Annotated in this window: 60 protein-coding genes (1 of these 60 running past the window's edge); 12 read left to right on the forward strand and 48 right to left on the reverse strand. The window is 46.7% G+C overall.

Annotated elements, in window-relative coordinates; translation table 11 throughout:
- Positions 1 to 128 precede the first annotated feature (128 nt).
- From AC07KQ_RS13380 to aspD, 5 genes are all read right to left on the reverse strand, one after another.
- A complete protein-coding gene (locus AC07KQ_RS13380) occupies positions 129 to 1,028 on the reverse strand; it encodes an ROK family protein (RefSeq protein ID WP_003568050.1) in 900 nt (299 codons plus the stop codon).
- Positions 1,029 to 1,086: 58 nt separating this feature from the next.
- Complete coding sequence (locus tag AC07KQ_RS13385) at positions 1,087 to 2,049, reverse strand: glycosylasparaginase (RefSeq protein WP_003568052.1); 963 nt, start codon at positions 2,047 to 2,049, stop codon at positions 1,087 to 1,089.
- 97 nt (positions 2,050 to 2,146) lie between these two features.
- Complete coding sequence (locus AC07KQ_RS13390) at positions 2,147 to 3,487, reverse strand: M20 family metallopeptidase (protein WP_003568054.1); 1,341 nt, start codon at positions 3,485 to 3,487, stop codon at positions 2,147 to 2,149.
- Positions 3,488 to 3,600: 113 nt separating this feature from the next.
- A complete protein-coding gene (locus AC07KQ_RS13395; protein ID WP_003568056.1) occupies positions 3,601 to 4,320 on the reverse strand; it encodes a GntR family transcriptional regulator, LSA1692 subfamily in 720 nt (239 codons plus the stop codon).
- Positions 4,321 to 5,904 (reverse strand): aspartate 4-decarboxylase, encoded by a 1,584-nt coding sequence (aspD, locus tag AC07KQ_RS13400; protein ID WP_003568058.1) that lies wholly within the window; start codon positions 5,902 to 5,904, stop codon positions 4,321 to 4,323.
- A gap of 353 nt (positions 5,905 to 6,257) precedes the next feature.
- Here aspD and AC07KQ_RS13405 point away from each other — a divergent pair, with 353 nt between their 5' ends.
- On the forward strand, positions 6,258 to 7,460 hold the full coding sequence (locus AC07KQ_RS13405; RefSeq protein WP_274990924.1) for an MFS transporter: 1,203 nt from the start codon (positions 6,258 to 6,260) through the stop codon (positions 7,458 to 7,460).
- A 125-nt stretch (positions 7,461 to 7,585) separates the two neighbouring features.
- Complete coding sequence (locus tag AC07KQ_RS13410) at positions 7,586 to 8,620, forward strand: alpha-L-fucosidase (RefSeq protein WP_003571802.1); 1,035 nt, start codon at positions 7,586 to 7,588, stop codon at positions 8,618 to 8,620.
- A 67-nt stretch (positions 8,621 to 8,687) separates the two neighbouring features.
- Here AC07KQ_RS13410 and AC07KQ_RS13415 read toward each other — a convergent pair whose 3' ends face one another.
- Complete coding sequence (locus AC07KQ_RS13415; RefSeq protein WP_003568064.1) at positions 8,688 to 9,185, reverse strand: GNAT family N-acetyltransferase; 498 nt, start codon at positions 9,183 to 9,185, stop codon at positions 8,688 to 8,690.
- A 361-nt stretch (positions 9,186 to 9,546) separates the two neighbouring features.
- On the opposite strand from AC07KQ_RS13415, the gene AC07KQ_RS13420 reads away from it, so the two are divergent.
- Together AC07KQ_RS13420 and AC07KQ_RS13425 are read left to right on the forward strand one after the other, a co-directional pair.
- Positions 9,547 to 10,119: a PadR family transcriptional regulator gene (locus AC07KQ_RS13420; protein WP_003568066.1), complete on the forward strand. Its 573-nt coding sequence runs from the start codon at positions 9,547 to 9,549 to the stop codon at positions 10,117 to 10,119.
- The gene (locus AC07KQ_RS13425) at positions 10,112 to 11,686 is read left to right on the forward strand and encodes an MFS transporter (RefSeq protein ID WP_013246127.1); all 1,575 of its coding nucleotides are present in this window, start codon (positions 10,112 to 10,114) and stop codon (positions 11,684 to 11,686) included. Before AC07KQ_RS13420 ends, AC07KQ_RS13425 begins: the two co-directional genes overlap by 8 nt.
- Positions 11,687 to 11,926: 240 nt before the next feature.
- On the opposite strand, the gene AC07KQ_RS13430 is transcribed toward AC07KQ_RS13425, so the two are convergent.
- Positions 11,927 to 12,430 carry a GNAT family N-acetyltransferase gene (locus tag AC07KQ_RS13430; RefSeq protein WP_003568068.1) on the reverse strand — a complete coding sequence of 168 codons (504 nt, stop codon included), beginning with the start codon at positions 12,428 to 12,430 and terminating at the stop codon, positions 11,927 to 11,929.
- Positions 12,431 to 12,543: 113 nt separating this feature from the next.
- On the opposite strand from AC07KQ_RS13430, the gene AC07KQ_RS13435 reads away from it, so the two are divergent.
- Positions 12,544 to 13,047, forward strand: a complete 504-nt coding sequence (locus tag AC07KQ_RS13435) for an isochorismatase family protein (RefSeq protein WP_003568071.1) — start codon at positions 12,544 to 12,546, stop codon at positions 13,045 to 13,047.
- Positions 13,048 to 13,215: 168 nt separating this feature from the next.
- Here AC07KQ_RS13435 and AC07KQ_RS13440 read toward each other — a convergent pair whose 3' ends face one another.
- Genes AC07KQ_RS13440 through AC07KQ_RS13470 form a run of 7 tightly spaced genes read right to left on the reverse strand, consistent with a single transcriptional unit; the run spans position 13,216 to position 19,174 of the window.
- Positions 13,216 to 13,839 (reverse strand): P-loop nucleotide/nucleoside kinase family protein, encoded by a 624-nt coding sequence (locus tag AC07KQ_RS13440; protein ID WP_003658837.1) that lies wholly within the window; start codon positions 13,837 to 13,839, stop codon positions 13,216 to 13,218.
- Positions 13,840 to 13,882: 43 nt separating this feature from the next.
- Entirely contained in the window at positions 13,883 to 14,740 is an 858-nt protein-coding gene (locus AC07KQ_RS13445; RefSeq protein ID WP_003568075.1) for a class II fructose-bisphosphate aldolase, read from the reverse strand.
- Between the two features lie 22 nt (positions 14,741 to 14,762).
- Positions 14,763 to 15,527, reverse strand: coding sequence for an SDR family NAD(P)-dependent oxidoreductase (locus AC07KQ_RS13450; protein ID WP_003568077.1), 765 nt, complete (start codon positions 15,525 to 15,527; stop codon positions 14,763 to 14,765).
- 30 nt (positions 15,528 to 15,557) lie between these two features.
- Positions 15,558 to 16,028 (reverse strand): PTS sugar transporter subunit IIB, encoded by a 471-nt coding sequence (locus tag AC07KQ_RS13455; RefSeq protein WP_003568079.1) that lies wholly within the window; start codon positions 16,026 to 16,028, stop codon positions 15,558 to 15,560.
- On the reverse strand, positions 16,000 to 16,440 hold the full coding sequence (locus AC07KQ_RS13460; RefSeq protein ID WP_003568082.1) for a PTS sugar transporter subunit IIA: 441 nt from the start codon (positions 16,438 to 16,440) through the stop codon (positions 16,000 to 16,002). The genes AC07KQ_RS13455 and AC07KQ_RS13460 overlap by 29 nt, the downstream gene beginning before the upstream one ends.
- 9 nt (positions 16,441 to 16,449) lie before the next feature.
- Positions 16,450 to 18,144: a PTS system mannose/fructose/sorbose family transporter subunit IID gene (locus AC07KQ_RS13465; protein WP_013246128.1), complete on the reverse strand. Its 1,695-nt coding sequence runs from the start codon at positions 18,142 to 18,144 to the stop codon at positions 16,450 to 16,452.
- A 25-nt stretch (positions 18,145 to 18,169) separates the two neighbouring features.
- Complete coding sequence (locus AC07KQ_RS13470; RefSeq protein WP_003571808.1) at positions 18,170 to 19,174, reverse strand: zinc-dependent alcohol dehydrogenase family protein; 1,005 nt, start codon at positions 19,172 to 19,174, stop codon at positions 18,170 to 18,172.
- Positions 19,175 to 19,396: 222 nt separating this feature from the next.
- Between AC07KQ_RS13470 and AC07KQ_RS13475 the strand changes: the two genes are divergently transcribed.
- Together AC07KQ_RS13475 and AC07KQ_RS13480 are read left to right on the forward strand one after the other, a co-directional pair.
- Positions 19,397 to 20,155 carry a MurR/RpiR family transcriptional regulator gene (locus AC07KQ_RS13475; protein WP_003568091.1) on the forward strand — a complete coding sequence of 253 codons (759 nt, stop codon included), beginning with the start codon at positions 19,397 to 19,399 and terminating at the stop codon, positions 20,153 to 20,155.
- Between the two features lie 337 nt (positions 20,156 to 20,492).
- Positions 20,493 to 20,810: a hypothetical protein gene (locus AC07KQ_RS13480; protein ID WP_003568093.1), complete on the forward strand. Its 318-nt coding sequence runs from the start codon at positions 20,493 to 20,495 to the stop codon at positions 20,808 to 20,810.
- 218 nt (positions 20,811 to 21,028) lie between these two features.
- On the opposite strand, the gene AC07KQ_RS13485 is transcribed toward AC07KQ_RS13480, so the two are convergent.
- The 20 genes from AC07KQ_RS13485 to AC07KQ_RS13580 form a co-directional block, all read right to left on the reverse strand.
- The gene (locus AC07KQ_RS13485) at positions 21,029 to 21,247 is read right to left on the reverse strand and encodes a DUF3923 family protein (RefSeq protein ID WP_003568094.1); all 219 of its coding nucleotides are present in this window, start codon (positions 21,245 to 21,247) and stop codon (positions 21,029 to 21,031) included.
- Positions 21,248 to 21,269: 22 nt separating this feature from the next.
- Positions 21,270 to 21,827 (reverse strand): helix-turn-helix transcriptional regulator, encoded by a 558-nt coding sequence (locus AC07KQ_RS13490; protein ID WP_003568097.1) that lies wholly within the window; start codon positions 21,825 to 21,827, stop codon positions 21,270 to 21,272.
- A gap of 753 nt (positions 21,828 to 22,580) precedes the next feature.
- The gene (locus tag AC07KQ_RS13495) at positions 22,581 to 23,279 is read right to left on the reverse strand and encodes a glycerophosphodiester phosphodiesterase family protein (protein ID WP_003568099.1); all 699 of its coding nucleotides are present in this window, start codon (positions 23,277 to 23,279) and stop codon (positions 22,581 to 22,583) included.
- A 50-nt stretch (positions 23,280 to 23,329) separates the two neighbouring features.
- Complete coding sequence (gene arsC, locus AC07KQ_RS13500) at positions 23,330 to 23,743, reverse strand: arsenate reductase (thioredoxin) (RefSeq protein ID WP_003568101.1); 414 nt, start codon at positions 23,741 to 23,743, stop codon at positions 23,330 to 23,332.
- A 166-nt stretch (positions 23,744 to 23,909) separates the two neighbouring features.
- Positions 23,910 to 25,286 carry an ABC transporter substrate-binding protein gene (locus tag AC07KQ_RS13505; RefSeq protein WP_003568103.1) on the reverse strand — a complete coding sequence of 459 codons (1,377 nt, stop codon included), beginning with the start codon at positions 25,284 to 25,286 and terminating at the stop codon, positions 23,910 to 23,912.
- The gene (locus tag AC07KQ_RS13510) at positions 25,283 to 26,098 is read right to left on the reverse strand and encodes a carbohydrate ABC transporter permease (protein ID WP_274990926.1); all 816 of its coding nucleotides are present in this window, start codon (positions 26,096 to 26,098) and stop codon (positions 25,283 to 25,285) included. Before AC07KQ_RS13510 ends, AC07KQ_RS13505 begins: the two co-directional genes overlap by 4 nt.
- Positions 26,095 to 27,027 (reverse strand): carbohydrate ABC transporter permease, encoded by a 933-nt coding sequence (locus AC07KQ_RS13515; protein WP_003568108.1) that lies wholly within the window; start codon positions 27,025 to 27,027, stop codon positions 26,095 to 26,097. Before AC07KQ_RS13515 ends, AC07KQ_RS13510 begins: the two co-directional genes overlap by 4 nt.
- Positions 27,017 to 28,135 (reverse strand): ABC transporter ATP-binding protein, encoded by a 1,119-nt coding sequence (locus tag AC07KQ_RS13520; RefSeq protein ID WP_003568110.1) that lies wholly within the window; start codon positions 28,133 to 28,135, stop codon positions 27,017 to 27,019. The genes AC07KQ_RS13515 and AC07KQ_RS13520 overlap by 11 nt, the downstream gene beginning before the upstream one ends.
- Positions 28,136 to 28,391: 256 nt before the next feature.
- Entirely contained in the window at positions 28,392 to 29,828 is a 1,437-nt protein-coding gene (locus AC07KQ_RS13525; RefSeq protein ID WP_003571815.1) for a nicotinate phosphoribosyltransferase, read from the reverse strand.
- Positions 29,829 to 29,861: 33 nt separating this feature from the next.
- Entirely contained in the window at positions 29,862 to 30,422 is a 561-nt protein-coding gene (locus AC07KQ_RS13530; RefSeq protein WP_013246132.1) for a cysteine hydrolase family protein, read from the reverse strand.
- Between the two features lie 93 nt (positions 30,423 to 30,515).
- Positions 30,516 to 31,247, reverse strand: a complete 732-nt coding sequence (locus tag AC07KQ_RS13535; RefSeq protein WP_003568116.1) for an NrtR DNA-binding winged helix domain-containing protein — start codon at positions 31,245 to 31,247, stop codon at positions 30,516 to 30,518.
- 152 nt (positions 31,248 to 31,399) lie between these two features.
- Positions 31,400 to 32,185 (reverse strand): serine hydrolase, encoded by a 786-nt coding sequence (locus AC07KQ_RS13540; RefSeq protein ID WP_003571819.1) that lies wholly within the window; start codon positions 32,183 to 32,185, stop codon positions 31,400 to 31,402.
- Positions 32,175 to 33,242: a dipeptide epimerase gene (locus tag AC07KQ_RS13545; protein ID WP_003571821.1), complete on the reverse strand. Its 1,068-nt coding sequence runs from the start codon at positions 33,240 to 33,242 to the stop codon at positions 32,175 to 32,177. Before AC07KQ_RS13545 ends, AC07KQ_RS13540 begins: the two co-directional genes overlap by 11 nt.
- Positions 33,230 to 34,252: a serine hydrolase domain-containing protein gene (locus AC07KQ_RS13550; protein WP_003568121.1), complete on the reverse strand. Its 1,023-nt coding sequence runs from the start codon at positions 34,250 to 34,252 to the stop codon at positions 33,230 to 33,232. Before AC07KQ_RS13550 ends, AC07KQ_RS13545 begins: the two co-directional genes overlap by 13 nt.
- On the reverse strand, positions 34,239 to 35,156 hold the full coding sequence (gene murQ, locus AC07KQ_RS13555) for an N-acetylmuramic acid 6-phosphate etherase (RefSeq protein WP_003568123.1): 918 nt from the start codon (positions 35,154 to 35,156) through the stop codon (positions 34,239 to 34,241). The genes AC07KQ_RS13550 and murQ overlap by 14 nt, the downstream gene beginning before the upstream one ends.
- A complete protein-coding gene (locus AC07KQ_RS13560; protein WP_003585938.1) occupies positions 35,083 to 36,015 on the reverse strand; it encodes a MurR/RpiR family transcriptional regulator in 933 nt (310 codons plus the stop codon). The genes murQ and AC07KQ_RS13560 overlap by 74 nt, the downstream gene beginning before the upstream one ends.
- Complete coding sequence (locus AC07KQ_RS13565) at positions 36,012 to 36,497, reverse strand: PTS sugar transporter subunit IIB (protein ID WP_003568129.1); 486 nt, start codon at positions 36,495 to 36,497, stop codon at positions 36,012 to 36,014. The genes AC07KQ_RS13560 and AC07KQ_RS13565 overlap by 4 nt, the downstream gene beginning before the upstream one ends.
- A gap of 66 nt (positions 36,498 to 36,563) precedes the next feature.
- A complete protein-coding gene (locus AC07KQ_RS13570; RefSeq protein ID WP_003568131.1) occupies positions 36,564 to 37,400 on the reverse strand; it encodes a PTS system mannose/fructose/sorbose family transporter subunit IID in 837 nt (278 codons plus the stop codon).
- Complete coding sequence (locus AC07KQ_RS13575; RefSeq protein WP_003568133.1) at positions 37,393 to 38,229, reverse strand: PTS mannose/fructose/sorbose/N-acetylgalactosamine transporter subunit IIC; 837 nt, start codon at positions 38,227 to 38,229, stop codon at positions 37,393 to 37,395. The genes AC07KQ_RS13570 and AC07KQ_RS13575 overlap by 8 nt, the downstream gene beginning before the upstream one ends.
- 676 nt (positions 38,230 to 38,905) lie before the next feature.
- Entirely contained in the window at positions 38,906 to 39,973 is a 1,068-nt protein-coding gene (locus AC07KQ_RS13580; protein WP_003568135.1) for an endonuclease/exonuclease/phosphatase family protein, read from the reverse strand.
- A 102-nt stretch (positions 39,974 to 40,075) separates the two neighbouring features.
- On the opposite strand from AC07KQ_RS13580, the gene AC07KQ_RS13585 reads away from it, so the two are divergent.
- Positions 40,076 to 41,008 carry a DHH family phosphoesterase gene (locus tag AC07KQ_RS13585; protein ID WP_003571826.1) on the forward strand — a complete coding sequence of 311 codons (933 nt, stop codon included), beginning with the start codon at positions 40,076 to 40,078 and terminating at the stop codon, positions 41,006 to 41,008.
- Between the two features lie 576 nt (positions 41,009 to 41,584).
- Here AC07KQ_RS13585 and AC07KQ_RS13590 read toward each other — a convergent pair.
- The 6 genes from AC07KQ_RS13590 to AC07KQ_RS13615 form a co-directional block, all read right to left on the reverse strand.
- Positions 41,585 to 42,151: a class I SAM-dependent methyltransferase gene (locus AC07KQ_RS13590; protein WP_013246135.1), complete on the reverse strand. Its 567-nt coding sequence runs from the start codon at positions 42,149 to 42,151 to the stop codon at positions 41,585 to 41,587.
- Between the two features lie 24 nt (positions 42,152 to 42,175).
- Positions 42,176 to 42,496 carry a DMT family transporter gene (locus AC07KQ_RS13595; protein ID WP_003568140.1) on the reverse strand — a complete coding sequence of 107 codons (321 nt, stop codon included), beginning with the start codon at positions 42,494 to 42,496 and terminating at the stop codon, positions 42,176 to 42,178.
- 170 nt (positions 42,497 to 42,666) lie between these two features.
- Complete coding sequence (locus tag AC07KQ_RS13600) at positions 42,667 to 42,921, reverse strand: hypothetical protein (protein WP_003568143.1); 255 nt, start codon at positions 42,919 to 42,921, stop codon at positions 42,667 to 42,669.
- A gap of 100 nt (positions 42,922 to 43,021) precedes the next feature.
- The gene (locus tag AC07KQ_RS13605; protein ID WP_013246136.1) at positions 43,022 to 43,753 is read right to left on the reverse strand and encodes a GNAT family N-acetyltransferase; all 732 of its coding nucleotides are present in this window, start codon (positions 43,751 to 43,753) and stop codon (positions 43,022 to 43,024) included.
- A gap of 36 nt (positions 43,754 to 43,789) precedes the next feature.
- On the reverse strand, positions 43,790 to 44,290 hold the full coding sequence (locus tag AC07KQ_RS13610; RefSeq protein WP_003568149.1) for a GNAT family N-acetyltransferase: 501 nt from the start codon (positions 44,288 to 44,290) through the stop codon (positions 43,790 to 43,792).
- A gap of 10 nt (positions 44,291 to 44,300) precedes the next feature.
- Positions 44,301 to 44,822: an HAD-IIIA family hydrolase gene (locus AC07KQ_RS13615; RefSeq protein ID WP_013246137.1), complete on the reverse strand. Its 522-nt coding sequence runs from the start codon at positions 44,820 to 44,822 to the stop codon at positions 44,301 to 44,303.
- Between the two features lie 230 nt (positions 44,823 to 45,052).
- Here AC07KQ_RS13615 and AC07KQ_RS13620 point away from each other — a divergent pair, with 230 nt between their 5' ends.
- Positions 45,053 to 46,090, forward strand: a complete 1,038-nt coding sequence (locus AC07KQ_RS13620) for an NADP-dependent oxidoreductase (RefSeq protein WP_013246138.1) — start codon at positions 45,053 to 45,055, stop codon at positions 46,088 to 46,090.
- Here AC07KQ_RS13620 and AC07KQ_RS13625 read toward each other — a convergent pair.
- The 6 genes from AC07KQ_RS13625 to rlmH all read right to left on the reverse strand — a co-directional run bounded on the left by AC07KQ_RS13625 (position 46,073) and on the right by rlmH (position 49,585).
- The gene (locus tag AC07KQ_RS13625) at positions 46,073 to 46,828 is read right to left on the reverse strand and encodes a tyrosine-protein phosphatase (protein WP_003585954.1); all 756 of its coding nucleotides are present in this window, start codon (positions 46,826 to 46,828) and stop codon (positions 46,073 to 46,075) included. The genes AC07KQ_RS13620 and AC07KQ_RS13625 overlap by 18 nt on opposite strands.
- Positions 46,825 to 47,346 carry a GNAT family N-acetyltransferase gene (locus AC07KQ_RS13630; protein WP_013246139.1) on the reverse strand — a complete coding sequence of 174 codons (522 nt, stop codon included), beginning with the start codon at positions 47,344 to 47,346 and terminating at the stop codon, positions 46,825 to 46,827. Before AC07KQ_RS13630 ends, AC07KQ_RS13625 begins: the two co-directional genes overlap by 4 nt.
- 90 nt (positions 47,347 to 47,436) lie before the next feature.
- Entirely contained in the window at positions 47,437 to 47,919 is a 483-nt protein-coding gene (locus AC07KQ_RS13635; RefSeq protein WP_041168882.1) for a GNAT family N-acetyltransferase, read from the reverse strand.
- A gap of 25 nt (positions 47,920 to 47,944) precedes the next feature.
- Positions 47,945 to 48,439 carry a GNAT family N-acetyltransferase gene (locus tag AC07KQ_RS13640; RefSeq protein WP_020751778.1) on the reverse strand — a complete coding sequence of 165 codons (495 nt, stop codon included), beginning with the start codon at positions 48,437 to 48,439 and terminating at the stop codon, positions 47,945 to 47,947.
- Between the two features lie 105 nt (positions 48,440 to 48,544).
- Positions 48,545 to 49,009 (reverse strand): ASCH domain-containing protein, encoded by a 465-nt coding sequence (locus tag AC07KQ_RS13645; RefSeq protein ID WP_013246142.1) that lies wholly within the window; start codon positions 49,007 to 49,009, stop codon positions 48,545 to 48,547.
- A 96-nt stretch (positions 49,010 to 49,105) separates the two neighbouring features.
- Entirely contained in the window at positions 49,106 to 49,585 is a 480-nt protein-coding gene (gene rlmH, locus AC07KQ_RS13650; RefSeq protein ID WP_480156572.1) for a 23S rRNA (pseudouridine(1915)-N(3))-methyltransferase RlmH, read from the reverse strand.
- A 297-nt stretch (positions 49,586 to 49,882) separates the two neighbouring features.
- Between rlmH and AC07KQ_RS13655 the strand changes: the two genes are divergently transcribed.
- Both AC07KQ_RS13655 and AC07KQ_RS13660 read left to right on the forward strand, forming a co-directional pair.
- Positions 49,883 to 50,983, forward strand: coding sequence for an SLC13 family permease (locus tag AC07KQ_RS13655; protein ID WP_274990929.1), 1,101 nt, complete (start codon positions 49,883 to 49,885; stop codon positions 50,981 to 50,983).
- 373 nt (positions 50,984 to 51,356) lie between these two features.
- Positions 51,357 to 52,187, forward strand: a complete 831-nt coding sequence (locus AC07KQ_RS13660; RefSeq protein WP_013246143.1) for a hypothetical protein — start codon at positions 51,357 to 51,359, stop codon at positions 52,185 to 52,187.
- Positions 52,188 to 52,310: 123 nt separating this feature from the next.
- Here the strand turns inward: AC07KQ_RS13660 and AC07KQ_RS13665 are convergent, their stop codons facing one another.
- Positions 52,311 to 53,654, reverse strand: a complete 1,344-nt coding sequence (locus tag AC07KQ_RS13665; RefSeq protein WP_013246144.1) for a M20 family metallopeptidase — start codon at positions 53,652 to 53,654, stop codon at positions 52,311 to 52,313.
- A 24-nt stretch (positions 53,655 to 53,678) separates the two neighbouring features.
- A complete protein-coding gene (locus tag AC07KQ_RS13670; protein ID WP_013246145.1) occupies positions 53,679 to 55,289 on the reverse strand; it encodes a peptide ABC transporter substrate-binding protein in 1,611 nt (536 codons plus the stop codon).
- A gap of 788 nt (positions 55,290 to 56,077) precedes the next feature.
- On the opposite strand from AC07KQ_RS13670, the gene AC07KQ_RS13675 reads away from it, so the two are divergent.
- Positions 56,078 to 56,625 carry the 5' portion of a hypothetical protein gene (locus AC07KQ_RS13675; protein WP_003606211.1) on the forward strand. Its footprint extends 625 nt past the window's final position, so only the first 548 of its 1,173 coding nucleotides appear in the window; its start codon is at positions 56,078 to 56,080; its stop codon lies beyond the right edge, outside the window.

A 56,625-nucleotide genomic window follows, 5' to 3' on the forward strand; every position in this document is an offset into this window, starting at 1 on the left:
TCTTCTTTGAAACTTGACTAAAAAATCGTTCCAAATTTCTGGCAACACAGCGTGTACTTTCGCGTGTGTCAGAAATTAGAACGATTTTAGACTCATTGATTACCTGCAAGTTTGCCACTAAGTTTTCTCTACCCGCGCACCACCAACGGCGCCACCGCCCCAATCAAGTTCGCCGCATTCCGATACTTCGCCGGTTCCACCACTGGTAGACGAATTGTGCGTGCCGAAAGTGAAGTTACCTGCTGATATGCTTCGATGCCATCACGGATTTCCTTAATCACCCGTGGTTGGGCGCTGATGCCGCCGCCAATGATGACCTTTTCGAGATCAAGAACGGTTTGCATGTTGTAGATCATGGCGGCCACACCGCGCGTGAAAGTGCCGAGAATGACGGCGGCTTCGCTGGTGTTGTCAGTTAGTGCTTGAAAAACGCGCTGGCCAATCGGTTCTTCGTGCACACCTAAGGCATCGGCCATCGCATTGATCGTCGCCACTGCTGACAAACCTGCCGCGGTTTGCTCGCGCGTGATCGGGGTTAGGCCATTGGTCACCATGAAACTGGGTTCGCCAGCAACATAATGGCTGCCGTGATAGAGATGGCCGTTAAGAAAAAGGGATGCGCCAACGCCGGTTCCTAAGACGACCATGGCGCTGTTCATTGTTCCTGCTAAATTGCCGCGCCAATGCTCTGCCAATGCCGCCGCATTACCGTCATTTTCGATTAGGATCGGCACCGTAAGATCGGCGGCTGTAGTCAGTTGTGTGCCCAACACCAATCCTTCTAAAAAAGGCAATGTGGCACTAGCTTTAACGAGACCTTGCTGCGAATCAATGACCCCCGGCAAAGCCAACCCGATACCCGTGACGTGTGCTTTATGCAGTCGAATCAAACCGGTCAAACTGGCCATGAAATCAGCGAGACTAGCGCGCATGGTCGGCAGCTCGCCTTGTTGCGATAGTTCGCCTGCTGCTGACACTAAACCATATTTTGTCGTTGTGCCGCCAACATCAATCGCTAAATACTGCATCGCTAACTCCTTTTCACCGAATTATCTGTTGTAAAAAAGTCCAGAGCGAAGGCGCGCATCATTCAATCGGTGCTTTGATGCGTTTCTCATAAGCATCGAGCCAATTCTGTGTGATCGGTTCAATCGTTGTGGTCTGATCCGGTCCGGGATGCGCCATGAGGATGACTGGTGCCTGATTGGCCGTTGCCACGCTGAAAGTAAACTCGACATTCGTTGCGACGCCCCAGTGGCCTGCATGATCCATGGCGATTAGGGAAAATTCGCCTGCTTGACCATAACGACGTTGCAATTTTTCGATAAATGGATAAACGGCTTCGTCGCAGGCTTGTTGCGGTGTGCGATCGGTACCCATCAGACGGACAATTTCATATGAAAGACACCCCTTCATAATGTCCTCGCCCAATCCGGTTGCTGCGGCACCGCCGATTTCACTGTCGACATAAAACCCTGATCCTGATAACGGTGAATCGCCAACTCGGCCAGGCCGCTTCATGAAAAGACCTGACGTTGACGTGGCCGCCGCCATGGAACCGGTTGGGGTTAACGTGATGGCGCCGACTGTATCGTGGCCGTCATAAGGTTTGACCTTGGCATCAGCGATTTCCGCTCGTCGTTTTTCCCAGCGTTTTTTTGCCCGTTCCGTCAACATGTTCCGCATTTCAAAACCGTTGAGTTGGGCGTATTGCGTGGCGCCTTCGCCGACACGAAAGCTGTTGTAATGCTCGTGGCTGAGTGCTCGAGCCACAGATACCGCATGAAACACATTGTGAATGCCAGCGACCGCGCCTTGTGCCAGCGTGTCCCCATCCATGAAAGCTGCATCCATCTCGACGACGCCATTTTCATTCGGCAACCCGCCATACCCAACGGATTTGTAATATGGATAAGCCTCCACCATTTTGATCAGTTCTTCGACAGCATCGCCTGCGCTGCCTTTGCTTTGTAAAATTTGACTGGCTTTCTTCACGCCGTCGTGGGCCATTCGCCAAGTTGCGATGGCGCCCCATGTTTCGTTGCTCATTTGCTCATCCCTCCTAAACGTGTTCGCAGGCGCAGAAACCTGCACATAAGGACCTTGGGCACAATAGTCAAAAATCGACCATCGCAACCGAGCCCGCTTATGCCCCGGTTTCTAACCGGGTTGGATCACGCTCTGTCAAGCCGATCATCGCATCCATAAAAATCATCATATTTAACTTGAGATCAGCTTCATCCATCCACTCATCTTCTTTATGCGCGATTCCTTTTTGTCCTGGGAAAGATGGGCCAAATGCTATGATGTTTGGCATTTCTCGGGCATAGGTTGCGCCAGTAGTGGTAACCGGTGTGCCATCATTCCCGGTCATTTTTTCATACGCCTGCGTGAGTTGCGCAATTCGCGGGTCATGTCTGTCATGCAAAACGCTTGGCATACTGCGCACAATCGTGATTTGGCTGCCAGCTGGCACGGCAGCCGCCAATCCCTTGCTGACATTGGCTTCGTGATAGGTCACTGGATAGCGCATTGCTAAGCCTAAAGTCATCGCATCATCTGTTTTTTGCAGGCTATAGGGGGTCACGATCAGCCGGCCACTGTCGGCATCTTCAAACGCCATGCCTAGCCCTTCGCCAAAATGTTTTTCAGCCAGTGAATCAATGAGCCACTGGCAATAGCTTGCTAGTTCGCCGGTGGTCCGTTGTTCCGTCACGAGCTTTTTAGCTAGTTCCGTGATCGCATTGACGCCTTTTTCCGGGGCATTAGTCGGCACGCGGATGCCGTTAGCGGTGATTGGTTGGCCATCAACCGCCACCGTGAGTTTATCAGGCACATGATCGCGCGTCTGGTCGCCTGCAATGGTGCCGATCTGCTTGATTGATGTGGTCGCAATTGGGGTAGTGATGCGGTAATTCACAATGCCGCGTTCACCATAAACGACGGGGAACTTACAATCGGGCGTAAAGCCAAACTCAGGCGGCGCTTCACTGGCAAGATACCGTGGGACATCGTTTGACCCGCTTTCTTCGTCAGATCCAAAAATCAATCGAATGGTCTTTTGCGGTTGAAAACCGGCATCCTTCAGCAATTTCATGCCGATTAAGCAGGCCATGCTGGGTCCTTTATTGTCCAACACGCCGCGACCGTATAGACGTCCGTCTTTTTCCGATAGTGCATACGGCGGAAAGTGCCAGTCTGCATCCCCTGCAGGAACAACATCTAAGTGCCCAACAATTCCGATATAGTGTTGATCGTCCTCACCCCATTGCACGTATGCCATGGCATCATTGACGACCGCCGTTTTGAAGCCATAGGCCGCGCCGAGCTGCGCGACCGCCGTTAAAACTGCTCGCGGGCCTGAACCAAACGGCGCGTGCTCCGCTTGTTGACCGCGGACACTTTTGACGGCCATCACTTGGCGTAAAGCCGCGAGGAACTCGTCGCGGTGCGTATCATACATGGCTGCTAAGGTTGCTTTTTCCATCACTCTGCCTCCCAAACGCGTTCCCTGATGCAGAAACGGCCACATAAACATCTCAAGTCTAAATGACCACTTAGATTCCGCTTTCTAACCGCACCAGCGCAAGCGCTTTGCGATTAGTGCGTGTCGCGAGTTAACGTCGACTTAAACGAGTATTTATCGGCTCGATAATACGACGTGTCGAATAGAATTGGCTTGGCATCTGCCGTATAGGTGACCGAATGAACGCGCAACAACGGATCGCCTTTTTTGCCATGCAACAGTTTGGCCATTTTTTTATCCATCAACATGGCTTCGACTTCTTGATGCGAATACGCAATTGCCACGCGTTTTTCCAGAAGTGCAAATAGCGATCCTTCAAAATCGTGGGGCTTTAATCCGGCTACGTATTCATGGCAGATCGCCACATGTTCGACGGTCATTGGTTCCTCATCCCAGAAGCGGCGCCGCACTAACATGTCGATTTCTTTGTTAACACGGGTATCTAGTGCTAAAACGCGGCTGATTTCTTCAGGAACGGGATCAAGCGGTCCGAAGCTGATGACTTCGGTGCGACTTTTTTTACCGTATGCTTTGGCCGCTTCTGTAAAGCCTTGCAATCCTAGTCGACCGCTTTCCACCTTGTCAGAGTATGTCATGACATACGTGCCTTTACCCGGCGATTTCACCAGCAATTGCTGCCGTATCAATAAGTCAATGGCTTTGCGAACCGTTAACCGGCTAACGTCAAACTCTTTTGCCAGATCGTACTCAGATGGCAAGCGCTGGCTCGTTGTATAAACGCCATCACGAACGCGGCGGCTTAACGCGTTTGCGACATCTTCAAATTTTGCCATTCATTTGGCCTCCGTTTCACATGCCATTTGCAAGTGATCAAATAGTGCAATGATCCGCTTACCAACTTCAGCGTAATCATGCGTTGGTAGATTGGCCAGCGACACGCGGACTGACCAAGTGTCACTGCCAAACGGACTCGTTTTTAATAACATCAGGTGTTGCTGCTGCGCTAAGGCGACTAGCAAGCGAGTCGTTGTCCAGTGTTGCTTTAAGTAGCGGGCAAAAACAGCACCATATCGCTGTGTGCCCCACGCCAGCAAGTCAATATCACAATAATACGCTGTATCACGCGCCGGTGCTGGCCGAGTGAGCCCAAGCGTCGAAAAAAGCTGCTGTTCTCTAGCGCGACAAGTCGCAACTACCTCGTCTTTATAAGCCTGCCCTTCGTCCATCAAACCATAAAGGCTGAATAGAGCAATCATTACTTGTTGAACCGTTGACAATCCCGCGGCATGGTTCAAGGCAATGTCGCGAGAGTCGGCCACGATGCGGTCAATAAACGAAACTGTCGTACTTTCGCTTGCAATCGACTGATAGCGGGCGGAAACCTTTGCTTTAACTGCTTTGGGCAGCTGATCAATCAATTCATCGAAAACGTTGTCCTTCGCTAACGCAATCGCGCCGACCCGCCAACCGGTTGCACCAAAATATTTTGAAAATGAATAAAGGCAGGCTGTGTTATGCGGTAGAGCGGCAAACAAGGATAAGAAGTGCGGTACAAATGTTCCATAAACGTCATCGGTAAGAATCATCAGGTCTGGCCGATCTGTATTAACGATCGCTTCGATCTGCGAAATATTTTCCAATCCCATTGCATTGGCAGTCGGATTACTTGGATTAACCACGAATGCTGCTTTCACTTTTGGATCGCGCAGTTTTTCAATCTCGGCTTGTGGGTAAACATAACTGGCGCGGTCGCCAGTCGTCACGCGTTGTGCCTTAATCCGAACCACATCAAATGCATAGTGAGGTAACTTTGGAATCTCAAGGTATGGCGCGAATGTTGGCAGCAGCAAGGCAATACGATCCCCCGCTGCTAATAAGCCGGTATGCATCAAGGTATCGAACAGGTAGCAAATGCCTGCCGTTCCGCCTTCCACTGGAAAAACATCCAGCGGCACTTGCCGATCATCGAACAACTCTCGAATCATGTAAGCTTTTAGCGGCTGTTCGCAAACAGAAAGGCACCGGACTGGGGCAGGATAATTGTCACCAATCACCGCATCGCACGCGGCACTCACCCAAGCAGCTGGCGTCATACCTAGTAGCTGTTGATCTGCCTGACATATCCAGTTCAAGAAATCGGCTCCGGGGCCGGGGTGCGTCGTCAAGAAAGTTTGTAGTCGACCCATTCGTTCTGGCGCGGCCTTGATCTGTTTGCCAACTAAAGCCGAGGACGACTTCCGAGTTTCCTGAACGGCGAACTGTCCTAATAGAAAGAATGCCTCCCGCGGCACTGGGGCGGTCCAGTTTGGATTGCCGCGACCAGCATTGAGGATCGGGGCATCAGGTGCTGACTGAATTTGCTTTTCCAAGTACAAACTAAGCTCAAATGGGCTGAGTGCATCGATCGAGATGGTCAAGGCTAATACGCTCCCTTTTGTGATCTATACTTTTTAGTATATACTATTCGATCTGCTTTCAAATTGCAACCGATTTCTGCAATTTCTTTTTGAGCCAAATGCCGTGATGCGTCAGGCTTCAAGCAAGACGTTTGGAAAAATGTATGCCCTTTCAAATTTTGCTTGTTTTTCCAACGACGACCGTTTATGATGTGTATGTCCCAAGTAGTATATACTAAATTCTTTGTTGTTGATACCAGTGTCTTTTCGTTTTCGTTGGCAGAAAAAGGGCAGTTGTCAGCTTGATGACAGGCTGCTTTTCCCTGCCAAAATATGTGGCAATAAGCAAAATTAAATAAAGGAAGTGTGTCATCATGTCACCATCTACCCCTGTCCACGAAGACAAGCGTTCGCCAATGTTAGCACTTGGCATCTTGTCGATTTCGTTCCTGATGTCTGTCAGCAACGCCGTCTCTGGTACGATCCCGTTGATGGAGAAATATTTCTCTGATGTCTCGCGAGCCAACGTCGAATTGCTGATCGTGATTCCGACTGGCGGTGTGTTGTTGGGTACGGTTATCAGTGGTCTGGTCTCCAATCTACTCGGAAAAAAGTACACGGTTATTGCTGGGCTATCCATTTCACTCGTTTTTGGGATCATTCCTGCCTTCATCTTTAATTATCCAGCGATTTTGATTTCGCGGGCAATGTTCGGGGTTGGCATGGGGATTTTCACGCCACTAAGCGTTTCCTATATCACGGATCTTTTCCCTGAAGAGACACGTAATCGCCTGTTAGGCTGGCGTAATTCAGTTGGGGCGATCGGCGATTCCATCATGCTTTTCATCGCTGGCTTTCTGATCAACATCAGTTGGCACACAACCTACTTGGTTTTCCTGTTCCTATTAGTCCCAATCCTCTTGGTGATGTTCTTCGTACCAAAGCATTACGACAACATTGTTTCTGAAGATGGCAAGGAAGTTGAAGAAGACGTTAAGGTAAAGCCGACGACCAATTTCGGTGTTATCCAGCTCGCGTTTATTTTCCTCCTTGTCTGCTTATTCTATTCCGCGATCTCACTAAAACTGGCGAGCTACGTTGTCAACAATCACATTGGCAGTGCGGCAGCCGCCACGCGGATCTTCGGTTTCCTCGTCCTTTGCTCAATCTTCTCAGGGCTGATTTTTGAAAAAATCGCTAAATGGTTCAGCAAGTATACGGTCACCATTTTCTATATCATCACTGCGATTTCGATGATTGTCATGTCCTTCACCACTTCCATTCCGGTACTGTTGGTACTGGTGCTGGCGGCAGGCTTCTGCAATGGCATCATCAACCCGGCACTAACCGCGCGAATGGTGCACTATTCGCCAAAAGGTTCTATGAATTTCACGACATCCATCATCATTATTGGCATCAACATCGGCTTTCTGATCGCGCCTTATTTCTTCCAATTCTTCGGTGAAATGATTGGCAATGCAGGCCCAGCCAATATGATTCTGTGGAGCGGCATCTTCTATGTTCTGTTAGCTGTCTATGACCTCGTTGTTGTTAAAAAAGACAAATTGACAATCTGATCAGCGCGTGAGTCAAATCGGTCAGAAACCTGCGAGCACTTTTAATAGAGCGTGACCCATCATAACGCGCTCCCCAGCGCAGCAACCGCGCTGGCTCGCGTTCACTTTTCAAAGGAGAAGAATTCATGAATGACAATGTAGCATGGTTTAAACAAGCGAAGTACGGCATGATGATCCATTGGGGCCTCTATTCACTGCTAGCTGGTGAATATCGTGGCGAATCTTCCAGCGCTTATGCAGAATGGATTCAGTCAAAATTTCAGATTCCTAATGCTGAGTATGGCAACTTGGCAACCGTCTTCAATCCGCTGTACTTCGATGCCAAAAAAATCGTCGCACTCGCTAAGCAATGCGGCATGCAGTATCTGGTGGTAACAACTAAACACCACGATGGCTTTGCCATGTATCACTCCAAGGTCGATGCTTATAACGTTTATGCCGCCACGCCATTTCACCGTGATATCATCGGTGAGCTGGCAGAAGCCTGTCAAAAAGCCGGGCTCAAGTTTGGCCTGTATTACTCACAAGACCTCGACTGGCACGATCCGAACGGCGGCGGCTACAAGTCGAACGATGTCGAAACTGCTGGCACGACTTGGGATAATAGTTGGGACTTCCCTAACGAAGATCAGAAAAACTTTGATCTTTGTTTCGAAAATAAGATCCTGCCGCAAATCAAGGAAATCATGTCAAATTACGGTGCCATTGCAACAGCGTGGTTTGACGTGCCGATGACCTTGTCTGAAGCGCAAAGTCAGACCATTTACGACACCGTCCGCGAGCTGCAGCCAAACTGCTTAATCAACTCACGTCTAGGCAATGGTAAATACGACTTCGTTTCTCTTGGCGACAACGAGATCCCGAAAAACAAAGAAGACATGAACAAGACAGACGTTGACTACAACGAAATTACTGGCTTCAAGCCTTCGCCACTAGGTCTCTACGAAACTGCCGGCACCATTAATGATTCTTGGGGCTTCTCGTACCACGACCAGAATTGGAAAACACCACGTACCCTTTATCGCTATAAGCAACACCTCAACGATTTTGGCATCAATTATCTGCTGAACGTTGGTCTCGATCCACTGGGTCGTGTACCAATGATGGCAGAGGAGAATCTGCTGGCGGCTAAGGCTTTGGAAGATGAAGCGAACCGGTAGAAAATAAAAAAGACTGATTCAGCGGAATGGCTAACCTGAATCAGTCTTTTTTGCATACTATAGTTTATTATTGTATTTTTTTAACCAAAAACTGATCCATCAAACTATGCTGCGCCGTGACCAGTGGCCCAGGCAACTCATTGAACCCAAACTCCTGATACACATGCACTGCTGTCGTCAGAGTATGATAAGTTTCGAGATAAACTGAGCGATATCCGACTTGTTGAGCATACGCCAGTGCATGGCGTAACAAGCGTTTGCCTAGCCCATGGCCTTGAAGCTTGCCATGGACATAAAATTTCTGGAGTTCAGCCACCTTGTGTGCGGGATCATATTCCGCAATGCCAACGCCGCCAAGAATTTGGCCCTCGCGTTCTGCGACAAAATATTGGCGATTGGGCTTGGCGGCGTAGAACTCGCTTAGATGATCAAGCCCTGTATCAAAATAGACAGTGCCAGGCTTATCTAGGTCGGCCGCCTTCAAGCATTCGCGAATCAACGCAGCCACCTGTGCATCATCGGCAGGCGTGATTGGTCGAATTTCTTCATTGTTCGTTGTTGTCATGGACATACCGCCTTCAGAGGTTTAGTTGAAAGCATAGTATTTTGACTAAAAAATGCAAGTGTTAGTTTTGAGGACTCTGATTGACTCTGAAAAGAGATGCCACATGCACCTTTACAATATGCGATCTACACACAGTTTGTCACATTGTCGTTAGTTGCCTGACGCGTCTTTTCTTGTCTGCCATTCTGTGACCTCCGCCATTCATTACAAACAAGCATGTTGTCAGTAGCCATTGTCGAAGTTTTTAATTTCGTGCTCCATAACTGATTCGGAAGCTAGCAAAAACGGTAATATTTTTAATTGCAAAATATGTCGTTACGACCTATACTCCTATGTGTCGTTTCGACATATGGAGGTCATGATGTACGAGTTATCAATTTTAGGAGCACTCATGTCGCGTGACATGTCTGGCTATAAACTGCGTCAAGTTCTTGGCAGTAATCTCGTTCCCCGCCGCGAGATTTCCAATGGGGTGATGTATCCAGTGTTGCAACAGTTACAGCACAAGGGGTACATCACCATGTCGTTGGCTGAAAACAGTCCTCGTCATGAGAAAGTCGCTCACATTACAGACATTGGTCAGAAGCATTTCTATGCACTAATGGCTACTCCAGTACCAGTGGATGCAAAACGAGAATCAGTTTACCTATTCAAATTTCGGTCGTTGGCCGCTGTCGACTTTGCGGAACAGTTGCAGATTCTAACTGAGTATGAAAACGTCAATGACCAAGACTTGAATGTGTACACGACCCTAAAAAAACATTTGCAGCAACACACCAAACCGGGGAAAAGCGATCCCGCGTTGCTCAAGAGTACGATCAACACCCTTGAGCTAAACATTGCACTTTGCCAGACGAAAAAACAGTGGGTAGCACAAACACGCACTCGCATTTTGCAACAGCAAACCACTGAAGGAGGCATGCATCATGCCTAATGCAACTATGACCACGACACCGAAGAGACATCAGTGGCTGGCATTGACCGCGATGAGCATGGGTGTCTTTATGGGATTACTTGACGTCACTGTTGTCAATGTGGCGTTACCCACGATGGTCAACGACTTCAACACGAACTTCACGAATCTCCAGTGGGTGCTCAACGCCTACACGCTCGTTTATGCCGTGTCATTGTTAATCATGTCTAAACTCGGTGACATGTACGGGCGCAAAAAAGCATTCCTTGGTTCATTGATTTTGTTCGTGCTGGCTTCGGCGGTTAATGGTATGGCCAGTAGCCTAATCGTCTTGGATATTGGCCGAGGCATTCAGGCTATTGGCGGCGCCGGGATGAATTCACTCTCCATGGCGCTCGTCGCCTCGAACTTTTCAGGCAATAGACGAGGTGTTGCACTTGGTATCCTTGGCTCCGTTATTGGTATGTCCACCGCATCAGGTCCACTAATTGGCGGTTTCCTAGTCGAAAATTTCGGGTGGCCGTCTATCTTTTATGTCAATGTGCCTGTCGGTATCGTCGCTGTCATCATGACGCTGACATTTGTTAATGAAACACCGAGTTATGGTCAACACGAACGCATTGATTTTGCTGGCATGCTTTTTTCCGGTCTCGGTCTTTTTTCTTTAATTTACGGTTTGATTATCAAGGAGGGACATCCCCACTGGTCATGGATGGACATCCGGATCGGTGGTTGGATCATTGCGGGTTTCATTTTGATAGCACTTTTCATCTGGACCGAAAGCAGAGTCCAACAGCCCATGATGAGTCTTAACTTCTTCAAACAGCGTCACTTTGTCGGCACCATATTTGTGGCTTTTGCACTCGGCGCAAGTCTTTACTCTTTCAATACCTTTTTGACAGCGTTGATGCAAAACTACATTGGCTACTCCGCACTCCAGACTGGTGTTCGGCAACTAACGATCAGTGGCTGGTCATTAGTCCTTGGCCCGATAAGTGGTTATCTTGGTACGCGATTCTCAAAAAAACGTATGATCAGCGCATCATTATTAGTTGGCGCATGCGGTTTTTTGGTCATGTTGAATGCGATGGGACCACGGGTCAGTTTTATGGATCTGATGCCCGGCATGCTCATGATTGGATTCACTAACGGGATCGTTAGCCCATTGATCAACACGGTTGGAATGGAAGGCGTCGCCCCGCAACAAATGGGGATGGCTTCGGGCTTATTGAATATTTTCCGTCAACTCGGGATCGTGATTGGCGTCGTTGGGTTTGGTTTGATGCAGGCAACCCAATACGAAAACTATCTGAATACGCATATTCACACCGTGGGGATGCCAAGTCAAATGACAACCGGTATTCACGCTGCCCTCATTAAGGCAGGTCCATTCTCAGGGCACACAATCGCATGGTCAAAACGTCTAACAGAAACACCATTCGCCCAGAAATTACAAAGCGTTGTGGTGCACGCCTACGACAACGGCATGGCTGCAGTATTGATTGCAGCGCTTGTCGTGATATTAATTGGCAGTTTGGCGGCCGCAGTGTTGATGCGAAAAGAATCACATGCTGACGTGCACGCATAGGCATCACTGACCACCCCCGCACCAGACAAAAAAATAAGAAAAACAAAATGGGATGCCGGCGAATACTTGCCAGCATCCCATTTTGTCGCAACTAACGGCTTGGGCAATGCTTTTTGGTTATCCGGCACACATCGTCTGCCCCAGTCTATACTTCAGACATGGGGCTTCACAAGGGCCAATGTTTCCCGTGAAACATTGGCCCTTGTAAATTGACGGACTGGGCATGCTTGCGCCAGTTGATTATCCATCCGCTCTCATGTCCTCACCCCTAGCCAATAAATTTTTCAACAATCGTAGTTCATCGCGAATCGGAATCCCATTATCAGCAACCGCAGGAATTTGTGGTTTTACTTTTCGAGATTGATCGACCGCTTCGGGGAAAAGCTGCGTCAGCCGATACCCGCGCCGTTGATAAAATCCTAATGCATGCAGATTATCGTTTGTTGTGATTAACTCAACACCTGTTTTGTGGCTAAGCACCGCAGTCGTTTCAACTTTTTGAAGTAAAGCGGATCCAATACCTTGATTCGCACGCAAACTGTCTAGAGAAATGACCTCAAGCGTGTTTCCTCGATCGAGATAGGTGATCATACCTAAGATGTTTTGCTCATCAATCGCCACAAATCCAGGAAGTTCATTCAGATGATACACGACCCCACTCAGAACCATATCATCGCTGCCCCAGAGCTCTTTAAATAATTTAGTTGTCGCCGATCGCCATCGATCAATCGGTTCTAGTTTCATGAAATCCTCCTATCATGAACGATCAAGAAATTTTTAATTGTGTCATTGATCTAACTAGATCACAGCGTATAATTAGCGCATCAATAAAGTCCCGATGAAATGAGGAAATTGCTATGTTAAAAGATGGACTTGTCGTGATTGATGTTCAGTATGGGTTAAGCGCCGCCCACCATTACAAGCAACTGTTAGCAAATATCAATCAGCGTATAGACGCTTATCACGCTGCTGATCATCCAATTATTTTTATGCAACATACTGATGAGAGCATGCCATATAACGGCCATGATTGGCAACTCGATACACAGCTACATCGAGCACCATCTGATCGGGTCATTCTAAAGTATCATTCTGATTCCTTTTTCCAGACCGGTTTGGCTGCCACCTTACACGGCCTGCACGTGCAAACCATTGAAGTCGCCGGTCTGCAAACGGAGTACTGTATCGATACCGCCATCCGCGTCGGCCATGATCTCGGCTTCAAGGCGGCGACGATCCATGGCTTGAATTCGACCTTCGATACGCCCGATCTTTCAGCACAGCAAATCATCGCGCATCACGAAGGTATTTGGGATGGTTCGTTTGCTGAAGTTGTTCGGGATGAAGGAGTAAAGCTTTAAATCATCAATATTCTCAAAACTGGTTGCTTTTAACGTAATTGTCATTGGAGAGGAAACTGCTGGTCTAAAATAACCCTTATCTTCTTGATGAAATCAAGCTTAGATAAGGGCTGTTTTAATTATGCTTTTTGCTTTGACGGACTTCAGAGTATATACCCGCTTAGATTATTAAGTTCTTTCTACCTGCTTAATAGACTCACTTAACTGTTCGACTATTCGCTGATAGTTGACCTGTTGAAAATCACTTACATCGACTTTCAGAAGATCGCCGATGTAAAACTTGTCATATTTTCGTTTGCGAAGACGTTTCTGAAATTGCTCAAATGTAGGCATGCCATCAAGCTTAGCTGTGCCTTTTGCTTGATCTTCAAGATGATAGGCATTCTGCAGGTGTCCCGGATGTCGGTGATCAAACAAATCACGGTGGCGTTGGCGCTCATACAAGACTTGATCCGGTGCTTCTAATCGAACTGTTACGATATGATAACCATAGTCGTCAGCGCTTTTTTCAATATCATCACGTTGCTTATCGCTGAACGGATAATCAGAAATAATCGGTTTTTCCCAAATCATTAGGCGTCTCATAGCACGAATAAAGCGTAATTGTGCTTCCTTATTTAGAGATTTCTTTTGTTCTATATCATCGAATCCGATCTCATCCCAAATATCTTCCTTAAACCTATCCAGTGTTAAGGTTCTTAAAGCAGGAAATGCTTGCCTAATGATGTTCACACTATACGTCTTGCCGGTTCCCGGGGCTCCTGCGACTAAAATTAATATTTTATCCTTCACAGTCGTATCAACCTCCAAATTCCCGATACAGTTTAGTTTTGTCTTAGGAAACCACAGACTGGTTTTCAACGTTCATAAATAGTTCACTCTTATGCCGCACAATATTATAAACTGCCGTATTACAAGGCAGAATATTGTTGCGTAAAGAACTATTCACTTCAGTTTTGCCAAACATTTCTTTTGCAACGCGTGTCCAATTCACCAAAAGCTCGGTGCCAACATTAAACTTACGAAAGCCGTTGTTGGTTAATCGATGATAGTCGTCCTCATCAACGCCTGTTCCGCCGTGGATGACCATCGGTGTTGAAATTTTGGCATGTAACATCTCAATCAGCGGCCAGTTAAGTTTCGTCTTTGATTTAAACTGTCCATGGTGTGTCCCAATGCCAACCGCCAGTGCATCCACGTCAACATTTTCTAAAAATGTCAGAGCTTGAGCTGGATCTGTGTATTTCCCTTCAGCTATTGTGACGCCTTCTTCAGTTCCGCCGATTGTTCCAATTTCACATTCCACAGACACCTGCCGAGCATGGGCATAGTCCACAACGCGTTGTGCCCGCTCCATATTTTCTCGCAGCGACAACGCCGAGCCATCAAACATCACTGAACTGTATCCAGCATCGATAGCTGACTTAATGGCATCAAAGGATTTAGCATGATCAAGATGCAGTCCTACATCAACTAAAAGGTCATCGGCCATCGATCGACAAATTGCGACAAAGTTCTTCATGCCAACATACTCAGCGGTGCCAACACTTGTTTGAATAATAATAGGTGCGCCAGCGTCCTTTGCGGCAGTGATCATCGCAGGTACCATCTCTAAATTATGCGCATTGAAGGCACCAACTGTATAATTCAGCGCTTGTGCACCACGTAACATTTCCCCTAAATTTTTATACATATATTCAGATCCTCCTGACCTGCTAATCCATCCATTCCCCACCGACAAGATTGATTGATTGACCAGTCAAATAGCTTGAGTTATCAGTCAAAAGGAACACAGCGGCATTGATGACATCTTCAATATTCACAAGCCGATGCATCGGAATATTCTTCTTAAAGTAATCCATTACTTGATCTGGCTGCAAACTTCTCTTTTTGGCGTACTGGTACTTCAAATCTTCCCACATTTCTGTAGGAACAATCCCTGGACAAATCGAATTGACGCGAATACGTTGGTCAGCGAATTCCTTTGCAATTGATTGGGTTAGTCCCTGTACGCCAAACTTGCTGGCACAATAGACAGTCTGCCAAGAGCTCGGCTTTTTCCCTGAAAGTGATGACATATTTAAAATTTCTCCACCACCGTTTACTAACATATGGGTAATGGCTACTTGGCAACAAAGAAAAGTAGCTTTGAGATTGACAGCTATCGTCTTGTCCCACAAAGCCTCACTGCTTTCAAGAAATGGAACCATCTTTGAAACACCGGCTGAATTAACCCAAGAGGTCAGCTTGCCAAACTGCTGTTCAACTTTTTGCGTAGCAGTCTCAATGGCTGCTTTATTTGTTACATCTATTTGATAATAAGCAAACGACTGGCTTCCAATAGATTGTTCCAATAAAGCTGCTTTTTTGCTATCAAGATCAAAAACTGCAACTTTTGCTCCCCGCTGTATGAAATCGGTAGCCATAGCGGCACCCATACCGCTTGCACCACCAGTAATCACAACGACTTTGTTATCCATTCGATCCTTCACTTCTTCGCCACCCTGTCTTTATAGATATTTTGTAATGTCAGTCGGCTTATCCTTAGGCATCACTTGAACAAAAACCTTTACACCTTTATTAACTAATTCTTGAAAGGTCATTCTTTCCTCAGGACTCGCTGAAATGTTTTTATATAGCACGCTGCGGTTTTTACGACTCCCCATACCGCCCACATCAATTTCTTCGATATGAATGCCAGCATCAACCAAGTAGTTCAATGCCTCTGGCCCCTTAACAAGTAAAATCGTAGGCTCAGAAAGCGGTCTTGAAAAGAAGCGCACGCCATCCTCTTTAGTAAAAATTCCAATGGCAATCTCTTCTGGAATTGCCATCTCCAGAACCTCAATCATATAGTCATCATTAGCCGTTCCGTCGTCTACAATCACGACTTGTGTTGCTTTTCGTTCTTTAATCCAAGCCGTCATTACCTGACCATGAATTAGACGATCGTCAATTCTCGTTAACACTAAGTTTTGCATGTCTATCCCGCCTTTTCGTTTCAAAAGTCTCAATTTTAAAACCAAGTGTTTCTGGATTCTGTGCCTTTTTAACCAAGTCGCTTAATGAAGCGCCACAACTTTGTTCAAGCGCCAAGGTCAGAACCACTGGCAAGTTCATTCCTGCTATCACTTTCATCTTAAAATCACGTGCAAGATATAATGCACTTTGGTATGGCGTTCCACCTGCGATATCGGTCAAAACCAAGACCTCATCATCCTTCTTTGTCACAGACAATAATATTTGATGCAGACTTTCACGATAGTTTTCAGGCGTAACACCGGGCAGTAAAGGCAACGTTTGGATACCAAAATCATCACCGCCAACCATTTTAAGCGTATCAAGGAGTCCCTCACACATTTGGCCATGACTAATCAAAATCATTGTTACCATATCGACACCTCACATTTTGGCTGAAAAGCCCAAGATTCCCAGATAATAGCCAACTATTCCGATAATAAATATCAAAACAATAATTAACGTTGTGTTTACCTTCTTCCGCAGCAAGAACAGGATCCCCAACGTAATGCTCAGCGGAATCAATCCAGGCGCTAGTGAATCAAGCACTTTTTGGAGCTTGGTCGCCCCATCGCCAATTTTAAAGGCTAATGGCGTATCAACTGTCACTCGAGTTGCCGCCATAGCTCCAACAACCATCAGACCAACGATACTAAAGGAGTTGATAATCTTATCAATCGTGCCATTTTTTAAAATTCGTAAAAGTGATGTTTTTCCTTGCTTATATCCGGTCATAAACATGAAGTATCCACAACCAAAGATCAGTAATTCAAAGACCACCGTTGCTAAAATTGGTCCCAGATAGCTTCGATCTAGTGCCATGGAACAACCAATACCAAAGAGGATCGGGTATAAAATACCTTGCATGATGGTGTCGCCAATCCCGGCAACTGGCCCCATTAGTCCAGTTCGAACAGCATTAATATCTTCTGCGCTGACATCCGCATCATTTGCCCGTGCTTCTTCCATAGAGCAGGCAATCCCGTTTACAATAGGCCCAATCGTAAAAACTTCAGAGTTATAGAAAACCATGTATTTCTTTAACTCCCGAACCTGATCTTCTTTGCTACTATACAGTTTACGAATAGGTGTAATCATTAAATTAGCGATACCTAGGGCCTGCAAACGTTCGTAGTTATAGGCTGCTTCGGTACTAGTTGTCCAAAGCCAGGTTTGAATTAAAGTCCGTTTTGATAATTTCTTAGCATATTTAGGTTCTACACTTGCTATCGGTGTCACTGATGGTGTCATTGATGCTGATCCATCTGTTGTCGACATCTCAACTGATTGGTCAACTGACAACCGGCGAACACCTTTACGCTTATTAGCAGTCTTTTTATTTTGATTATTTGAGTTCCGATCACGAATATAGAGCAGGATTGCAATAATCGCAGAGAAAATCGAAATTGCCATCAAACTAACTCCTGAATAAACAGTTAAAAAGAAGCCGGCAAAGAACCAAGGAATTAAACTACGCTTCCCTAAATAATTCAGTAACATGGCGATTCCTAACGCTGGCATGATGCCACCCACAACCTCAAGTGCACTAACCACACTCTTTGGAACAGCATTAATTAGATCCTTTGCCCACCCTTGACCAGAAATAACTAATAAAAAGGCAGGAACACCATATAGAATGGCAGCAATGACAAAGGATGGGACAAAGTTCATCAATCTCACGCCACGAATATTGCCTTTATCTAGCAAGCGATCAGCCTGATGAATCCAAGCAGCATTCACAGTCATATAAATATTGTTCAATAAAAGACCAAACATGCTAAATGGAATAGCAAAAGTAACGGCCATTGTCGGGTTAGCTCCCGATAGAATCGTCATGGCTGTGCCAAAAATACCGGCAACAATTGTATTACTTGGCATTGTCCCACCAGCGGAAATGTAGCCTAGATATATAAGCTGGATATTTGCGCCCGCTAGCATTCCTGTCATAGGATCGCCCATGAAGAGTCCAACTAAAACACCGGTGGTTAACGGATAAACTAAACATTTAGTGATAGGTCCAAAAAACCACCATTGACCCATAGTGGCTAATAGAGCTACTAAAATCGCTGATATTACCATTTTGCTCCTCCTAAGTTTTTAGAAATCAATGTTCACCACTAAGACGAATCATCACCTTACCGTTGCGCAAGTTTTCTTGAGTTGCGAGTTCTTTTCCTGCGTCAGCAAGCTCGATTTCGGCACTAATAATTTGGCGAGTATCAATTTTCCCTCTTTCCAATAAACTCACTGCTCGTGCAGATGTATGTGGATTCAAGAATGAAGTATAAATGCTCAGTTCTTTTGTATAGGCTTCAAATTGATTAAATTTAATAGGCTGGTCTGGATCACCTAATCCAAATAACATGACTTTCGCGTTTTTACCGGCAATCTGAATAGCTTGTTCCATGGTTGAGCGTAAACCAATACATTCATACACATAATCAATATTTTTATTTTTTGCGACTGCTTCAATTTCCTGATCTGTAATTGCCTCCGTCGCTCCCAACCGTAGCGCTAATGCCCGTTTTTTCGCCTCTCTTTCCACAACAATGACATTGCTTTGCCCAGTTTCCCTAACGAGCTGCAGAATTAGTGATCCAACAGCTCCTAGTCCATACAAGACCGTTGTCATCCCCGAAGCCATCTGCATCAAATCAACGCCATGAATAGCACAGGACAAGGGTTCCGTAAAAGCAGCATCTTCTAAATCAAGTGAATCAGAGATATGATAAACATTTTGCTCTGGTGGGAACACATAATCAGCCAGCCCTTTGGCAACCCCATGCCGCACTAAGCAAAAATTGGGGAACCCCCTTTGACACCAAATGCACTTTCCACAACCGTAGCTTGGATCACATGCAACTCGATCACCTGGTTTAAAATAGGCAACTTCAGGTCCAACCGACTCAACGATGCCAGAACATTCATGGCCTAAAATAATGGGTGGTATGACGACACTGGCACCATTTTTCCCCTGAAATTTATGCACGTCCGTTCCACAGATGCCGCACCATGCAACCCGAATCTTCACTTCATCTTTTTGAGGCTCCCGATCAGGAACCTCGCGAACTTCATAAGTGTAGTCACCGACATAAAACCCAGCTTTCAATACAAAGCACCTCCCAATTCACTTAGGTAACATTGTGATTCTGATTCAACTATGATAGACACTAAGGTAACGACCCTTGATGATTACTAGGTTAACCTATAAAGCGCTTTCAAAGCTGACTCACAAGCGAAAATGCTTTCACAAAAGAGACTGGATTAGCAAATATCTGAAAATGTTTACAAATAAAACAAAAATTCAAAATAATGGTCTAGGAGCGTAATGATGATCATACAATTAAATCAGGAAATCTTTAATTCACTTTCGGCTTCAGAACACAAGGTCATTGACTTCATCAACAACAACGCTGATGCTGTTCAAACTATGTCCATTACAAATATTGCCCGAAAAACTTTCACTTCTGTTGCAACGGTGTCACGAGCGATTCAAAAGGCCGGACTTAACGGTATAGCCGAACTAAGATATCAAATTAGTCATCAAATTAAACATGCCAACGAATCTGAATCCCCGTATAAAGTCAATACGATTCTTCTAAAGTCATTCCGGGAAGCTAAAAAAACGATTGATAGCATTTCAATAAGTGGGATTCTTCAGACTGTCGATTATATAAATAAGGCAGATCGTATTTTAATTTATGCTCGTGGTTTCACAGCATTAATTGCTGAAGAGTTTCAACAAGATTTACAATTACTGGGATACAACGCAATCATTATGAAAGATGTCATGTGGATTAAACAAACAAGAAGATTTATTTCCAAACGGGATGTAGCCGTGATTTTTACAGTGCGAAATAGCACGCCTGAAATTTTGGAATCAGCAGAAACCATTCATGCGATTGGCGCAAAGTTAGTTACCTGTTGTTGCATCGCACCAACCAAATTGGCAGACTACTCAGATGTGCTAATATCAGGACACTCCGAATTAATCATGCGAACACACGGTTTAGAAGTTTACTCAAAAGTTCCTTTGTTCATCATTGCACGTACTTTGATCGAATACATTGCAAACACGCAATCCAAGTAATAGTCATGACCTCAACCCCGCTACTTACATTCAAAAGATTTAAAATACAGTATTATGATGAAGCTGTGCCTTAGATGAGTTCATTCTCCATACAACTAGCCCGTTGATCAGTACACGAAATACTGTACTGGGGTTCAAAATTTAGAGTCAAAGCTACTGTGCCTCTTTTGATCCATACTCATTCGCGTCCTAATCAGGAAATATCATTGTGAATCGTTGCTCGTTTGTTTGACCACGACTACCATCCGGATTTACAATTCGGTCGAGTTTGAAATGTATCCGTTTTCTTAACTGCAGTTCGTCACTTTCAATGTTTGAGTTGGAAGAAGGTATGACCATGAAAGCCTTATACAAAGGCAATCCAGCTGACGTTTGGGAGATCAACAAAACTGGTGCGCGTCCTGACTGGGTCAAAGAGGCTTTTGACGAAAATTATCTATATTGGCTTGACGATCATCTTCGGATTTTAATGAGTGGCTTGAATCCTTCATTGGCGACAAATTTGAAAATAGGCGCTGTGGGAACAATTGGCGGCGGATTTGCTGGCTATGGTATGTATGCAATAGGTTATCCAGGCGACTTCTTAGATGTGACCAACCACCGTGTCGTTTCTAAGAAAAAGTTTCTGAAACATTATCAAGTTCAGGAACCCTAAAAATTGAGCAGCGCCACATTCAACGTCAAAACGATCGCATCACCAGTCTTATGCTAGTATGATGCGATCGTTTTCTATTCTTGTGTTTTGGTTTGTTGGTAACAAATGAAGCAGGTTGCTGTCTCCATAAAAAACGCCTTGTCCCTAGTAGGCTTTAAGTTTCAAACCCGGAGAAGATACAAGACTTTTTCAGTATGCAAACCACTTATTAATTTTCATCAGCCTTTTTTTACAGCATGTGCCATCAGCAGATAAATTAGTTCGCACAGTATGACGATTAAAACGGCTGCACCAAGGACAGCGAGTGCTGCTAATCGCGAACGACCGGTTTCAACGTACCCACTGCCATCAACGCGGCGAATGAGAATCATGACCGCTATTGGCACTGCAAATAAGGCAAGTAAACCATTGATGAGCCAGATGCCTTTATGTTTCATATGAACAGCCCCCTTGCATAGATTAAGTTGGGCGACTGCGAATCTTTTTGATCAGTGCAGTGCCCGCTATGGGAATCAGCAATGTGACGGCGGCAGCCAAATAAATTAACTGCAGACCAAAGTCCATTTTGAACAAATTCAACCCTGCAGCAACGATAAAGGTAACTGCCAATAAACTGCATGCCCACCTTATCGTTCGTAGGTGCATGTATCGCTGCCACCAGCTAACGAGTAACCACGCCAGCGCGATGACCACAACGTCGGAAAGCACCAGCATCTCAGGTAGCGCGACAAATCCAAGCCGCCCCATCAATATGATGGCTAATGCTGGGCCGAGCCAAGTGATCGGTCGTTGATCATCAGCGCATGGGACTGATTGCTGATGAAGGAGGTCATCTACCGTTAGCTGATAATAACTGGCCAATCGACAAATCGTCTGCAAGTCTGGCTGGTTACGCCCAGTTTCCCAGCTAGATACTGTTTTACGTGAAACAAACAAATCGTCAGCTAACTGTGATTGCGTCATGCCACGCGCTTTCCGAAGTTGCTTAAGTCGGCTGCCTAAGCTTAAATCGCTCATTGCTGTTTCCTCCTTTAACGTAAGCCATCAGTTAAAAAAAGCCTAGCTATTATCTCTAGCATCCTTGATATAGCGGGGTCCTTCACAAAAATACCTCAGCCCTGCTCTCAGACTTGAACCGGCGATCATGGTCTGGCAGACGATCCTTTAATTGGTGGTGTTGGAAGGATCCCGCTTAATCTGTTCAACCTTGGTTCTCAATACTTGTCGTGCTTGATACTTCTGCTCGTTAGTTTATTTTTTTGTCATATGGAAATACCGTTGTTTTGAGATGCTAACGCTTGTAATGCCCTGATTTGTTGTTTAGTCTCTGCATGATGTGGATATATTTTGTTAAGTTCATTGATTTTTTCAGTAATCATGATTGCGTTGTCTCAATAGGCCTATTCAGCATGATATTCAGCCGCTATTGTTTTTGACTGGATCTTAGTTACAATCATCGCTCGTTTCACAGCCTTTTCCACTGCAGCTTCAATAACGTAATACATGATAAATGCAAAGATAATCAAAAGAAAAAATTGACTGACATGGCTTTATTTCCTCAATTTGTTTGCACAACGGTATAGTCACTTCTAATGCTTAGATAACTTCATTTTCCATGATTGTCAATTCATGTGCAACGCTTTGTGGCAAATCCTTGCTAGTGATCTAACTCATATGCCCAATTCACGGTATACAAATAGCCGCCACGCAATGACAATCTCATTTGCGTGGCGGCTATTCTTCAATTAAAAATCCAACTATCGTCTAACTTCACACTGTCGCGCCGCTGCCTTGTTCTACCAATGCTCGCATATCCATAGCTTCCTCAAACCGGTTAGTAATCAAGCCGGTGACGTAAGGTGCAGCAAGCAGTTTCTTCATTTTCAGAGGATCGTCAATGGTCCAAACACGCTGGGCCTTGTTGAGGCGCGAATTGTAATGTTCGATGTGTACGGCTTCTAAGTATGCTGGCAGTGATGCCCCCCTGAGGACACGACTAGTGAGCCAAGCTGTTTTCATTTTTGGCGCCAAGGTGTGGATCACATTAATGCTGTCATGATTGAAGGAGGAATAAATGACGCGATCCTGCATGTTGAATTGTTCAACATAGTCTTGTGTCAACGCTTCGATACCCGGATAGCGGATTTTGCCGGTTTTGAACTCAATATTGACCATGACGTCATAGTGGCTAAGCACGGTGAGCGCCTCGCGCAGTGACGGAATGTGTTCACCATTGGCGAGTCGCATCCCCTTGAGTTGTGTGCGGGTCAAATCTGCGATCCAGCCACTGCCGTCAGTCGTGCGGTCGACGCGTTCATCATGCATTATCACAAGATGCCCATCAGCGCTCATCTGAACGTCGGTCTCAATCCCATCGATGCCATGTTCACAGGCGTATTCAAAGCCTTGTAGACTATTTTCCGGAAAACGGGCAGGATACCCGCGATGCCCAAAAATTGCTACTGTCATGTTAACCCTCCAATTTGTTCATTCATTGACTCAAAATAGGTTGCGATTTGTTAAAAGGTTGATGTCTCTAAATGGCGCACCTCTGCTTCAATCTTATCGCGGACCTCACGAAACGCTTGCACGACCTCTACTTCTGAGCCTGTTGCATTAGCAGGATCAGGCAACGGCCAGTGTAGGTGCTGAACGTTTGGCGGCGTGACCGGGCAACGATCGCGTGCATCTCCGCAGAGAGTGACCACTAAATCGGCGTGCATTAGATAATCCGGATCAATCACTTTTGATCGTTGTTGCGAGATATCAATCCCTTTTTCCGCCATGACTTGCACAGCGAGCGGATTCAAGCCGTGTGCTTCAATGCCGGCGCTGGCGATTTGCCAATCAGAACCGAGTAGTTTCTTGGCGAACCCTTCTGCCATTTGGCTTCGGCAGGCATTACCCGTGCATAAGAAGTAAACTTGCGGCATTTGTTGTGCCTCCCTTAGTCTGAAAAGACGAGCTAACCACCGTTCTTTAAACTGTCTTGATCATACGCGGGTGAGGTTGAAACGGCAATGAAATGGTTTAAGTAGTTGGTTGCATCTGGGCCGCCAAAACATGTTAGTAGTCGCAGAAACCGCGGTGACTCACACGCTACCGCTTATAATTCAGGAGGTTTCCACTAACTTCATTTGTCTTCTGAATCGCTGTATTCGTGTCAGTTTCGGCTTCGTTCAGCGCTTTTTTAACATCGGCACCGCTGTAGATTTGTTGCATAGCGAGTTCAACATTTTGGCGTTCCTCTTGGATGTTGCTGAAGAAGGCGCCGGCCGTTGCGGCATTGATATTTCCTTGGTTAAGTTGTTTGATTGGCACGGCCAAAGCTGGATTCTTTTTGATCGCGGCAGCCAAGGTTTGGATTTGATTAGCTTTCTGATTGACTGCGAAATAGCCAGTGCCGAGTTGCCAAGTTGCTTGAGACTGCGGTGTCATTAGAAATTTCATGAATTGCCAAGCGCCTTCTTGAACAGCGGCAGGCTTATTTTTAGTGATCCACAAGCTAGCACCACCAATGGCCACGCCGTTTGCCTTGGTGCCATCTGGATGTGGTGTGAAAGTTACACCATACTTGAACTTCGCATTCTTTTGCAGCTGACCTAACATTGCTGAGCTTTGCATGAAAATGCCGACCTTTTGCGCTAAAAATGCTGCACTTTGGTTGTTCGCAGCGGCAGAACCAGTGCCAAAGTTTTCAAACGCATTTTGCTTAATAACGTCTTGCAACCAGGTCATGCTCTTTTGCATTTCAGGCGAATTGAGGGTTGCTGCAGTGGCCATGGCTTTGCGGCCGTTGTCATGATTAACAACCAATGAGTTCTGATTAGCCACCATTTCTTCTGGCAGCCAGCCGTAAATTTGCATCGTCATGCCTTTGACGGCACCTTTACTCTTTTTGGTCAAAGCGACGGCTGCCTTAGTAACGTCACTGTATGTTGGTGACAACGGTAAATCTGCAACGCCGTATTTCTTAAACAAGCTTTCGTTGTAGTACATCACCGAACTTGAAGAGTTGAATGGCATGGAGGCAAGCTTCCCGTTAATTTTATAAGCGGCAGTTACGCCAGGATACAGCTGACTCAAGTCGTAATGATCACGGTCGACAAACTTTTGAACCGGCACGGTTGCGTTTAGACCAATCATCATGGATTGGTTTGCTTGATCGCTTTGAACTAAATCAGGCGAGACATTGCTGCCAACCGTATTCGCGTATTTCATAATTGACAGTTCATAACTACCAACGTAAATTGGTTTAATCGTATATTTCGTCTGGCTTTTATTAAATTGATTAACCAAATTCTCCAATACCTGTTCATTTGGGCCATTCATTGAATGCCAGAACGTAATAGTCGTGCGACCAGTGCCATTGTCAGCAGCCTCAGTATGTTGTTGGTGCGTGAAGAAGAAGCCAAGGCCTAAAATGACGATCAATGCAGCAACAATTGCGATCATTTTTTTGTATGTGGTTTTCACCCCTTAGTCCCCCGTGCATTCAAATTCCGCTTGAAGAATTTCTGACCAATCAGTAGCAATGCCAGCGTTGGCAGCAACACAATGATGGCTGTTGCCATAACCATGCCCCAGTTGGCAAATGTATCTTCAGATTGCAACTGCTTCAAGCCAACCTGCACGGGGCGGAAATCATCGGAGAAGGTCGTAATCAACGGCCACAGATACTGATTCCAATGAGTCAGAAATGTGTACAAGGCAAAGGTGATTAACATGCTGCGACTATAAGGCACCGCAATTTTCCACAGAAACTGCAAGCGACCAAGCCCGAGATAGTTGCCAAAATCGACTAGATCAGCCGGAATCTGAAGAAAAGCCTGGCGTAGCATGAAAACCCCGAACGCGGAAGTGAAGAATGGAATGGTTAGGCCAGCATAATTGTCCAACCAGCCAAATGCCTTAACCGTTTGAAAGTTTGGAATAATTTGCGCTTCAAAAGGCAACATCATTGTGACCAAAAAGGCGAAGAACAATTGCTTTTTATAGCGGAAGTTTATGAACGCAAATGCATAAGCTGCTAATGTACACAACACCAGTTGGCCAATGGTAATCAGACCAGCAGTGACAAAGGAGTTGATCATGTAGCGGATAATCGGCGTGGTCACAAATGCTTGCCAGTAATTGTTGAGTGAAATGTTGGTCGACAGGAAGTTGCCTGCCGCAATGTCTTTAGTTGGCAACAAGGAAGCCCATATACCTAATAAAATCGGGAACAACAATGCCACTGCAACCACGGTTAATAAAAGATACCGCGAACCATTTTTGATGTGGGTCATGCGTAATACACCTTCCGTTCCGTGTAATGAAATTGAATCCAAGTTGCTAAGGCAATGATCACCGTCAGCACAATTGATTCAGCACTTGCGGTCCCAAAGTTGTGGAAGGTAAACGCGTCTTGATAGATCTTATAAGCCAAGAAATTGGTAGCATTGTTTGGCCCGCCGCCAGTAATCAAATCTATCTGCGCGAACATTTTGAACCCGTCAATAATTTCAACAACAAACAGGAAGAATAAAGTCGGTGAAATCATCGGCACCGTGATTTTCAAGGTCTGTTTGTATTGCGACCAACCAGCAATGTCAGCTACTTCATAATATTCCGGTGGCACGCTTTGAAAGGCGCTAAGCAAAATCAGGAAGGCAAACCCCAACGCCATCCAAACGCTGGCCAGCACGATGACAATCATGGCGCCAGTTGGGTCAACCAATAAGTTGGCATTCGTCATGCCCATTGCTTTCAAAGCAAAGCTAGCAAGACCAACAGACGGGTTAAAAAGAAACAGCCAGAGAATGGAAGCTGCCGCAGCACTCGTTCCCATCGTGCCGGCAAAAGCTGTTTGGAACCAACTGATTCGCCGTAGCTTCATGGTTGCCAACCGTGCCAAGACAACGCCAGCAACAATCGTAATGGCAGCAAAGGCAACAACATAGACTAAGGTGCCCGCGAGACTCTTCAGGAATAAGGGATCTTGAAAAATCGAGAAGTAATTCCCCAACCCAACGAATTTCGCCGCTTCCCCGCGAATATTGGTCGCAAAGAAACTGTTGTAAACGGTCATGATCATCGGATAGAACGTGAATAAGGTTAAAATCAATAAAGACGGCATTAAAAACCAAAAGGCCGGTTTATTGTTTTCTTTGATCGTCGCTGCAAGTTTACTTTTGGATTCAGTTGCGGTTTTGTTGAGTTCTTTGTTAAGCTCCATATTCAACCGCCTCCCGTGCTGGCGCAGCAGCGGTGATTCGCACCCCATTGTTGCTGTCAAAAAGATGCCATTCATCAGCATTTGCCGGCAACAGTAGATTCAGGTCGGCGCCAACAGCGATAGTAAATTGCTCGGGTACTCGACTGACTAATGTCTGTCCATCAAAGTCACAGAAAATCAAGGTGTCATTGCCAAGCTGTTGCAGGCTTTTCACCTTTGCCGTAATTGTATCTGGATTAGCGATGGACACTGGCACCAATTTTTCTGGCCGAATACCAAGGTGGTAAGAACCAGCTGGCAAATCAAATGGTAGGACAAACGCATTATCAGTCCAGAAGGTGTCGCCGATACTGAAGCGATCGCCATCGTCATTAATGGTAATTGGCATGAGATTCATCTCAGGTGAGCCAATAAACTTCGCGACAAACTCGTTAGCCGGATGATTGTAGAGATCTAGGGGTGTGCCAAGTTGTTGAATCTTTTCATCGTCCAATACGAGAATCCGATCACCCATCGTCATGGCTTCCACCTGATCATGAGTCACGTAGATCAGTGTCATCCCAATCTCGCGATGAAGTCGCGCAATCTCTTCACGCATTTCCGTACGCAACTGCGCATCCAAGTTGGACAGTGGTTCATCCATCAGCACGACCGGCGCCTTGGTTGCTAACGCGCGCGCCAAGCTGACCCGCTGTTGCTGGCCGCCTGACAACTCTTTTGGCTTACGATCCCGTAAGTCGCTGAGGTGCACCAGATCCAATGCCCAATCGACTCGCTTGCTTTTTTCATCATCATTCAGGTCCTGATTTTCAAGCCCGAACCTGATATTTTGCGCTACATTCATAAATGGCAACAAAGCATAATTCTGAAAGACCATTGCCAACTTACGATCTTTTGGCGGCAAGTCCGTGACATCGCGATCATTAAAATAAATACGTCCGTTTGTTACGCTGGTCAAACCAGCGATCATTCGTAAAAGCGTACTTTTGCCGGAACCAGAAGGCCCGACCATGACGAAAAACTCACCGGGTTCGATCTCTACGGAAACATCGGATAGCACCTTAGTATTGCCAAAATCTTTGGACACATTCGCTAATCGAATACTCACTTCTCCTCAACTCCTTACCTTAATGCTAAGGTTAACGGTCGTTTGTAAAAAACCGCGGCAAGAGGCTGTATTGTTTCTGTAAGTTTTCTGTAAAGCTAGCTATTTATGCCGGAAAACAGAGATTTTTTTCAGAAATTGTTTAATTTTTGCGATAAAAAAAGAGCACACCTGCTTCACAACCACCAGTTATCAGCAAGAATGGTGGTTTTGGAGCAGGTGTGCTTTTTAACGTTCGTTCATTAACTATCAAGCCACATTAATTTCCATGATGAACCGCAATCAGTTGCTGTTGCATCTCAGCCAACTTCGGCGTGAGATAAACCGGGTAAAAATCAGGATTAACAAGCCGCTGGGTGGCTTCTGGCAAGGCCGCTAAAGTTTCGCGGGTATATTTTTGGATCGCGAAAACATTAGTTGGTACATCAGCAGTGTGGCCGGGTGCGAACACCGGTTGCAACAATGGCTTGGCCGTGAAATCAGCAAGCGTGACCCGTGTCTGGGTTGCCAAAGGATTAGCATTAACGGCGGCGATTGTTTCCGGTAAAATTTCGTCTGCCAAAGCAATGACATCAGCAAAAGCACGATGACTGTCACGGTGGTATAAGCGATAAACTTGTTTATGGCCTGGCAATGTCGTCTTTTCGCGACTAGCGCTGACTTTGATCTTCGGCTGCCATTGACCATCCGTTTGCAGAGCCGCCATTTTGTAGACCCCACTCAAAACAGGCGACGAGGCACTAGTGATCAGCTTTTCGCCAATACCGAAGTTGTCAATCGGTGCTCCTTCTTTTAGCAACGATTGGATCACAGTTTCATCTAGGGCATTTGAAGCGGTGATTTTGGCATCCTGAAAACCTGCCGCATCCAGCATCACTCGCGCTTGTTTAGCTAACTGGGTGATATCGCCCGAATCAATTCGGATACCCACAGGCTGATGCCCTGTTGCACGCAGCTCCTTGAAGATCGTGATCGCATTTGGCACCCCGGACTTCAAAACATCATAAGTATCGACCAGCAAGGCACTATTATCTGGATACACCTTAGCCCATGCGCGAAAAGCCGTCAGCTCGTCACTAAACGATTCAACCCAACTGTGTGCCATTGTGCCCGCAGCCGGAATATGGAATAGCTGGGCTGCCAAAACATTCGACGTGCTGGCACAGCCGCCAATGACAGCTGCCCGCGCGCCATATACTGAAGCATCTGGGCCTTGTGCCCGGCGCGCACCAAACTCCATCACAGGACGACCTTCTGCCGCCGCGGTAATCCGCCGCGCCTTCGTGGCAATCAGTGACTGATGATTCACCAAATTTAGCAAAAGCGTCTCCAGCAATTGCACCTGCATCAGGGGCCCTTCTACAGTAAGCAGCGGTTCCCGTGGAAAAACTGGCGTGCCTTCTGGTAAAGCAGTCACCCTGCAAGCAAGTTTCATCGTCGCAAGCTCATTTAGAAAAGTCTCTGAGTAAAGATTCAAGGAACGCAAGTAGTCGATATCAGCATCGTCAAAATGAAACGCCTGCAAAGCTTCCACTACCTGTTGCAACCCAGCGGCGATGACAAAACTACCGTGATCTGGAACCGTGCGATAAAAAATATCAAAAACAGCCTGATCTGTATGCGGCAAGGTCGCACAATAACCGTTGGCCATTGAAAACTCGTATAAATCAGTTAACATGGCATGATTCATATTCATTTTAATAAAACCTTCTTTTATGACGTCTCAACACTAATCGATAACGGTTGCTCCCAGCACATGGGCAAAATGATCAAGTGCCCAATCTTGCCCGGCTGGTGTCAATGCAGCGACTGCCTTCTGATGAACAACTATCTGGTAATTCAGGTTGTAGGCATCCACTGCAGTATGCAACACACAAATATCCGTGCACACGCCAACTAAATGAACAGTCGCAATTTTCCGTTCGCGCAGGCGCAAATCTAGGGGCGTCCCGGCAAAAGCAGAATATCGGGTCTTATCAAACATATTGACATGATCTTCGGCTTGATGCGCGTCGTACCAAGGCGCAAGCGAACCATAAAAAGCACGTCCCCACGTACCGCGAACATTATGCGGCGGAAACAGTTTGCTTTCTGGATGATAGGGATCATGCGGCCTGTGAACATCCGTTGGCAAATACACCCAGCCATCTTGCTGTAGAAATTCATCAGCCAAAGCAATAATTTGTGGTGCTAGCACTTGACCAGCCTTGCCACAGGTCAAGGCCCCTTCGTCAGCCACAAAATCATTGGTGTAATCAATGATCAGCAGCGCTTCATTTGTGTGTGCCATAATTTGTATCCTTTCTTAATAAAAGTATTTTTTACTTAAACTTGCATTCGATAAAAGTAGATCCGACTTTTATTTGCTCTCTACGATACGCGGTCACATCGGATTTTTCAACTCTGCCAGCTTGAAAAGCTTCGGTGGCCGGCCACTACGCGTGCGATCATGAGCAGTGCCGACTTCGATAAACAGCTGTTGATGGGTTTTCTTAAAATTAGAATTATCAATCGCATTTGCAGTCGTCATTAAAAATGGTGCATACACTTCGCGCGCCTCTTTCAACGTAAACGTCGTCCCCAAAACTTGAAGAATCGTAGGCTGATAGTCTAGTCGGTTACGAATACGGCGAATGGCCACCGTCAAAATCCGGGCATGATCAAACGCTAGCTCAGATGTCGATGTGCCTAGCGGAAAAATCGTTCGCCCATTTTGCAGTTGATACCCTGCTTCATCAGCAGCACTAAAAGCAAACCAGCGTGCATCGGTAGCACCGTAACCCGGTTGCAACTTCGGCATCGTTGGCAAGTAAGTCATGTAAGTCAACGCCAGTGCACGCTCCCCGGGGGTCCGCGTCGGATCGGTAAATGTCGCAAGTTGCTCTGTCGATCCACGATTAACGTGAATTCCGATCTTATCGCGAATCAATCGAATCGCTGCTGTGTCTGCACTTTCCCGTTCACGCAAAGTGGTTTCCGGCAATGCCCAGAAACCGGCAAACGGTGCCCCGGCACGATGAATCAAAAGTACCTGCAACTGGTGGGTTGTCCGCGAAAAACTCCAAATAACGTTCGTAATCGTGATCAAAGGATGCGCAAGAAATTCGTCAGCCATGAAATCATACTCTCTTTATAACAATTGTGTTCAGTTGTGATTATAGCAAAAGCGCCTAACGATAGAATTGTTAAATTCTAATCCTTAGGCGTTTTTATCTCGAAAAATATTATTCTGATAAAACAACCAACAGCTCTATAGATCGCCAAAACTCACAAAAACCGATCCCGTTTTTCCTGAAAAGCTTGCACAATAAGGTGCCCAACCTGTTGGCTAAATGCCATGGCTGTTTGCCGATCGTAATCAAATTGTGTCAGCACCACCGCATACAAGCGCTCACCTTCAGCGGCAAAACAGGCCGCATCATGTTCGCAATGAGGCAACTCGCCAGTTTTGCCGGCTAGCCAACCGATGAAGTTTTCCATGGTCGGCGCTAACAGCAGCTTGGTGCGGTTTTGCTGATGCCGCAGGGCTTGGGCACAGATATCCGCTGCCGGTTCGTTGCCGTCCGACATTAACAAAGCGCGCAATAGTTGCCAGGCAGCGCTTGCGGTGATCATATTATCGCCATCAAAGGTTGATTGCATCAAGGGTCGCCGTAGTTGGACGCCAGGATAATGCCGAGTTAGCCACGCTGCAATGGTCGGCAGCCCATACGTGGTTAATAGCGCATTGGTAGCCAGATTATCCGATACCGTGAGCATCAACGTCAGCAAATCACGCACGCGCCAAGCTTGTGGTGACATGAAACGTAAAATACCTGCCCCGCCGACCGATTCCGGAAGCGTCACTTGCCGCTCAAGTTGGCTGGGATCATCTGCCGCTTTTTCCTTTACAAAGGCGGCAATGCCCAGTTTGATCAAACTAGCAGCGGGAAATGGTTGATCAACCTGCGCGCCAAACAGCACATGCCGGGTATCAGCAACCAACAAGGCGTGTTTTTCGTCAAAGTTCTGATTCACTTGATCAAGCCGTGTCACGAGTTTATCAGGCGTCATGCATAGGATCTCCAATTGTAAGCTGTGGTCCGTGCGTTTGAATGCCTGCTTGCTGCTTTTTGACCATGTAGACCGCGTCCAAATCTGTGAACGTAACATTATCATGAACCGCGGCAAACGCGATCGCCGGCACCAGACTCAGGTTACTTTCGATCATACACCCAACCATGGTCGTCACGCCAAAAGACGCGCAAGCTGCATCGATCTTCGCAGCCTCCGCCAAACCGCCTGTTTTCATTAGTTTGATATTGATGTGATTGACTGCGTGGCGACTGAGTAATGCCAGCGCATCTTGAAACCCAAAGACACTCTCATCCGCCATGATTGGTAACTGTCGCATAGCAGTCAACGTTGCCAAGCCTTCGTGATTGCGCGCAGCAACTGGCTGTTCAATAAAATCTATCGGTAACTGCAAAGCCGCCAGTTCGGTCACCGCAACCTTGGCTTGATCAGTTGTCCATGCTTGATTGGCATCGAGACGCAGGCGAATATCAGGGCCTGCAGCTTTGGCAATCGTTTTGACGCGCTCCAAATCATCTGCCAATCGACCACCACCGACTTTGATTTTTAAAGCCTTAAAGCCTCGGGAAACAAATGCCTTCGCTTCGCTCACCATATCGGGCAGCGCTTGAATCCCAATCGTCATGTCAGTCGTGACCGTTCGCTGTTGACCACCGAGCAACGCTGTCAGCGGGATGCTAACCTGCTTTGCCCGCAAATCATAAAGTGCCAATTCAACCGCTGCAATGGCGGGTTGCTCCGATGTGCTGGCATGAAGCAGCGTCAGCAAACTATTCCAGTCTCGAATGTCACGTCCAATGAGTGCCGGTATCACCTGTGTCTGCAAGTTTTCCTGCAAGGTCGACATCGTATCACCTGTCACCACCGCGTTGGGGGTGCCGGCGCCATGACCAACTGTGCCATTGGTCAGCAAAACGTCAACTTGAACAGCATCCGCTGCCGTCACGGTATGCATCGCTGTTGTGAAAGGCCGCACCAGCGGTAAACTGATCGGCCGTAACTGTATTTTTTGAATAATTGGTTCTAATCCGGCCATGAAGTCGCCACCTCGAAAAATTGGGTTAATAACTGGCGCCTAACCGCCAACCATGCACGATTGGCGCGGCTAGGATAGATTCGATTGGTCAAACAGACAAATCCGCGCTGGGTATCACGATCAAATGCTATTGATGTCCCTGTAAACCCAGTGTGCCAGTATTGATGACGTCCTTGCGCCCAACAGCGCCAGCCGAGTGTCCGACCGCCTTTACAAAAGCGGTCAAGCAGCACAAACGCCGCTGGTGGCAGAACTTGATCGCCATTTGTCACGGGCAGACCAGCCAACAACCGTGTGAAAATAGTCAGATCCGCAAGCGTGGCGAACAACCCTGCATGACCACTAACCCCATCTAGTAAAAAGGCTTTGTGGTCGTGAACTGTCCCACGAATGATGCCACCGCGAGCAGGCACGTTTTCGGTTGGCACAAAATCCGCCGCAGCCACATGTTGCGGTCGATAACCGGTCGCATACATGCCCAGTGGTGCAAAAATATATTGCGTCAGGCTTGTTGCCAAATCACCATCGAGTGCAGCAATCGCCCAACCGAGTATGATGTAGTTCAAATCCGAATAAATCGTCTCAGTGTCTGGTGCAGCGACAGCAGCCATTGTTTTGACGGCATGAATCAACCCCGCTTGATCGAGCGCATGGGCATCAGGGACATCTGCTGGCAAGCCACTGCGATGCAGCATGAGTTGTTCAATCGTCAGTTGTGGGTATCGCAAACCGCTGACCAACGAGCCAATGGGTTGGGTTAATTCTAACTTGCCAGCTATAAGCAACTGCAGCAGTCGGGTGGTCGTGCCGACAACTTTCGTCAACGACGCCAGATCATACCGCGCTTGCGGCAACAACGGCAGCCGGTCATCCCCGGCACCTTGGTAGCCGATCACATGCAAGGCATTTTCTTGCGGGCTAAGCAGACTATACGACACGCCGAAAACCGCGCCATCAGTTATCGCCTGGTTAACCGTTGGCAGCAAAGCTGTCTGCTTATTTGTGCCCATGCTCGGCCTCCCAAGCCGCCAAAACTGCACTGATAACACCATCATGATCCGCCAAGACCTGCGTTGCATCGGCGGCATCCAGCTCGGTTTTAGCCATCACAATTGCGACTGGGACCTTATGTCCCGCTGCTTTCAGCAAGGTTGCAGCTTGGATTTGATCAACGCCGGTTGTGGCCGCAATAATGCGTTCTGCGCGATCTACCAACTTGGCATTGGTTGGCAAAACATCGACCATTAAGTTTTCAAAAACCTTCCCGGCGCGAATCATGACCCCTGTCGACAACATATTCAGAACCATCTTTTGCGCAGTCCCAGCTTTCATGCGTGTTGATCCGGTAATCACTTCCGGGCCAACAACTGGGGCAATGGCGATATCCGCATGTTGTGCCAAGACACTGTCAGGGACACAGGCCACCGAAATCGCAAGCGCTTTGGTTTGTTGCGCAAATGCTAAAGCTCCGATCGCATACGGCGTCCGGCCAGATGCGGCAATCCCGATAACCGTGTCATTGGCGTTCAAATTCAGTCTTTTGAGATCATGCTCGGCTAGCTCCGCAGAATCTTCCGCGCCTTCAACCGACTTGAACATGGCCGACATGCCACCAGCAATTAGCCCGACTGCCCGCTCTGGCGGAATACCATAAGTTGGTACGAGTTCAGCTGCATCCAAAACTCCCAAACGACCAGAGGTGCCCGCCCCGGCATAAATCAACCGGCCGCCACGATTATATCGTTGCCCGGCAGCATCGATTGCCGCGGCAATGTGGCTATTTTCTTTGGCGATTGCTGGTGCAATTTTTGCATCTTCAGCATTAATCAACGCCACCAAATCAGGCGTTGTCATTGTGTCGATGTGTGTGCTGGCCGGATTTCTTTGCTCGGTCATTAAGTCTGCGATTGACATATTTTTCCCCTCGAATCTTTAACTCACTTGTCAATTGTGACGTTGCGCGATAATTCTGCTCAGTTTTTTTTATCTCACCTTGAACGACCCCAAGAAAAAGAATGTTCGCGACATAAGTCTCCGTGAACATTGAGGTCACCGCACCGATTCGCAACAACGGTTCTGTCGGCGGCAAGGCAATCACGCAACTTGCCGCTTCACGCAACGGACTCGGCTCGTGTCGTGTCACTGCAATTACAGGCGTTTGGTTTCGCCGCGCTTGCTGAGCCGCCAATACGACCTCTTTAGTCAAACCGCTGTATGAAAAAACGACCATGGCATCGGCCGGTGTCGTATAATAAGCGCGCTCCACCGCCGTGTGGGTGTCGTGGTCAAAAATGGCTACGTACCCAGCGCGAATCAATTTCAAATAAAGATCCTGAGCAACTAGGGCGGAAGCACTGACTCCCACCAGATAAATATGACGTGCCTGTCGCAGCGTCGTAATGGCTGACTGCACGGCAGATTGATCCAACTCATCAGGCAAATCACGCACTGCGGCAATCGCAGTCTGGCTTAATTTATGCATCATGGTCGACAAGTCGTCGTCATCCTGAACCAGCGGATCAAGTGGCATCACCTCTGCAGGTAACGTCTTTTCCCGTGCGAGAGCTAGTTTAAACGACTGTAGGTCGGCAAACTCAAATTGACGAACAAACCGAATGACAGATGCGGCCGATACCCCGCTTGCGTGGGCAATCTGCGCTGTTGTCTGTGCGATAAAAGTCTCAGGATCGGTTATAACATGACGAGCCAAAGCTTGATTCACCGGACTTAATTGCGACAGACGCGACTGCAACGTCTCTAAGATTGTCTTCATTCGGCCTTATCAATAAAAGTTGCGATGGACGTTGCACTTTCGTTGGGAACCATTTGCGCAGTGATGGTGACTCCCTGTTTCAATAAGCGCCGAATAATCGCAATATCGTCTGGTGATACGGCAACGGAAGGCTTGATTTTCTTAGTGCCTGGTTTTTCCGACAAGTTGCCAACATTAAAGGCCTTGATTGGTACGCCGCCATCAATCAACTTCGCCATATCGGGAATATTTCGAGTAATGACAAAGACTTGATCATCTGCAAATTTGCCATTCTGCAAATTCTCGATGGCTTTGGCAACGGAGCTAATTGCTAGTTTTTTCCCTGCTGGTCGGGCGATTTTCAAACCTTGAATCGCCATCTCATCGCGTACCACCTCATCGTTAACCACCATTAAGCGGTTAGCGCCGACTGTGTTCGTCCAGACCATCGCTACTTGGCCGTGAATCATCCGTTCGTCAACACGTGCTGCCACAATTGTCATTAGAATCTTCCTTTCAAACAACACGGGCCGATATCATCGCGCCCGTGTTTTTCGCCTATCATGATTTTAAACTAAACTACCGATCCAGCCGAAGATGGCGCCCAGATTGCCCAACACCATCCCGATCAGAATCAGGACAAAAATTAGTCGCGTTGAGTTCATATGCTTGCGACCCAGAATCCAGTATGAGAACAAGGCAATTGCTAGTGGAATCAGTGCTGGCATGATTTTATCAAGCATGTCTTGCACATTCATCGTGACCTTGCCGACTTTGTAGGTCAGGTCAAGCTTGTAGTTGATAACCGCCGGAATCATCGCGCCAACAACCGTTAACCCAAGGATAGAAGCACCTTCCGTGAAAGTCGCCATGCTATCCGCAAAGGTTGTTGCCAGCCGGGTCCCTTGTGACAAGCCAACTTGGAACAATTTCCAGCGAACCCATAAAATGACCAAGCAACCAATGACCGGAATGAGTAACCCGATTGGTTGATTCGACAAAGCCAGATATGCGGTGATCGAATAGATAATCGCATTGTAAATTGCCACGAAGATCGTATCACCGACACCAGCGAACGGACCCATCAAGCCAGTTTTCAGACCAGTGATCGCTTTTTCATTCTCATCGTTCATTCCCAACTGATCCTGCAAAGCAACATCCGCGCCGACAATTAAGTGTGCCATTTGCGGCGTGGTGTTGAAGAAGCCCATTTCCATGTTCAGGGCTTGTTTCATTTTCTTAGGATCGTCTTTATACAACCGTTTCAAAGCTGGCATGACAGAGTAGGCATAGCCAAGACCTTGCATTTTTTCGTAGTTCCATCCCAATTGCAGACCCAACACGTTTTGAATGAAAATCTGCTTGAGATCTTTTTTAGTTATCTTATTTAATTTCAGTTCAGACATCGATCTCGACCTCCTCATCGGAATCATCGCCGCCGTTGCTGCCGCCATTGTTATGGTTGCTTGGGCCGTGGTTATTCGATTCGTTGCGCTTGCGGTCGTTGGCATCTAAAACATGTAGTGCCGCGAAGACGAAGCCAACCAGTGCTGTGCCCAGCAAGGAGAATGTTTTCGTGAAATAAGCCATTAAGACAAATCCAAGAATGAAATATGGAAAATAGCGTTTGAGTGGCAGATACCGCATCAGGATCGCGATCCCCATCGCTGGTAAGATAATCCCGGCTGTTTTCAAACCAACCATCAACCATGCTGGGATCCAAGCGTTGATCGCTTTAACAACCGCGGAACCGAAGAACAAACCAACGAAAACCGGTAGCATTCGTGAAACTGTCCACGGAATAATCCCGTAAAGGTTATTGCGCTCAACCCCTTTATAGTCGCCTTTTTCAGCTAAGCGGTCAGCGTGATGTTGGAAAATCGTGTTCGTCATCCGCGCCAAAATATCCATTTGTGTCAGCAGTAAGCCGATTGGAATCGCCAAGCCAATTCCATAAGCCGCGCCCCGACCTGACATGATCGCAAAGGCACTGCCCATGATGGATCCAGAAAGAAAGTCAGGAACGGTTGCACCGCCATACGTTGCAACCCCCAATGTGGCTAATTGCAGCGTTGCGCCGACAATCAAGCCGGTTTTGAGATCACCCATAACTAGACCAGTTACCGCCCCGCCAAACACTGGCGAGAATAATCCGATCTTAACAGACAATGCATCAAGTTGTGCAATGCCCACATAGATCGTCAAGAAAATAAGTGCAAAAGCAGATATTGACATGATCTTTCCCCTCCCTAATAGGATGTCATGAATCAAGTCAATTATGCCGCCATGTGAAACTGTATTTCAAGTATTTGCGTAAGAATAATTGACATTGAAATTCAGTTTCTTAAAAAACAGCGTCAATACAGGTGTACCATTTTTGACGCAAAAGCTGGCGTCACATGAGAAACACCAGTTATTCTCTGTGCTACAACAGACGCTTCAATAAGCTTGTTCCTTCAAAATTATTTTTTGAATTTAATTCTTATAATGATGCCGATTAGTCCACTTTGCGCAGTTTGGCGACAAGAGTCCGAGACATAATTCTCAGTCGGCAAAATAAAAGCGAACAATTTTCCACTTAAAGGAAATTTGTTCGCTTTTGCCTGCTCATGGATTATTTATTGCGATTTTAAAGATCGTAGTGCCAAGGCGGAGCAATCGTAGGTCAGATGGGGCTCAGCCGTGCAAACAACACAGCGACCGGGCTTGGCGCTGATGTTGTTAGGCGACTTCGAGACCGCGGGCTTTGCGGGCTCGAAGCGCCGTCACAGCGTTCCAGCCCCAGCTGGCCGGAGATTGCGGAGTTTGGCACGGCAAGAAAGTTTTAGCCTAGCATCTTCCTGCGATTATTCGTAATTTAGTGAATCACAAGTCCGATGTGAGAATTATGGTTCACCCTCAGTGAAGTCTGTTATTGCAGTTGGAACTTTAACACTACCGGATTATGATCGGAATATTGAAAACCTGTAGAAACGACATGCACACTTTCAGCTTTAATATTAGGCGAAAGAATATAGCCGTCGATTAACGTCACAAAACTTTTACCCGGTTGATACGGTTGATCCAAGGCTCGAACTGACGGCACGGCAGCCTTGGCCAAGCCCATGGTCGGGATATGAAAACCTGCAGGGAGTTTGGACTTCGGGAAAAGATGGGTCCACGTTTCATCAAGATCTTTTGTGTGGAAGATTTCGGCGGTATTTTTTAACAAGCGATGATTGTAGTCGCCAGCAACCATCACATAATTACCTTGCTGATACGCTTGTTCGATATATTTAAACAACTTGGTGAACTGTGCCTGCTGAATCTTGACGTTCGGTGTGAATGCTGACATATGAATGTTGACCATGACGAATTGTTTACCATTCGCCACCGTGGTTTTGGTTGCCGTAAAAGCTCGGTCCAGATCAATGATTTTGTTAAAATCAGTGTCCACTGGCAAACTGTAGCGCCGGGAGCTATCGACCTTGGCTTTACTTAACGTTAGAATACCGGACTTCGCTTTGCCGATCGGTTGGGTGAACGGGTAGAACAAGTAAGCCGAATCATAATTCTGACCGTATATATTGGCGTATTGTTGCTGCGCCCCAGTGACCATCTTCACTTCATTCACATGTTGTGATCGATCACCATCCGGATCAATTTCCTGATAGAAAGCAACATCAGGATTTTGCGCCTGCGTGGTTTTGATCACACCATTAATGCTGGTACGCACGGACTTTTTACTGTAGGCTCGCGAATATTTGCCGCCATCCATGAAAAAACTATAACTTGGCGGGTAGGAACCATACCCGATATTGTAAGTCATCGCCGTATAAGTCTGGCCCGGTTTAAACTGCGTACTTTGTTGGTTCTTCACTTTTAGCGCCTGATCATCAGGCACGCGATAATAAGTGGTGAATAAATAAATCAAATATCCGCCGGCGGCCAACAACAAGACACCGAGAATGCCGCCAACCCATTTCAAAATTCGTTTCACCGTCGTTCCTCCCAAAATAGTTGTTTTGCTTATTATAGCAGTTGTCTTTTCCTCTGAGACCAGTACTATGAGGATAGACTTTTTTATAAAAAGGGGATCGCCATGTCGACTGAAACTGACAGCATTTTAGCTGCTTTCGAAAAATTCAACACCATTATTATCCATCGTCATATTAATCCTGACCCTGATGCGATTGGCTCACAAACCGGATTGGCCTTGCTGCTGCGTGCCGCTTATCCTGCCAAAACCATCTACACAGCGGGACCGGCCGCCCCCGATTTAGCTTGGATCGGACCACAACAACAAGTGTCCGCTGAAGCTTACACTGGTGCGCTCGTCGTTGTGATTGATACTTCTAATCGCGAACGCATTGCCGGTGATTATTTTGATCAAGGAGCGATGCTGATCAAAATTGACCATCATCTGGATGAAGATCAGCTTGGCACCATCAACTGGGTTGACACCCATGCTTCCAGTGCATCAGAGATGGTGTGGGACTTAGTACGTCACAGCCCACAGCTGCAACTCACCAAAGCAGCCGCCACAGCACTCTACGCAGGCATTATTGGTGACACCGGCCGTTTTCTGTATGATTTAACAACCGCCCGCACCCACCAAGCTGCTGCTGACCTACTTGCAACCGGCATCGATGCCGCCGCAATTGGCCGTCAAGAAGACCAGTTCCCGGAAAATGTTGGCCGCTTGATTGGTTGGGCCTTAGAAAATGTCAAAATCACTGACACTGGCGCCGGATCACTCCTCATCACAAAGGCCGTGCTCGCCCAATTTGGCCTTGCGTATGGCGAAGAACAGCGCGCAGTCGGCAATATCGGCAAGCTAGCCAGCATTGATCGCTGGGTGGTCTTCACCGAACGAACTGATGGCAGCTATCGGGTTGAACTCCGCGGCAAAACCAAAGAAATCAATACGCTGGCCGTTCAACATGGTGGTGGCGGCCATCCGCTGGCAAGCGGCGCCGTGGCAGATAATGCTGCTGAACTTCATGCTATTGAAGAGGAACTTGCATCGTTATAAGGTGTCATGAAGAATGGTAATGGCCCGGACGAATGATCTAAACCCAAAAGCCAGAGCGATGCCTCATTTCTAATGAATAGCTGTTGTGATAACGACTGGTAGACTTGGTTTTCAAAAATACGGTAAAATATTAGAATCGAGGAAAAGTTGACACGTACTAGTGTGTTTTCTACCTTGTCAGTCAACAAATCCATGATATAATGACTTTGGTTTAGAAAAACTTTTACGGTCACATCACAATAGCCGTTTCCCCTGTACGGGAAACGGCTATTTTTTTCACCCGCTGCGATAAATCGTGGACGACGGGCGTGTGGGTTGAAGGCAACTGCAAAGACTATCGCCGATCATTCAACCTATGTTCGAGCAGCAGGAGTACCACTCCCACAATGAGCGGGGCGATAATCTGATTTAGAAAATCAATCACGGTCACACCCCCTCCCAGGGCAGTTGCCATGTTTGATTATATCAAAGGTTGTGGGGCAGACATAGATAAAGAGAAACTATAACGAATGTTTTTATCCATTTCGTTTAAAAGCGTTGCTAATATGTTCCTATTCCTATCTAATTTTATCCCTATTAATTCTTTTTTGCTAAAACAATAAATCGGTCTTCAAACGTTGTCACGCTACCTTGGCTATCGATGATCTTCTGAAGTTGATGCAGCTGCGGCATTACTTTTTTTACATCAAAATCCGGAAACTCCCATGGAATAACCGTGGCATAATAAACAATTGCGCCAACATCAGTGAAATTCATTTTCACAAAGGCCGCGTCTGATTTCAAAATCTTGAAGCCCGCTTCCCGCAACTCGGTCATAACTTGCGGTAAATTATTATCTGGAAAAGCTGGTACATAGTTGGCATTCAAAAACCGTGACAGACTGTAATTATTAGTTGCACCGATTTGTTGCGAGACAAAGAGACCGTGCGGCCGCAACACACGGGCAATGTCGCGTATCGGCAAACCACCGTGACTGTTGGTGACAATGTCAAAATGCTCATCCGGAAGCTGCGCCAATCGTTCTTCTGGATCCGGATATAGCGTAACGCCTTGCGGTACCAACGTGCGTTTTAACTGGTCAATATTTGGCTGCCAACCTTCCGTGACGGTTGTTTTCTCGACAGGATGCCGAAAAGTCTGCATTAATTCACCACCGCCGTCTTAGCCTTAATCGCCGCTCGTCACTTTAATCCCAATGATCCCAATCACAAGCAGTGCAATGAAGAACCAAGTCGCTGGTTGCAGTTGATCTTTAAACAAGACCACACCAACAATAATCGATCCGACAGCGCCGATCCCGGTCCAAACCGGGTACGCCAAACTTAATGGCAGATGTTTAACGGCAAGGGCCAAGAACCAAAAACTTAAAACCATCCCGGCCAAAGTTGCTAACGTAAATCCCAAACGACTAAAGCCGTGCGACATTTTCATAAAGGTTGCCCAAACGACTTCAAATCCACCTGCTAAAACTAAATAGAACCACTGCATGAATGTGTCCTCCTCGTATCATTTTGCAGCCTCAAAACAAAAAGGCGACAGTATACGCAACCGCTGCATTGACCTAATGCGGTTGCGATACTGTCACCCGGTAGTGACTGCTATTTAAATAAATGTTGATGTTATTTTTTCACATATTGACAACGGCGTCAAGGAAATTGCTAAAAGTTCCGCGCAATGACCCACAAAATGATGAGTTGCGCAAATGCGAACGACCAAGTAAAAGCCAGCGCCCATTTGCTATGTTCAACAACCATGAGATGCCCGGCAAGATTGCCAATCACCACCAATGCCATTACAAGCCACAACAACGCTCTTGTACGATGGTCGATTGGTCCCTTTGAAGTGCGCATGATCCAGAAAATAATCATTGATGTGATTGAAACACCCAAAAGAACTCCGATGATGTGTACCATAACGCTACCCCATTTCGAGCGCATACCTTAGTTATTTTGCAAAACATTCTATCCGTATTTTTTAACCATATTATGTCTTCACTTGATCCAAGGCACCATTTTAAACAGCTTTGCCAATCACCAGCTCTGTCCATCCCAGCACAAAACCCGCTCTAATCGCAACATTCATTGATTGCACATGGGAGAATTGGGTCCCATAAAGTGGCAAGACATCTTGGTTTTGATGCTGGATTTCAGCGGTTAGTTGCTGTACTAACCGGCTAGCAATGCCTTGGTGACGGAAGGCAGGGTCAAGCAGCTCAACGCCGATCTCCCAACAGTACCTGCCATTTTGACTGGCGCCTGCTACGGCCACGAGGTCTCCGTCTAGTTCGTAGCCAATCCCAAGGCGATCCGGTGCCGCCGGATCATAACCAAACGCCATTTTGATCGCATGATTGGCTTGGTATTTCGGAATCGCATCCGCTTCAATCAAATGCATGCCCGCGGTTAATTGGCGACTTAGCTGGTTACTCGGCACGAAGAAAGGTGCCATATTGGTCACTTTTAACCCAAAATTCCGAAGCAATTCGGTGAGTTGCTCTACGGTTTTCATTTCAAGGAACCACGCCCCGTCTGCCTGTCCAAAAGCATCTGCTAAGGCAGCTGTGACCTCTGGCTTCGTTGTGCGCACCCATAGTCGTCCTTTGCGAATGACAATGTCACCAACATCACGCGCCCAACTGCGGGCAGTCGGCACAGGCGGTCTAGTCACGAAAAGATTTCCTGTATTTTGCAGCCGCGATGCTGGCACTTGCAAATCCAGTGCTAATTGTTTCGTGATAAGTGACATCTCATCCTCCAGATTTAAAATGTTGGGCGTTACTTTTCAAGGGTCTTGCTTAACCATGACACGTTCGCGAATCGTCCCAAACTTGGTCGTATCTTCCATAATCTGATCTGTCATGCTAAAGCCAAAATGCTGATAGAATTTCTGCGCAGATACATTATTATCCAAAACACGAATATAAAACTGGTCAAATTTCTCATGCAGGCGCTGTAATGCCCGCGTCATCATGACAGCACCGACACCTGTATGTTGAAACTGCGGCAGCACATAAATTGAATAAAGCTCACCCCAGCCGTTAAAATCCGGCAACCGCGCTGGACCAAAGCTGCAAACACCAACAATTTTATCTTTGTCATCAACTGCTAACAGCGTGTCTTGCCAGCGCCGTTCCGGATGCCAACTGGCCGGTGAGAGTTGCGCCAAAAAGTCATCTGATATGAGTCCGTGGTATGCGTCCTGCCACGTCACGTAGTAAACCTGCCGAATAGCATCAAAATCAGAGTTAGCTGTGGCTTCAATAACCTTCACTTTAGCAGTCATTCTCTTCGCCTCATTTACCGTTACCTTGCTGAGCCAATATCCATGTTGCAGCATCCGCCAAACTGGCACATTCAACAAACGAACCCGCCACCTCTTGATAACCTGCATCTCCACGCCCTGTTGCGACATGAATCCCCAAGATGCCAGCATTAATGGCACATTGCATATCAGCCAGATAACTATCACCAACGATCACAGCATCACGATTCGCAAAACGATAGCGAAGATGTGCTTGTGCAATCAGACCGGTCTTAGGTTTTCGACACGGACATCCAGCGTTCTCAGCATGTGGACAAATAAAGGCATCAGAACATCCCATTTCAAGTAACGAGATGCGCAGCGCGGCTTCGTCCAACTGCCCAGAAGTAATTTTTGTCTGATTCGTCAGCGCAAAAACTTGCAACCCAGCCATTCGCAAAGATCGGATGGCCGCCACACTGCCGGGATAAGGTTCGAATTGATGAATCGCCGTAAAATGACCGTTCCCGCCTATGGTGCCATCGCGATCAATGAAAACTGTCTTGATGACCAAGTGTGAGGCTCCTTTCAGTCGTATCAAACAACTAATCCCATTGAATTGCTTTCATTATATGTCAGTGATGCGTTTCCAACCATCCGAACATTTCCGTAGATCAATATCATCCCCACATGGTTCATGGCGTGTTTTTTAAGCGACACCTTGATAATTGACTTTAAAATGCAAGTGCTCTATATTCCTTGTTATTGGTTCAAAAAAATAAACCATTAGTCGAGGAATATATCATGACCAAAACCATGCAGGCCGCGCTTATCACGCATTATAAACAGGCTGTACCTGAAATTCAAAATGTCCCTTTACCCACTGTGCGACCAAATGATGTTTTGGTGCGCATTGTGGCAGCAAGCATTAATCCAATTGATCTCAAAACGAAAGACGGCAAGCTGCGACTATTATTAAAATACCAGATGCCATTGATTCTTGGCAGCGATTTTTCAGGTATCGTCACAAAAGTCGGAACCAACGTGACTCGTTTTAAAGTCGGCGATGCCGTTTTTGGCCGACCACAAAAAGACCGGATCGGAACATTTGCAGATTTTCTTGCGATTGATCAACACGATATTGCTTTGAAACCCAGTCGGCTGACATTTGAAGAAGCTGCCGCCTTACCACTTGTCAGTCTCACCAGTTATCAAGCGCTACACGACTTGATGCACTTGACACCAGGTCAAAAAATTCTGATTCAAGCCGGGGCCGGTGGTGTCGGTACCGTCGCGATTCAAATTGCCAAAGCCCTTGGTGCAGAGGTCGCCACCACCACAAGTAGTCAGAATATCGCTTTTGTTAAATCACTAGGCGCCGATCACGTCATTGATTATCACCGGGTGCCATTTCAGAATGTTCTGTCGGACTATGACGGCGTTTTTGACACACTCGGCGGCACCAGTCTTGCGAATGCGTTCCAAATCGTCAAACCCGGCGGCATGATTGTCAGCGTCTCCGGCATCCCTGATGAAAAGTTTAGCGATGCTTATAACGTCCCTATTTGGAAAAAAGTAGCCTTTCGCTTAGCAAATCACCATATCAGCAAGCTCGCTCGGAAAACCGGCGTCACCTATCGTTTCCTCTTCATGCATCCCAGCGGTTCAGAACTGGAAAAAATAGGCGAACTCGTCGAAAATGACAAACTTCGCCCTATTGTTGATCGCGTTCTCCCATTTGCTCAGCTTCCTGAGGCATTTGCCTATTCACAGGCTGGTCACGCCAAAGGAAAAATCATTTTAAAGCTGGTCGATAACCCTAGCTCACTTTTGCAGGTATAAATCGCGAAATTGTGCAATCTCACCTGCTGATAGCTTGAGTCCTTCGCGCAAGTATTGCTGAAATGACCCAAATTGCTGATCAATCACTTGAAAATAACGCCTCAGATAATCCGCATCAACTTTCAAGGCTTCGCCGATTGATTTTAACTGTTGATCAGTAAAACCCCGTTCTTTGAGCCCGGCAAGTATCTCTTCATTGGCGACTGTGCGCTCAGCATTGGTCTGAAGATAATCGGCCATGATGTCTTGCTCGCTCACGTCCAGTATTTTCAAAATCAATGCGGCGCCAACGCCAGTGCGGTCTTTGCCTGCAAAACAATGGAAAATGGTGGGTTCGTTTGGGCGCAACAAACCTTGAATAAACTGGCGATACCCAGTCTTGGCCGAATCACTCAGCGCTAACTGCTCATAAGTCGCCAGCATATTTTCGTGAACATTGCCCTTCTCGGTAATCATGCGCCCAAGGCTAGCATTATTGGCGGTCGCATCCTTGAGAATGTCCAACACGGCATAGTCCGCCCCTTCCCACACTGTGTCCGGAAATTCCGTCCGCTCGTCGTCACTGCGCATATCCACAATGTGCTTAATTCCTAGCGTCTGACCAAGGTAGTGACTTTGATCATCCTCTAATTCAAAAAGTTGTCCTGAACGGAAAATCAACCCATCCTTCACCATTTGACCGTGGGCGTTCTGATACCCGCCTAGTGACCGGAAATTTGTAATCTTTTTCAACGTCACGATGCCCCTTCCTGTTGATGCGACGAAGACGATGATGCCGTTTGCTGATGTGGAAATTTTTCTAGCCGATAAAGCTGTTCTTCGTCCACCGTTTCGTGACCTTTTTTAAAGGTATAACCCATGTGTCGGTAAAAATTTACAGCAGTGATTGACGCCGGAATCTCAACACGCTCCGCCTGTCGAAAATAGACATCATGCTCCAACGTGTGAATGATAAGCTCTCCTATTCCGCGTTTTTGATACGTTGGCAACACAAAAATATCAAAAAGACTATATTCAGTTGTACTGCCCCAGTACGACCCAATCGCACCAGTACCAACGATGCGATTACCGTCATGAACAATATAAAAATGAGTCTGCTCGGCTTTGTCTAAGAAAAATTGCGGCGACATTCGCTTAATCGTAGCTTCAAGATAAGCTGATGAATAATCTTGGCTATTGGAAATGTTTAATGTGGTGGCAACAACTTGCGCGACTTCTGCTGCATCCGCTGGTCGAAATCGGCGAATTTGAATCATAACTGATCACCTCACGAAACAATTTTGGCTTTATCAAGTTGTGACTAATTTATCACACTTATTCATCCATTAGGGAAATATCGTTATGTTTCACCGTGGTTGTTGCCAGACCAGCACGTCTTCTAATTGTCCAGTTGTCTCATCCCGATCTTGCTTTAAAAGCGTAAAGCCATGTCGACGGTAGAAACGCGCTGCGCCTATGTTCTGCTGGTAAACCGCTAACGTCAGCTTTGGATAGGTCTGTTGCAGTTTGACCATCAACGCTGCCCCCACGCCTCGTCCGCGAGCCTGCTCATCAACAAAGAAACCAGCAATGTAGTTATCTTGCAGGCCACAAAAAGCAATGATGTCATGATCACGCTGATCCTGAACAAGCCAAAGTGTTGCCTTGCTAATCTGATCACGCACCAGCGACACATTTCCAGTCCAATAGTCCGCTGGGATGAAATCATGGGCCTGCAAATTACCTTGTAGCCAGATCGCCATAATTCGATCAAGTTGCGGGGGTGTTGGCTGGGTTACTAGTTGAATCGTATAAGTTGTCATCTTAACCTCTGAATTCATTGTTTTCATGTGAAACTTTAGTTGCGTTGTAACTTCAAGCCATCAGTGCCGCTCTTAACCAGTCGCTTTCACATTCGCACCTTTTTCCCATTAAATAGTTACGAAAAGATGTCGTGCCGATGAAAGCGCGGTGTTCTCGAATCGTGCTGTAACCCACTGTCTTAAAAAACGGCTGGGCGGTGATCGAAACATAAGCTTTATACTGCGGTGACGCGACTCGTTGCTCAAGTGCCGCCACTAGTCGTTTACCGACCCCTTCACGCTGATGCGCCGCACTGACGTAAAGCCGATCCAAGTAGCCATCAGACGCCATGTCAGCAAATCCAATGATTATCTCGGCTTCATCCACTGCAACCAACGCCACGGGTTTCATGAAGCTGGCATGCCACGCCGCAAGCGATCGCTCATGGCCAGCCCAAACGGCAATCTGATCAGCGGTATAGTCTTTCGCGTTGATTTTTTGAACGGTGTCTCTAAAAAGCGCCAAAGTAGGTGCCGCGTCACTTGGCTGGTAGGATCTGATTATCAACAAACGACTCCTTTTCTGGTGAGTATTAACGACCGTCTAACTTGAAATAGCTTCAACTTTAAGAGATACAGGCACCTTTCAGAAAATAACTGCTAAAAATAGCCATTATTCGAAGCTATCTGATGAAATCGGATAAACCTTGTGAAAGGATTCCAAAACAACCAGTGCCTTTTTCGGATTAAAGGTTTGATTGGCCTCAGCATATTCATTTTTAAAAAAATCAGCATGTACCTGCCGCCAGTATGCTAAGCTGCGATCGCCTTCACCTTCACGATAAGCATGATCATCACTGACATCTAGAAATGGTTGAACATCTACTGCATCAGTATATGTGACACAAACCGGCTCATTTGCCGCATTCAAAACAACATCGTAGCCACCAACTTGGGGTAGTGGTTCATCAGGTTCGTATAGATCACGTGCACTGGCGGTGGCAGTTTTCTGGCCAGCGAGAACCAACGCAGCCAATTCGTCCGCGCTGGCACCAAATTGATAGGCACTTTGGAGCGGTGTGGCGGCTGGCAAGCCAATTGCCTGCTTAGCTTGGGCGAAAAATGTTTCTGGTGTCATGCTCAAAACCCCGTTTCTTCTTGTCAATATCAAATCCAGCTGATTGGCTTACTCGGCTGTCAACTAAAAGTCAGTCAATGATCCTCATTGTTGTCCCTATTTATGGTATGGACTGCCAATATTAATCATAAAGGCTCGATAAATCTGTTCCATCAAGACTAAGCGCATCAATTGGTGCGGCATGGTCAACTTGCCAAAACTCAAAGTATCATTGGCGCGTTTCATGACTGCAGGCGACAAGCCCAGCGACCCACCGATCACGAAAGTAATGTCGGAATGCCCATAGGTTCCAAGATCGGCGATTTCTTTCGCGAAAACTTCGGATGGCCGCTGCTTGCCTTCAATCGCCAAAGTAATAACCCATTCCTTATCCTTAATTTTGCCTAAGATGCGGTCGCCTTCTTTAGCTTTCACATCAGCCATCTCAGCCTCGGAGAGATTCTCTGGGGCTTTTTCATCGGCAACTTCAACGATCTTAACCTTAGCGAATTTATCCATGCGCTTTAAGTATTCAGCAATGCCGTCGCGAAAATACTTTTCCTTTAATTTACCTACGCCAATGATCTTAATGTTCATGTTGGTATGATCTCCCATAGTCTCGTTGTTTGACCGATTTTTTTCTGTTTCAAGTATACCAGACGTTCTGGGTCGACCAGCAATGCATCCAACAACAAACTGGTTGGGATCGTTGAGAGCTGATGTAGGGACGCCCAACAAAAATAAAACGGCTAAGCCGCTCGCGTATAGTTGCTTCAAAACGCGTTCGCAGGCCCAGAAACCGGGTCTGTTCACGCTCTGCCTGTTTGCCTATTGTCAACGTTCGGATTATGGCGCAAAATAGTCTGGTTGAGGTTTTTTTAATGAGGTAAATTGATGATTGTTATTCAGCGTCTGATCAAAGATCGGGTCCTGCAGATCACCGCCTTGTTGGTCGTCATAAGTCTGTTCATTGGCCGGCCAAAAGCAAGCGACATAAGTTTTGCCACATTATGGTCAATTCTCGCCATGATGACGGTGATTCAAATCTTCGAGCACCTACATATTCTTGATTACTGGGCCTATCGACTGACTTCCCGGGCGAAAAACACGCGACAGTTAACGTGGTGGTTTCTTTTTCTTGCGATTTTTGCCAGCATGTTTCTTTCAAATGACGTGACCGTCTTGACCTTGGTGCCGCTCTATCTGCGGGTTGCCAAGAAGTATCAGTTACCCGAGATTCTCCCGGTAACCTTGATTGGCATGGCCGCCAACTTTGGAAGCGCCTTCACGCCATTTGGCAATACCCACAATATCTTTCTGATGCACCAATTTCAAATTGACTTGCGCCAGTTCTTCGGCTGGTCAATTCCGTTACTTGCCGTTAGCTTTTTAGTGTTAGTATTGCTAAGCCTTTTCTTGCGTAATGTGCCTGTCCCGAATGTCCCAGCTGAACACATCCATATACAAATGCGGCCGACCATGTTTGCCATTGCCGTTGCGTGTGTCGTCTTCGCTGGGGTCATTGGTCTTGTTCCTGCTTGGTTAGGGGCTGTTTTGGCGATTGCCTTATCCTTAGCACTGGACCCTAAAGATATGCGAGACGTTGATTACGCGGTGGTCTTAACGTTTGCTGGCTTTTTCATTATTGTCAGCGTCGTTGGCCAGATTCCATGGGTAATACACTTCCTTGCTGGTTTAGAAAACTCAGAGGAATCTGTTTATCTTAGTGGTGTTTTCACCAGTCAGGTTATTTCCAACGTCCCGTCTACAGTGCTGCTGGCACGCTTTACAGGTTATGTCGAGGCTTTATTTTATGGATCGAACATCGGCGGTGTTGGGACACTCGTTGGTTCAATGGCTAACTTACTTGTCTTCAAACAATACATGATTTATGGTAACCGGCCCCATACTCTTTTTTTTGTCGGCTTTACGATTTTTAACTTAATTGGTTTGATTTTGTTAGGTTGTGCCGGTTACTGGTTGACGGTTCGTTAAGAAGCAATAACCTACCTCGAAAAAGTCGGCCAATTCGACATGCTTCGTTAAAAATTCAGGTCATGACAGTAGTCGAATATTACATAACACCGGTAATGTATGCGTTTTCATTGCTTTTCTCCGGCAACGTGCTAGAATTAGGATTTGCTAAAAGGAACAGCGACATTCGAAGCGAACCACCGCGACAGGCTATTTATGGACCTGTCGCACTTTGTTTGTACATCAGTTGAGCTGTTCTATAATGCGTCTGCCAATGAAGCAAGCTCTATCTGCCTCCTGATGTGATGATCAATTTTAATCATCACATCAGGAGGTGTTGGCACCTTGTCTACTAAAGATATTGGTTGACGCTCGCTCTTAGGAGGAAGTATTTATGAAGCGCAGGACGTTGTTTTCGATCATCGTCATCACGCTGACCGCAGGATTTTTTACCTTGTTTTACGGTATGCATAGTACTTGGACAGATACCCGGTCAGCGCAGGCCGTTCAAGCCGCTACCGACCAAGTCAATGATTTGTTCAAGGATCAATCGCATCAATTACCTTCAGACCAGCTAAATAAGCAGGCTATAGCAGCTGCCGAGACCAAATTACAACAGGCTCGTCAGAAGGCCAATGATGCAGACCACGTTGCCGCACTTGCCAGCGCACAAGCCGATGTTGATGCCGCTAAACATATGCTGATTGTTAAAGATGCTGTCGCTCAAAATGCAACAAAACTGGACGAGCTAAAAACGTTGTCAGATGAGTCGCAGCAAGCATTAACCGAGCTTGCCAAGCAGAAGCCAACCTTCGTCCAGACCTATCAAAAACGTGTGGCACAGTTGTCTGATCAAGAAGCGGCTGTGGCAAAAATTGCCAGTCTTTTTAGTGACACTGATTTCAAGACTCCTAAGCCAAATCTGAGCTCGGCACAAGTACAGGCTGCATTGGCTGCCGTTGAAAAATTGGACAATAAACAATTCGCCGACCAAGTTATGCCGCTAATCAGTACCGCTCAAGATGCCACTGCCGGAGAAGACAGTCGTGACACCGAACCGTCAGCATCGTCAGTACTGCCTAGCTCCGCCGATAGTAGTCAGCCATCTGTTGCAGACAGCAGTAGTCAGGCTAGCTCATCTACCGCTAGCAGCAGTGAATCGGAGCAAAGTCAGGCATCCGGCTCAACCTCGACAGCAACTTCTTCATCTAGCCAGAATCCGTAATTTTTTGGATCACTAACCGATACTCAGGCACGCGTTGCCTGTCAAAAAAATGACGATACCGCACACATGCAAACTTGTGCGGATCGTCATTTTTTATTGGCCACTGCTAGAAGTCAGTGCCAATTAATTTGCTGTTTTCGTCTTGGCCAATTGCGGCACTAACTGGGTCAAATAGTCGATAAAGCTCAAGTAATCAGCAATGACCACATTTTCGTTGGGACCATGGGCGGCAGAATGGGCATTGCCAATCCCGCATGAAATAATCGGTGCGTGATTGATATCATAAAAGTACTTCATCGGTCCGCTGCCTGGAGAGTTCAGCTCGACTTGAACATCATCATCCCCATAAGTCGCACGGGCTAGTTGCAAAGCCGTCTGAACACGTGGGTCGTCAGGATCGGTTCTAAATGGCGGCTCGCCTAGAAAGTCAGACACCATCACATCGTCATAACCGCCAGCCGTCAACGCTTCTTTGACTAGCCGGACGGTCTCTGCCGGTGTCTGATCTGGCACCAAGCGCAGATCAAGCTTCGCCAGCGCGGTGTGCGGCAAAATGGTCTTGCCAATGCCGGGACCCTCATAGCCGCTGGATAACCCGTTGATGGTCATACTTGGCCGATTATAAAGGGCCGCCTTAATGTCATCAGCTGGCACCGTTGCCGGGCGGGTAATGCCGTAGTTCTTAGCAAACGCTGCATAGTCAAAGGCGGCGTCTTGAATTAACAGCTTTTGAGTAGCTGTCAGCGGCTTGACGACATCAAGAAAATGCGGAATCGTAATCTCATCCTTTGCATTTTTCAATGTTGCTAGAGCCTGAACCAACCGCCATGCCGGATTTTCTGTGATCGCCCCTAAACTGGAATGAAGATCAAAATCTGCCGTTTTAACGCTCAGCTGAAACGCGACGCCGCCTTTCACGCCAAGCGAGATTTGAAACTTGCCTTGCTCATTTCGACCACCAGATTCCCATAGGCAGAAGTCAGCAGCTAACAGATCAGCATATTGCGCTAACAGGTAGTCTAGATTCGGACTGCCTTGTTCTTCTGCCCCTTCAACCAAGAACTTAATGGTACAAGGAAGACTGCCTTGCGCTTGCAGGCGCTGAAGTGCTGCCAAGCGTGCCGCCAGTTCACCTTTATCGTCATTTATCCCCCGAGCGTACAGATGGGTGTCGGTCATTTTCAACTGAAAGGGATCACTTTGCCATAAGGCTAGCGGTTCAGCTGGTTGAACATCGTAATGATTGTAGAACAAGATTGTGGGGGCATCTGCTGTCTGCGCCGGAAAAACCGCGTACACAGCTGGGTTGGTGCGGTCTGTGTGCAAGATGCGGCTTGTTGTTGCGCCCAGCTTGGTAAACTGGGTTCGTAGAAATTCGGCGGTTTCTGGAATTTCATTTTCCTCTGCTAAAGAGACGGAATGAAACTGTAAATACTTCGTTAGAAAATCCTGCATGGGTATTGTCATTTTTCGACCTGCTTTCTTTTGTCACTATTTGAAGTAAGCGTGCCGGTATTCCGCCGGTTGTAACATGCTGTAGTGAAGCCCGCCAACCTTAGTATTGATCAGCCGACTATTAGCACTTTGGAAAACGGGAATGTATCCCGCAACATCAATAACCCGCGCATTAGCGGCCAATTCTTCCTGATAACGTGCCTTCGCGCTTTGGCCATTGGTGTTATTTACTTTAGCCATCAAGGCAGTGAACTGGCTATCACTGAACTTAGAAAAGTTTGAAATGTTAGTGGCTGTGGCGGTATTGAGATAGTCGGATGGGTCTTGAATCGTTGAGTTCCAGCTCATCAGTACGGCATCAAACTTACCATCAAGTGAGCGTTGAATTCGGGTCATTTTTGGCAAGCTGCTGACGGTAACTTTTAACTGCGGTAGAACCTTGGTGAGCTGACTTTGGATGTACTCGCCGACTTGTTTATCGGTGTCAACATCTGAGGTCAGAATCGCAAAATTGATGCTGTCGGTATGCAATTCTTTCAAGGCTACTTTGAGATAAGCCTTGGCTTTGGTTGGTGAATAAGTCAGTGGTGTGTCAGCATCTGCGGTGAAATCTTTGCCAGTTGATGGATTCGTGGCTAAGCCTTGCGGAACAAAGGCCTTAGCAGGTTTGGAGCCATCCTGCAACACTTTAGTTGTCATGGCTTGACGATCTAACGCCGCAGAGACAGCTCGCCGCAAATTAACATTGTTGAGCTGTGGGTTCTTGGTATTGAATTGCAGATAATTCATGTTGGCCGCCACTGTTTTGGTCAACGCAGGATTTTTGGCTTCTTTTTGGATTAAGTTGCCCGACAACGGTGCATCATCGAGCTTGCCCGTTGCAAAAAGGTTATCGATCGTGCTGGAATCCTTCAAAACCGTCACATGAACTTTAGCGATTTTGACAGCCTTTTTGGCAAAATATTCGGGATCTTTCACATAGTCCCAGCTATCACTCGTGGTATTGAAGTTTTTAATTTTATATGCGCCATTGGTCACGATTTTATCCGCGCTCGTTCCGAATTGCTTGCCATACCGTTTCACAGCGGCTTCATTAGTCGGATAATAGCCAGTCATCTGACTAGCAAAATAGGGGGTTGGCTGGCTGAGCTGAATTTTGAGTACATATTTGCTTGGTGCCGAAACACCTAATGTATCAGGGGATTTCTTGCCAGCAACAATGTCCTGATAGTTAGCAATCGCATCGTATTGATATGCAAATTCGGTTTTCGTCTTAGGATCAACGATGCGCTTCAAGGAGTAAACAAAATCTTTGGCTGTTACCGGGGTACCATCACTCCACTTCACATCTTTGCGCAGTGTCAATGTATATGTTTTTCCGCCATCAGTTGGTTTGACAACCTTTGTCGCCATCGCCGGAATGATCTTTCCGTCCTTATCATGGTCGTAAAGCGGCGTCATAATTTGTTCCAAAATACCGCCGCTGGTTGCATCAACGGCATGCGCCGGATCAAGTGAACTGGCCTCTGTGCTGACAGCAACGTTTAGCGTACGCTGGGTCGTTGCAGCCTTGGTTTGCTGTCCGCATGCAGCAAGTAGTGCGGTGATCCCGAATAAGCCTAAACCCAAGAAAACATGCTTTTTCATTTTTGTGCACCTCGTTTGGTTGATTTGTGTCGCGTGCTGCCATCAAGCATGTTTTGCTTGATGGACTAGCTTCCATAACGCGCTTGCCAGCCCAGAAACCGGGCTGACTCGCGCTCACAAAAAAAGCCGTCCATAACAAACATCTTGTTAAGGACGGTTTCCCGCGGTGCCACCTTAGTTTGATCAAAGAGACTGCGCCTGTGTGATGGTAGCATCTGGCAGTGTTTGATCACGCTTAGCCCGGGGCCAACACCCCGGCGACAACTGACGTATGTCAACACGTTTCCCCGTACTCGTAAAACTTTCGGGGGAACCCTCAGTGGTCCATTTACTGACCTGCGTTCGGCCGGACTCGCAGCATCGCCGGCTCTCTGTGCGTGCACAATCAGCTTGATCTCCACTTCAAAGGTTTGCATGAACGGTTATTTGATTGACTCAAACACTAACCGAATACCTGCATGGTTGTCAAGCATCCCACGATTAAATAACAGGAAACGCTTCGCGAGACTTATAAAATAACGGATTTCCATTTCCTCAAAAAGTGTAGTCATGCTGATCCAGCAAATTTTGGCATCAAGAGCATTCAGTTCGGATTATCAGGAAAAAAACTAAACAGCATGAAAAAAGGTGCAAGTTCATTCTCATTTTTGAATGAACTTGCACCTTTTTAGTAAACCCCTTATATTACAAATACATTAATGTGTAACAAAAAGAAGTTGTTTCGTGACCTGTTTGCAATGGTCTTGTTAAGTCCGGCCCGTACCATTAGGATATTGGAGGTGCCATCAATGAAGCGAAAACATATTTTCCAAATCTTGATCGTAACCCTGCTTGCAGGTTACTTAACCGTTTTTTACGGGATGCGGAATACGATCGATACCTCATTTGAACAACACGCCGTCCAAGCGGCAACGCAACAAATCAGCCAACTATACTCGTCATCCAAGCGAACTTTCCCTGCGAAACACTTATCACGATCCATGGTGACCGCAGCTCAGGCCAAGGTCAACCAATTAGTTCATAACGTGGAAAATCGCGATCAAAAGAAAATTGTCGCCAAGGACAAACGGGATGCTGACGCTGCCAGTAACATGCTAACGATTCAAGAGGCAACTAACGCCCAGAGTAGTAATCTGGCGCAGATCGAATCGGAAGGTACCCGAGCCAGTGCAGCCTATAAGGCCATTGTCGCAATCAAACCGGCATTTGCAGCTGACTATCAGCAAGCTGTCACACAACTTTACAAGAAATCTTTAGCGATTGCGCAGATCAAAAAACTTTATAACGACCAGAATTTACAGCACCCAAAGGCTGATCTGAGCAGCAGTAACATTGA

Source organism: Lacticaseibacillus sp. YLM2-1 (assembly GCF_056583465.1).

Bases quoted from the DNA above. Each gene is read 5' to 3' on its own strand.
- AC07KQ_RS13380 (WP_003568050.1), bottom strand. From the start codon at position 1,028: ATGCAGTATTTAGCGATTGATGTTGGCGGCACAACGACAAAATATGGT.
- AC07KQ_RS13455 (WP_003568079.1), bottom strand. From the start codon at position 16,028: ATGCAAAACTTAGTGTTAACGAGAATTGACGATCGTCTAATTCATGGT.
- AC07KQ_RS13590 (WP_013246135.1), bottom strand. From the start codon at position 42,151: ATGCAGACTTTTCGGCATCCTGTCGAGAAAACAACCGTCACGGAAGGT.
- AC07KQ_RS13390 (WP_003568054.1), bottom strand. From the start codon at position 3,487: ATGGAAAAAGCAACCTTAGCAGCCATGTATGATACGCACCGCGACGAG.
- AC07KQ_RS13545 (WP_003571821.1), bottom strand. From the start codon at position 33,242: ATGGCCGGATTAGAACCAATTATTCAAAAAATACAGTTACGGCCGATC.
- AC07KQ_RS13405 (WP_274990924.1), top strand. From the start codon at position 6,258: ATGTCACCATCTACCCCTGTCCACGAAGACAAGCGTTCGCCAATGTTA.
- AC07KQ_RS13395 (WP_003568056.1), bottom strand. From the start codon at position 4,320: ATGGCAAAATTTGAAGATGTCGCAAACGCGTTAAGCCGCCGCGTTCGT.
- AC07KQ_RS13480 (WP_003568093.1), top strand. From the start codon at position 20,493: ATGAAAGCCTTATACAAAGGCAATCCAGCTGACGTTTGGGAGATCAAC.
- AC07KQ_RS13575 (WP_003568133.1), bottom strand. From the start codon at position 38,229: ATGTCAATATCTGCTTTTGCACTTATTTTCTTGACGATCTATGTGGGC.
- AC07KQ_RS13585 (WP_003571826.1), top strand. From the start codon at position 40,076: ATGTCGACTGAAACTGACAGCATTTTAGCTGCTTTCGAAAAATTCAAC.
- AC07KQ_RS13560 (WP_003585938.1), bottom strand. From the start codon at position 36,015: ATGAAGACAATCTTAGAGACGTTGCAGTCGCGTCTGTCGCAATTAAGT.
- AC07KQ_RS13445 (WP_003568075.1), bottom strand. From the start codon at position 14,740: ATGTATAAAAATTTAGGGGAAATGTTACGTGGTGCACAAGCGCTGAAT.
- murQ (WP_003568123.1), bottom strand. From the start codon at position 35,156: ATGTCAATCGCAGACTTAATGACCGAGCAAAGAAATCCGGCCAGCACA.
- AC07KQ_RS13610 (WP_003568149.1), bottom strand. From the start codon at position 44,290: ATGACTGCTAAAGTGAAGGTTATTGAAGCCACAGCTAACTCTGATTTT.
- AC07KQ_RS13435 (WP_003568071.1), top strand. From the start codon at position 12,544: ATGTTAAAAGATGGACTTGTCGTGATTGATGTTCAGTATGGGTTAAGC.
- rlmH (WP_480156572.1), bottom strand. From the start codon at position 49,585: ATGAACATTAAGATCATTGGCGTAGGTAAATTAAAGGAAAAGTATTTT.
- AC07KQ_RS13630 (WP_013246139.1), bottom strand. From the start codon at position 47,346: ATGATTCAAATTCGCCGATTTCGACCAGCGGATGCAGCAGAAGTCGCG.
- AC07KQ_RS13670 (WP_013246145.1), bottom strand. From the start codon at position 55,289: ATGAAAAAGCATGTTTTCTTGGGTTTAGGCTTATTCGGGATCACCGCA.
- AC07KQ_RS13430 (WP_003568068.1), bottom strand. From the start codon at position 12,430: ATGAAACTAGAACCGATTGATCGATGGCGATCGGCGACAACTAAATTA.
- AC07KQ_RS13635 (WP_041168882.1), bottom strand. From the start codon at position 47,919: ATGAAAACAATGAATTCAGAGGTTAAGATGACAACTTATACGATTCAA.
- AC07KQ_RS13565 (WP_003568129.1), bottom strand. From the start codon at position 36,497: ATGACAATTGTGGCAGCACGTGTTGACGAACGGATGATTCACGGCCAA.
- AC07KQ_RS13385 (WP_003568052.1), bottom strand. From the start codon at position 2,049: ATGAGCAACGAAACATGGGGCGCCATCGCAACTTGGCGAATGGCCCAC.
- AC07KQ_RS13510 (WP_274990926.1), bottom strand. From the start codon at position 26,098: ATGACCCACATCAAAAATGGTTCGCGGTATCTTTTATTAACCGTGGTT.
- AC07KQ_RS13450 (WP_003568077.1), bottom strand. From the start codon at position 15,527: ATGGATAACAAAGTCGTTGTGATTACTGGTGGTGCAAGCGGTATGGGT.
- AC07KQ_RS13530 (WP_013246132.1), bottom strand. From the start codon at position 30,422: ATGGCACACACAAATGAAGCGCTGCTGATCATTGATTACACCAATGAT.
- AC07KQ_RS13420 (WP_003568066.1), top strand. From the start codon at position 9,547: ATGTACGAGTTATCAATTTTAGGAGCACTCATGTCGCGTGACATGTCT.
- AC07KQ_RS13645 (WP_013246142.1), bottom strand. From the start codon at position 49,009: ATGACACCAGAAACATTTTTCGCCCAAGCTAAGCAGGCAATTGGCTTG.
- AC07KQ_RS13665 (WP_013246144.1), bottom strand. From the start codon at position 53,654: ATGACAATACCCATGCAGGATTTTCTAACGAAGTATTTACAGTTTCAT.
- AC07KQ_RS13535 (WP_003568116.1), bottom strand. From the start codon at position 31,247: ATGGCTGACGAATTTCTTGCGCATCCTTTGATCACGATTACGAACGTT.
- AC07KQ_RS13465 (WP_013246128.1), bottom strand. From the start codon at position 18,144: ATGGTAATATCAGCGATTTTAGTAGCTCTATTAGCCACTATGGGTCAA.
- AC07KQ_RS13550 (WP_003568121.1), bottom strand. From the start codon at position 34,252: ATGGGCACAAATAAGCAGACAGCTTTGCTGCCAACGGTTAACCAGGCG.
- AC07KQ_RS13570 (WP_003568131.1), bottom strand. From the start codon at position 37,400: ATGTCTGAACTGAAATTAAATAAGATAACTAAAAAAGATCTCAAGCAG.
- AC07KQ_RS13605 (WP_013246136.1), bottom strand. From the start codon at position 43,753: ATGTCACTTATCACGAAACAATTAGCACTGGATTTGCAAGTGCCAGCA.
- AC07KQ_RS13620 (WP_013246138.1), top strand. From the start codon at position 45,053: ATGACCAAAACCATGCAGGCCGCGCTTATCACGCATTATAAACAGGCT.
- AC07KQ_RS13425 (WP_013246127.1), top strand. From the start codon at position 10,112: ATGCCTAATGCAACTATGACCACGACACCGAAGAGACATCAGTGGCTG.
- AC07KQ_RS13515 (WP_003568108.1), bottom strand. From the start codon at position 27,027: ATGGAGCTTAACAAAGAACTCAACAAAACCGCAACTGAATCCAAAAGT.
- AC07KQ_RS13540 (WP_003571819.1), bottom strand. From the start codon at position 32,185: ATGACGCCTGATAAACTCGTGACACGGCTTGATCAAGTGAATCAGAAC.
- AC07KQ_RS13490 (WP_003568097.1), bottom strand. From the start codon at position 21,827: ATGAGCGATTTAAGCTTAGGCAGCCGACTTAAGCAACTTCGGAAAGCG.
- AC07KQ_RS13475 (WP_003568091.1), top strand. From the start codon at position 19,397: ATGATCATACAATTAAATCAGGAAATCTTTAATTCACTTTCGGCTTCA.
- AC07KQ_RS13485 (WP_003568094.1), bottom strand. From the start codon at position 21,247: ATGAAACATAAAGGCATCTGGCTCATCAATGGTTTACTTGCCTTATTT.
- AC07KQ_RS13460 (WP_003568082.1), bottom strand. From the start codon at position 16,440: ATGGTAACAATGATTTTGATTAGTCATGGCCAAATGTGTGAGGGACTC.
- arsC (WP_003568101.1), bottom strand. From the start codon at position 23,743: ATGCCGCAAGTTTACTTCTTATGCACGGGTAATGCCTGCCGAAGCCAA.
- AC07KQ_RS13660 (WP_013246143.1), top strand. From the start codon at position 51,357: ATGAAGCGCAGGACGTTGTTTTCGATCATCGTCATCACGCTGACCGCA.
- AC07KQ_RS13525 (WP_003571815.1), bottom strand. From the start codon at position 29,828: ATGAATATGAATCATGCCATGTTAACTGATTTATACGAGTTTTCAATG.
- AC07KQ_RS13495 (WP_003568099.1), bottom strand. From the start codon at position 23,279: ATGACAGTAGCAATTTTTGGGCATCGCGGGTATCCTGCCCGTTTTCCG.
- AC07KQ_RS13595 (WP_003568140.1), bottom strand. From the start codon at position 42,496: ATGCAGTGGTTCTATTTAGTTTTAGCAGGTGGATTTGAAGTCGTTTGG.
- AC07KQ_RS13410 (WP_003571802.1), top strand. From the start codon at position 7,586: ATGAATGACAATGTAGCATGGTTTAAACAAGCGAAGTACGGCATGATG.
- AC07KQ_RS13600 (WP_003568143.1), bottom strand. From the start codon at position 42,921: ATGGTACACATCATCGGAGTTCTTTTGGGTGTTTCAATCACATCAATG.
- AC07KQ_RS13415 (WP_003568064.1), bottom strand. From the start codon at position 9,185: ATGACAACAACGAACAATGAAGAAATTCGACCAATCACGCCTGCCGAT.
- AC07KQ_RS13655 (WP_274990929.1), top strand. From the start codon at position 49,883: ATGATTGTTATTCAGCGTCTGATCAAAGATCGGGTCCTGCAGATCACC.